The organism is Massilia aurea (assembly GCF_040790145.1).
GTDB lineage: Bacteria > Pseudomonadota > Gammaproteobacteria > Burkholderiales > Burkholderiaceae_D > Telluria > Telluria aurea_C.
Genome location: NZ_JBFMMP010000004.1, coordinates 230687 through 287237, shown reverse-complemented (window position 1 = coordinate 287237; position 56551 = coordinate 230687). Strand labels below are relative to the sequence as shown.

At 61.8% G+C, this 56551-nt stretch carries 51 protein-coding genes, 2 tRNA genes and 2 pseudogenes (2 of these 55 cut by a window edge); 29 read left to right on the top strand and 26 right to left on the bottom strand.

Annotated elements, in window-relative coordinates; genetic code table 11:
* From aceE to AB2N08_RS09445, 4 genes are all read left to right on the top strand, one after another.
* Positions 1-2612, top strand: partial view of a pyruvate dehydrogenase (acetyl-transferring), homodimeric type gene (gene aceE / locus AB2N08_RS09460; protein ID WP_367610381.1) — the 3' portion only. The gene continues 85 nt to the left of window position 1, outside the view; the window shows 2612 of its 2697 coding nt (coding positions 86-2697); the start codon falls outside the window, past its left edge; it ends in the stop codon at positions 2610-2612.
* Positions 2613-2765: 153 nt separating this feature from the next.
* Positions 2766-4418 carry a dihydrolipoyllysine-residue acetyltransferase gene (gene aceF / locus AB2N08_RS09455; protein WP_367610380.1) on the top strand — a complete coding sequence of 551 codons (1653 nt, stop codon included), beginning with the start codon at positions 2766-2768 and terminating at the stop codon, positions 4416-4418.
* A 13-nt stretch (positions 4419-4431) separates the two neighbouring features.
* Complete coding sequence (lpdA, locus tag AB2N08_RS09450; protein ID WP_367610379.1) at positions 4432-6270, top strand: dihydrolipoyl dehydrogenase; 1839 nt, start codon at positions 4432-4434, stop codon at positions 6268-6270.
* Between the two features lie 156 nt (positions 6271-6426).
* Positions 6427-6750, top strand: coding sequence for a hypothetical protein (locus tag AB2N08_RS09445; RefSeq protein ID WP_367610378.1), 324 nt, complete (start codon positions 6427-6429; stop codon positions 6748-6750).
* 67 nt (positions 6751-6817) lie between these two features.
* Here the strand turns inward: AB2N08_RS09445 and AB2N08_RS09440 are convergent, their stop codons facing one another.
* Together AB2N08_RS09440 and AB2N08_RS09435 are read right to left on the bottom strand one after the other, a co-directional pair.
* Positions 6818-7003 (bottom strand): hypothetical protein, encoded by a 186-nt coding sequence (locus AB2N08_RS09440; RefSeq protein WP_367610377.1) that lies wholly within the window; start codon positions 7001-7003, stop codon positions 6818-6820.
* 129 nt (positions 7004-7132) lie between these two features.
* The gene (locus tag AB2N08_RS09435) at positions 7133-7789 is read right to left on the bottom strand and encodes a TetR/AcrR family transcriptional regulator (RefSeq protein WP_367610376.1); all 657 of its coding nucleotides are present in this window, start codon (positions 7787-7789) and stop codon (positions 7133-7135) included.
* Positions 7790-7899: 110 nt separating this feature from the next.
* On the opposite strand from AB2N08_RS09435, the gene AB2N08_RS09430 reads away from it, so the two are divergent.
* The 5 genes from AB2N08_RS09430 (at position 7900) to AB2N08_RS09410 (ending at position 13740) form a co-directional block, all read left to right on the top strand.
* The gene (locus AB2N08_RS09430) at positions 7900-9039 is read left to right on the top strand and encodes an efflux RND transporter periplasmic adaptor subunit (protein WP_367610375.1); all 1140 of its coding nucleotides are present in this window, start codon (positions 7900-7902) and stop codon (positions 9037-9039) included.
* A gap of 7 nt (positions 9040-9046) precedes the next feature.
* Positions 9047-10651, top strand: coding sequence for a DHA2 family efflux MFS transporter permease subunit (locus AB2N08_RS09425; RefSeq protein ID WP_367610374.1), 1605 nt, complete (start codon positions 9047-9049; stop codon positions 10649-10651).
* 22 nt (positions 10652-10673) lie between these two features.
* Complete coding sequence (locus AB2N08_RS09420) at positions 10674-12128, top strand: efflux transporter outer membrane subunit (RefSeq protein ID WP_367610373.1); 1455 nt, start codon at positions 10674-10676, stop codon at positions 12126-12128.
* A gap of 168 nt (positions 12129-12296) precedes the next feature.
* The gene (locus tag AB2N08_RS09415; protein ID WP_367610372.1) at positions 12297-12704 is read left to right on the top strand and encodes a cell envelope biogenesis protein TolA; all 408 of its coding nucleotides are present in this window, start codon (positions 12297-12299) and stop codon (positions 12702-12704) included.
* Positions 12705-12900: 196 nt separating this feature from the next.
* Complete coding sequence (locus AB2N08_RS09410) at positions 12901-13740, top strand: HDOD domain-containing protein (protein ID WP_367610371.1); 840 nt, start codon at positions 12901-12903, stop codon at positions 13738-13740.
* Between the two features lie 32 nt (positions 13741-13772).
* Here the strand turns inward: AB2N08_RS09410 and AB2N08_RS09405 are convergent, their stop codons facing one another.
* The 17 genes and pseudogenes from AB2N08_RS09405 to AB2N08_RS09325 form a co-directional block, all read right to left on the bottom strand.
* Positions 13773-14993, bottom strand: coding sequence for an MFS transporter (locus AB2N08_RS09405; RefSeq protein WP_367610370.1), 1221 nt, complete (start codon positions 14991-14993; stop codon positions 13773-13775).
* A gap of 144 nt (positions 14994-15137) precedes the next feature.
* Entirely contained in the window at positions 15138-15746 is a 609-nt protein-coding gene (locus AB2N08_RS09400; RefSeq protein WP_367610369.1) for an IMPACT family protein, read from the bottom strand.
* 73 nt (positions 15747-15819) lie between these two features.
* Positions 15820-15895, bottom strand: a tRNA-Lys gene (locus AB2N08_RS09395).
* A 51-nt stretch (positions 15896-15946) separates the two neighbouring features.
* Complete coding sequence (locus AB2N08_RS09390) at positions 15947-16543, bottom strand: hypothetical protein (RefSeq protein ID WP_367610419.1); 597 nt, start codon at positions 16541-16543, stop codon at positions 15947-15949.
* A 511-nt stretch (positions 16544-17054) separates the two neighbouring features.
* Positions 17055-17330, bottom strand: a complete 276-nt coding sequence (locus AB2N08_RS09385; RefSeq protein ID WP_367610368.1) for a hypothetical protein — start codon at positions 17328-17330, stop codon at positions 17055-17057.
* A gap of 743 nt (positions 17331-18073) precedes the next feature.
* The gene (locus tag AB2N08_RS09380) at positions 18074-18508 is read right to left on the bottom strand and encodes a hypothetical protein (RefSeq protein ID WP_367610367.1); all 435 of its coding nucleotides are present in this window, start codon (positions 18506-18508) and stop codon (positions 18074-18076) included.
* A 35-nt stretch (positions 18509-18543) separates the two neighbouring features.
* Positions 18544-18720 (bottom strand): annotated as a pseudogene (locus AB2N08_RS09375) (transposase); the annotation flags it as partial.
* Between the two features lie 86 nt (positions 18721-18806).
* On the bottom strand, positions 18807-19058 hold the full coding sequence (locus AB2N08_RS09370) for an Imm74 family immunity protein (RefSeq protein ID WP_367610366.1): 252 nt from the start codon (positions 19056-19058) through the stop codon (positions 18807-18809).
* Between the two features lie 3 nt (positions 19059-19061).
* On the bottom strand, positions 19062-19433 hold the full coding sequence (locus AB2N08_RS09365; protein WP_367610365.1) for a hypothetical protein: 372 nt from the start codon (positions 19431-19433) through the stop codon (positions 19062-19064).
* A 90-nt stretch (positions 19434-19523) separates the two neighbouring features.
* Positions 19524-19664, bottom strand: a pseudogene (locus AB2N08_RS09360) (RHS repeat-associated core domain-containing protein); the annotation flags it as partial.
* 348 nt (positions 19665-20012) lie between these two features.
* Positions 20013-20330, bottom strand: coding sequence for a hypothetical protein (locus AB2N08_RS09355; protein WP_367610364.1), 318 nt, complete (start codon positions 20328-20330; stop codon positions 20013-20015).
* Positions 20330-25258: an RHS repeat-associated core domain-containing protein gene (locus AB2N08_RS09350; RefSeq protein WP_367610363.1), complete on the bottom strand. Its 4929-nt coding sequence runs from the start codon at positions 25256-25258 to the stop codon at positions 20330-20332. The genes AB2N08_RS09355 and AB2N08_RS09350 overlap by 1 nt, the downstream gene beginning before the upstream one ends.
* A gap of 9 nt (positions 25259-25267) precedes the next feature.
* A complete protein-coding gene (locus AB2N08_RS09345) occupies positions 25268-28114 on the bottom strand; it encodes a type VI secretion system Vgr family protein (RefSeq protein ID WP_367610362.1) in 2847 nt (948 codons plus the stop codon).
* Positions 28115-28294: 180 nt separating this feature from the next.
* Positions 28295-28370, bottom strand: a tRNA-Lys gene (locus AB2N08_RS09340).
* Between the two features lie 74 nt (positions 28371-28444).
* Positions 28445-30241 carry a GspE/PulE family protein gene (locus AB2N08_RS09335; RefSeq protein WP_367610361.1) on the bottom strand — a complete coding sequence of 599 codons (1797 nt, stop codon included), beginning with the start codon at positions 30239-30241 and terminating at the stop codon, positions 28445-28447.
* Positions 30242-30257: 16 nt separating this feature from the next.
* A complete protein-coding gene (locus AB2N08_RS09330) occupies positions 30258-31040 on the bottom strand; it encodes a spermidine synthase (RefSeq protein WP_367610360.1) in 783 nt (260 codons plus the stop codon).
* A 148-nt stretch (positions 31041-31188) separates the two neighbouring features.
* Positions 31189-31734 carry a glycine zipper 2TM domain-containing protein gene (locus AB2N08_RS09325; protein WP_367610359.1) on the bottom strand — a complete coding sequence of 182 codons (546 nt, stop codon included), beginning with the start codon at positions 31732-31734 and terminating at the stop codon, positions 31189-31191.
* Positions 31735-32009: 275 nt separating this feature from the next.
* On the opposite strand from AB2N08_RS09325, the gene AB2N08_RS09320 reads away from it, so the two are divergent.
* From AB2N08_RS09320 to AB2N08_RS09300, 5 genes are all read left to right on the top strand, one after another.
* Positions 32010-32537, top strand: coding sequence for a barstar family protein (locus tag AB2N08_RS09320; RefSeq protein WP_367610358.1), 528 nt, complete (start codon positions 32010-32012; stop codon positions 32535-32537).
* Between the two features lie 63 nt (positions 32538-32600).
* Positions 32601-33230: a phosphoribosylglycinamide formyltransferase gene (purN, locus tag AB2N08_RS09315; RefSeq protein WP_367610357.1), complete on the top strand. Its 630-nt coding sequence runs from the start codon at positions 32601-32603 to the stop codon at positions 33228-33230.
* 43 nt (positions 33231-33273) lie between these two features.
* Positions 33274-34593 carry an RsmB/NOP family class I SAM-dependent RNA methyltransferase gene (locus tag AB2N08_RS09310; protein WP_367610356.1) on the top strand — a complete coding sequence of 440 codons (1320 nt, stop codon included), beginning with the start codon at positions 33274-33276 and terminating at the stop codon, positions 34591-34593.
* 11 nt (positions 34594-34604) lie between these two features.
* A complete protein-coding gene (locus AB2N08_RS09305; protein ID WP_367610355.1) occupies positions 34605-35975 on the top strand; it encodes a mechanosensitive ion channel family protein in 1371 nt (456 codons plus the stop codon).
* Positions 35976-36077: 102 nt separating this feature from the next.
* Positions 36078-37289, top strand: coding sequence for a DesA family fatty acid desaturase (locus AB2N08_RS09300; protein ID WP_367610354.1), 1212 nt, complete (start codon positions 36078-36080; stop codon positions 37287-37289).
* 153 nt (positions 37290-37442) lie between these two features.
* Here the strand turns inward: AB2N08_RS09300 and AB2N08_RS09295 are convergent, their stop codons facing one another.
* The 4 genes from AB2N08_RS09295 to radC all read right to left on the bottom strand — a co-directional run bounded on the left by AB2N08_RS09295 (position 37443) and on the right by radC (position 40397).
* Complete coding sequence (locus AB2N08_RS09295; protein WP_367610353.1) at positions 37443-39011, bottom strand: DUF418 domain-containing protein; 1569 nt, start codon at positions 39009-39011, stop codon at positions 37443-37445.
* A gap of 86 nt (positions 39012-39097) precedes the next feature.
* Positions 39098-39265 (bottom strand): 50S ribosomal protein L33, encoded by a 168-nt coding sequence (gene rpmG, locus AB2N08_RS09290; RefSeq protein WP_005665735.1) that lies wholly within the window; start codon positions 39263-39265, stop codon positions 39098-39100.
* Positions 39266-39278: 13 nt separating this feature from the next.
* Positions 39279-39515, bottom strand: a complete 237-nt coding sequence (rpmB, locus tag AB2N08_RS09285) for a 50S ribosomal protein L28 (protein ID WP_183555830.1) — start codon at positions 39513-39515, stop codon at positions 39279-39281.
* A 210-nt stretch (positions 39516-39725) separates the two neighbouring features.
* Positions 39726-40397 carry a RadC family protein gene (gene radC / locus AB2N08_RS09280; protein WP_367610418.1) on the bottom strand — a complete coding sequence of 224 codons (672 nt, stop codon included), beginning with the start codon at positions 40395-40397 and terminating at the stop codon, positions 39726-39728.
* Between the two features lie 113 nt (positions 40398-40510).
* Here radC and AB2N08_RS09275 point away from each other — a divergent pair, with 113 nt between their 5' ends.
* The 6 genes from AB2N08_RS09275 (at position 40511) to AB2N08_RS09250 (ending at position 45840) form a co-directional block, all read left to right on the top strand.
* Positions 40511-40963, top strand: a complete 453-nt coding sequence (locus AB2N08_RS09275) for an FKBP-type peptidyl-prolyl cis-trans isomerase (protein ID WP_367610352.1) — start codon at positions 40511-40513, stop codon at positions 40961-40963.
* 9 nt (positions 40964-40972) lie between these two features.
* Positions 40973-41932: a 4-hydroxy-3-methylbut-2-enyl diphosphate reductase gene (gene ispH, locus AB2N08_RS09270; protein WP_367610351.1), complete on the top strand. Its 960-nt coding sequence runs from the start codon at positions 40973-40975 to the stop codon at positions 41930-41932.
* Between the two features lie 231 nt (positions 41933-42163).
* Positions 42164-43093, top strand: coding sequence for a branched-chain amino acid ABC transporter permease (locus tag AB2N08_RS09265; protein WP_367610350.1), 930 nt, complete (start codon positions 42164-42166; stop codon positions 43091-43093).
* Positions 43094-43109: 16 nt separating this feature from the next.
* Positions 43110-44318: an ABC transporter permease subunit gene (locus AB2N08_RS09260; RefSeq protein ID WP_367610349.1), complete on the top strand. Its 1209-nt coding sequence runs from the start codon at positions 43110-43112 to the stop codon at positions 44316-44318.
* A 17-nt stretch (positions 44319-44335) separates the two neighbouring features.
* Positions 44336-45106: an ABC transporter ATP-binding protein gene (locus AB2N08_RS09255; RefSeq protein ID WP_367610348.1), complete on the top strand. Its 771-nt coding sequence runs from the start codon at positions 44336-44338 to the stop codon at positions 45104-45106.
* 11 nt (positions 45107-45117) lie between these two features.
* Positions 45118-45840, top strand: coding sequence for an ABC transporter ATP-binding protein (locus AB2N08_RS09250; RefSeq protein WP_367610347.1), 723 nt, complete (start codon positions 45118-45120; stop codon positions 45838-45840).
* A 65-nt stretch (positions 45841-45905) separates the two neighbouring features.
* On the opposite strand, the gene phaP is transcribed toward AB2N08_RS09250, so the two are convergent.
* On the bottom strand, positions 45906-46490 hold the full coding sequence (phaP, locus tag AB2N08_RS09245; RefSeq protein WP_367610346.1) for a TIGR01841 family phasin: 585 nt from the start codon (positions 46488-46490) through the stop codon (positions 45906-45908).
* A 329-nt stretch (positions 46491-46819) separates the two neighbouring features.
* On the opposite strand from phaP, the gene AB2N08_RS09240 reads away from it, so the two are divergent.
* The 3 genes from AB2N08_RS09240 to pbpG all read left to right on the top strand — a co-directional run bounded on the left by AB2N08_RS09240 (position 46820) and on the right by pbpG (position 49768).
* Positions 46820-47746 (top strand): DMT family transporter, encoded by a 927-nt coding sequence (locus tag AB2N08_RS09240; protein WP_367610345.1) that lies wholly within the window; start codon positions 46820-46822, stop codon positions 47744-47746.
* Entirely contained in the window at positions 47743-48438 is a 696-nt protein-coding gene (locus AB2N08_RS09235) for a nitroreductase (RefSeq protein ID WP_367610344.1), read from the top strand. Before AB2N08_RS09240 ends, AB2N08_RS09235 begins: the two co-directional genes overlap by 4 nt.
* A 166-nt stretch (positions 48439-48604) precedes the next feature.
* Positions 48605-49768, top strand: coding sequence for a D-alanyl-D-alanine endopeptidase (pbpG, locus tag AB2N08_RS09230; protein ID WP_367610343.1), 1164 nt, complete (start codon positions 48605-48607; stop codon positions 49766-49768).
* A gap of 21 nt (positions 49769-49789) precedes the next feature.
* Here the strand turns inward: pbpG and AB2N08_RS09225 are convergent, their stop codons facing one another.
* On the bottom strand, positions 49790-50575 hold the full coding sequence (locus AB2N08_RS09225) for an IclR family transcriptional regulator (protein WP_367610417.1): 786 nt from the start codon (positions 50573-50575) through the stop codon (positions 49790-49792).
* 146 nt (positions 50576-50721) lie between these two features.
* On the opposite strand from AB2N08_RS09225, the gene AB2N08_RS09220 reads away from it, so the two are divergent.
* From AB2N08_RS09220 to AB2N08_RS09195, 6 genes are all read left to right on the top strand, one after another.
* Entirely contained in the window at positions 50722-51108 is a 387-nt protein-coding gene (locus AB2N08_RS09220; protein WP_367610342.1) for a diacylglycerol kinase, read from the top strand.
* A 68-nt stretch (positions 51109-51176) separates the two neighbouring features.
* Positions 51177-51815 carry a peroxiredoxin gene (locus AB2N08_RS09215; RefSeq protein ID WP_367610341.1) on the top strand — a complete coding sequence of 213 codons (639 nt, stop codon included), beginning with the start codon at positions 51177-51179 and terminating at the stop codon, positions 51813-51815.
* A 225-nt stretch (positions 51816-52040) separates the two neighbouring features.
* Positions 52041-52913 (top strand): sulfate ABC transporter permease subunit CysT, encoded by an 873-nt coding sequence (gene cysT / locus AB2N08_RS09210; protein WP_367610340.1) that lies wholly within the window; start codon positions 52041-52043, stop codon positions 52911-52913.
* Positions 52910-53818: a sulfate ABC transporter permease subunit CysW gene (cysW, locus tag AB2N08_RS09205; protein WP_367610339.1), complete on the top strand. Its 909-nt coding sequence runs from the start codon at positions 52910-52912 to the stop codon at positions 53816-53818. The genes cysT and cysW overlap by 4 nt, the downstream gene beginning before the upstream one ends.
* A 19-nt stretch (positions 53819-53837) precedes the next feature.
* Positions 53838-54911: a sulfate/molybdate ABC transporter ATP-binding protein gene (locus AB2N08_RS09200; protein ID WP_367610338.1), complete on the top strand. Its 1074-nt coding sequence runs from the start codon at positions 53838-53840 to the stop codon at positions 54909-54911.
* A complete protein-coding gene (locus tag AB2N08_RS09195; protein ID WP_367610337.1) occupies positions 54908-55837 on the top strand; it encodes a CysB family HTH-type transcriptional regulator in 930 nt (309 codons plus the stop codon). The genes AB2N08_RS09200 and AB2N08_RS09195 overlap by 4 nt, the downstream gene beginning before the upstream one ends.
* Before the next feature lie 201 nt (positions 55838-56038).
* Here the strand turns inward: AB2N08_RS09195 and AB2N08_RS09190 are convergent, their stop codons facing one another.
* Positions 56039-56551 carry the 3' portion of a quinone-dependent dihydroorotate dehydrogenase gene (locus AB2N08_RS09190; protein WP_367610336.1) on the bottom strand. 537 nt of this gene lie beyond the right edge of the window, so 513 of the gene's 1050 nt are visible here — the last part of the coding sequence; its start codon lies beyond the right edge, outside the window — the gene reads right to left on this strand; the stop codon is at positions 56039-56041.

The window sequence follows — 56551 nt, the reverse complement described above, 5'->3', positions numbered from 1 at the left end:
AGGCGGTGATCGAACATGAAGGAACGGAACGCGCCCATTACCTGATGGAGCGCCTCGTCGACCTGGCGCGCCGTCGCGGCGCGCACGTTCCGTTCTCGAGCAACACCGCGTACGTCAACACGATTCCCGCGCACCTGAACCAGAACTCGCCCGGCAACCTCGAATACGAAGAGCGCCTGCGCTCGTGGATGCGCTGGAACGCGATGGCGATGGTGGTCAAGGCCAACCGCGCCGACGGCGACCTCGGTGGCCACATCTCGTCGTTCGCCTCGCTGGCCAATATGCTCGGCACCGGCTTCAACCACTTCTGGCACGCCCCGACCGAAGACCACGGCGGCGACCTGCTGTACATCCAGGGCCACTCGTCGCCCGGCATCTACGCACGCGCCTTCCTCGAAGGCCGCCTGACCGAAGAGCAGCTGCTGAACTTCCGCCGCGAAGTCGACGGCAAGGGCCTGTCGTCGTACCCGCACCCGAAACTGATGCCCGACTTCTGGCAGTTCCCGACCGTGTCGATGGGCCTGGGCCCGCTGATGGCGATCTACCAGGCGCGCTTCCTGAAATACCTCCACGCACGCGGCATCGCCAAGACCGACAACCGCAAGGTCTGGGTCTTCTGCGGCGACGGCGAGATGGACGAGCCGGAATCGATGGGCGCGATCGGCATGGCCGCGCGCGAGCAGCTCGACAACCTGGTCATGGTCGTCAACTGCAACCTGCAGCGCCTGGACGGTCCGGTGCGCGGCAACGGCAAGATCATCCAGGAACTCGAAGCCGATTTCCGTGGCGCCGGCTGGAACGTCGTCAAGGTCATCTGGGGTTCGCAGTGGGATCCGCTGCTGGCCCAGGACAAGGACGGCATCCTGCAGCGCGTGATGATGGAATCGGTCGACGGCGAATACCAGAACTACAAGGCCAAGGACGGCGCCTACGTGCGCAAGCACTTCTTCGGCAAGGATCCGGCGCTGCTCGAGATGGTCTCGAAGATGAGCGACGACGATATCTGGCGCCTGACCCGCGGCGGCCACGATCCGCACAAGATCTACGCCGCGTTCAAGAACGCGCAAGAGAACAAGGGTTCGCCGACCGTCCTGCTGGTGAAAACCGTCAAGGGCTTCGGCATGGGCAAGTCGGGCGAGGCGCGCAACACCGCCCACCAGACCAAGAAGCTCGACGACCAGGCGATCCGCGACATGCGCGACCGCTTCAATATCGCGATCCCCGACGACCAGCTGGCCGACATCCCGTTCTTCAAGCCGGCCGACGACGCACCCGAAATGGTGTACCTGCACGAGCGCCGCAAGGCACTGGGCGGCTACCTGCCACAGCGCCGCGAGAAAGCCGACGAGAAGCTGACCGTGCCGGCGCTGTCGTCGTTCAAGGGCGTGCTCGAGCCAACGCCTGAGGGCCGCGAAATCTCGTCGACCCAGGCCTATGTGCGCGTGATCACGAGCCTGCTGAAGGACGAAAGCATCGGCCAGCGCATCGTGCCGATCCTGGTCGACGAATCGCGTACCTTCGGCATGGAAGGCCTGTTCCGCCAGATCGGCATCTTCAACCAGCAGGGCCAGTTGTACGAGCCGGTCGACCGCGACCAGGTGATGTACTACCGCGAAGACAAGGCAGGCCAGATCCTGCAAGAGGGTATCAACGAAGCGGGCGGCATGAGCTCGTGGATCGCCGCGGCGACGTCGTACTCGTCGAACAACCGCACGATGATCCCGTTCTACACGTTCTACTCGATGTTCGGCATGCAGCGCGTGGGCGACCTGGTCTGGCTGGCGGGCGACATCCGCGCGCGCGGCTTCCTGATGGGCGGCACCGCGGGTCGTACGACCCTGAACGGCGAAGGCCTGCAGCACGAAGATGGCCACAGCCACATCATCGCTGCGACCGTGCCGAACTGCCTGCCGTACGATCCGACCTTCGGTCACGAAGTGGCGGTCATCATCCAGGACGGCCTGCGCCGCATGGTGGAAGAACAGGAAGACGTGTTCTACTACATCACCATCATGAACGAGAACTACCCGCAGCCGGGCCTGAAACCTGGCCAGGAAGAGGGCATACTCAAGGGCCTGTACCTGCTGCAAGAGGGCGGCAAGGACAATGCACAGCGCGTGCAGCTGGTCGGTTGCGGCACCATCCTGCGCGAGTCGATCTTCGCCGCCGAACTGCTCAAGAACGACTGGAACGTCGACGCGGACGTGTGGTCGGCGCCATCGCTCACGCTGCTGGCGCGTGACGGCAACGACTGCGAGCGCTGGAACATGGTCAATCCCGAATTGCCGCAGCGCGTGCCGTACGTGACCGAAATGCTCGGCGCCACCAGCGGCCCGATCGTCGCGACGACCGACTACATGCGCATGTTCGCCGAGCAGATCCGCGGCTTCATGCCAAAGGACCGCACCTATAAAGTGCTGGGCACCGACGGCTTCGGCCGCTCGGATTCGCGCGTCAAGCTGCGCGAGTTCTTCGAGGTGAACCGCTACTACATCACGGTGGCATCGCTGCGCGCGCTGGCCGACGAAGGCAAGATCGACCGCGCCATCGTGTCGCAGGCGATCGCCAAGTACGGCATCGATCAGAACAAGCCGAATCCGGTGACCCAGTAATGCTCACGTACCGTCGTCCCCGCGAAGGCGGGGACCCAAGTCCCTCGCGCAGCAGATAGTAATGTTTCTATCGATACGCAAGCAAACTTGGGTTCCAGCCTTCGCTGGAACGACGGCTCGGACGCTAACTCAAAAAATAACGGAGCTAACACTATGAGCATTGTGGAAGTCAAAGTCCCGGATATCGGCGACTTCAAGGAAGTGGAAGTGATCGAGCTGATGGTCAAGCCGGGCGACACCATCAAGGTGGACCAGTCGCTGGTGACCGTCGAGTCGGACAAGGCCAGCATGGAAATCCCGTCGAGCCACGCAGGCGTCGTCAAGGAAATCAAGATCAACGTCGGCGACAAGGTGGCCGAAGGTTCGCTCGTGCTGCTGCTGGAAGAAGCGGGCGGCGCGGCTGAAGCGCCTGCCGCCGCTCCTGCTGCTGCGCCAGCCGCCGCACCGGCTGCACCAGCACCTGCTGCTGAAGCACCAGCCGCCGCACCGGCAGCCTCGGGTGGCCTGGTCGACGTGACCGTGCCGGACATCGGCGACTTCAAAGAAGTCGAAGTCATCGAACTGATGGTCAAGGTGGGCGACACGATCAAGGTCGATCAATCGCTCTTGACCGTCGAATCGGACAAGGCCAGCATGGAGATCCCGTCGAGCCATGCCGGCGTGGTCAAGGAAATCAAGGTCAAGGTTGGCGACAAGGTGGCCAAGGATTCGCTCGTGCTGGTCGTGGAAGCGTCTGGCGCTGCGCCGGCTGCCGCCCCTGCACCGGCCGCCGCTGCACCGGCACCGGCTGCCGCATCCGCAGCAGCACCGGCCGCAGCACCAGCACCGGCCGCCGCGCCAGCACCGGCGGCACCAGCCGCACCAGGCGTGACCGGCTCGAAAGCCCACGCCTCGCCATCGATCCGCAAGTTCGCGCGCGAACTGGGCGTGGACCTGGGCCGTGTGCCGGGCAGCGGTCCGAAAGGCCGCATTACCCAGCAGGACGTGCAGAACTTCGTGAAGGGCGTGATGGCGGCGCCGCCTGCAGCTGCTGCAGCCAAAGCCGGCGGCAGCGGTGTCGGCCTGGACCTGCTGGCCTGGCCTTCGCTCGACTTCTCCAAATTCGGTCCGACCGAAACGGTGCCGCTGTCGCGCATCAAGAAGATCTCGGGTCCGAACCTGCATCGCAACTGGGTCATGATCCCGCACGTGACGCACTTCGACGAAGCCGACGTGACCGACCTGGAGCAGTTCCGCGTCGATACCAACGCGTCGCTGGCCAAGCAGAAGTCCGCCGTCAAGCTGACCATGCTCGCCTTTGTCATCAAGGCCAGCGTCGCCGCGCTGAAGAAATTCCCGCAATTTAATGCGTCGCTCTCTAGCGACGGCGCGGCCCTGATCACCAAGCAGTACTACAACATCGGTTTCGCGGCCGATACGCCGAACGGCCTGGTGGTCCCGGTCGTGAAAGATGCGGACAAGAAGACCATCTCGCAGATCGCCACCGAAATGGGCGAACTGTCGGCGCAGGCGCGCGACGGCAAGCTGCCGCCGACCGCGATGCAGGGCGCGACGTTCACCATCTCGTCGCTGGGCGGCATCGGCGGCACCGCATTCACGCCGATTATCAATGCACCTGAGCTGGCGATCCTGGGCCTGTCCAAGTCGGCGATGAAGCCGGTCTGGGATGGCGCAGCCTTCCAGCCGCGCCTGATGCTGCCGATGTCGCTGTCGTACGATCACCGCGTGATCGACGGCGCCGGCGCCGCCCGCTTCTCCGCCTATTTGGGCGAAGTGCTGGCGGATCTGCGCAAGACCCTTCTGTGATTGGAGCGCACTGATGAGCACTGTTGAAGTGAAAGTCCCGAATATCGGTGACTTCAAGGACGTCGAAGTGATCGAGTTGATGGTGAAAGCCGGCGACACGATCAAGGTCGACCAGTCCCTGGTCACCGTCGAATCGGACAAGGCCAGCATGGAAATCCCGTCGACCCACGCGGGCGTGGTGCAGTCGATCACGGTCAAGGTCGGCGACAAGATCAACGAAGGCACGCTGTTGCTGACGGTCGAAGAGGGCGCAGCCGCCCCGGCCGCCGATAAGCCGGCTGAAAAGCCGGCCGACAAGCCGGCCGCCGCTGCCGCCCCGGCCCAGGCCGCGCCAGCCGCGCCGACCGAATCGCAGGCGCCAGCCAAGCCGGCCCCTGCGCCGGCGCCGGCCGGTCCTGCGCCGACCCCGTCGAGCTACAGCGGCCAGGTCGACATCGAATGCGATATGATGGTGCTGGGCGCCGGGCCCGGCGGCTATTCCGCGGCGTTCCGCGCGGCCGACCTGGGCATGAACACCGTGCTGGTCGAGAAGTACGCGACGCTTGGCGGCGTGTGCCTGAACGTCGGTTGCATCCCGTCGAAGGCGCTGCTGCACGTGGCGTCCGTGATGGATGAAACGGCGCACATGGCCGACCTGGGCGTGGCGTTCGCCAAGCCGGCCGTCGACATCGACAAGCTGCGCGGCTACAAGGATGGCGTGATCAAGAAGATGACCGGCGGCCTGGCCTTCATGGCCAAGGCGCGCAAGGTCACCACGGTGCAGGGCGTCGGCGCGTTCGTCAGCCCGAACCACATCGAAGTCACGGCAGCCGATGGCGGCAAAAAAGTCATCGCCTTCAAGAAGGCCGTGATTGCCGCCGGTTCGTCGGTGGTCAAGCTGCCGTTTGTGCCGGAAGATCCGCGCATTGTCGATTCGACCGGCGCGCTCGAACTGCGCCAGGTGCCGAAGAAGATGCTGGTCATCGGCGGCGGCATCATCGGCCTGGAAATGGCGACGGTGTACTCGACGCTCGGTGCGCGCATCGACGTGGTCGAGATGATGGATGGCCTGATGCAGGGCGCCGACCGCGAGGCCGTCAAGGTCTGGCAGAAGTACAACGCGCACCGCTTCGACAACATCATGCTGAAGACGAAAACCGTCGGCGTGGAAGCGCTGCCGGAAGGGATCAAGGTCACGTTCGAAGCCGCTGAAGCGGGTGCTGCAGCACCAGAACCGCAGCTGTACGACCTGGTGCTGGTGGCCGTGGGCCGCAGCCCGAACGGCAAGAAGGTCGCCGCCGACAAGGCCGGCGTGACCGTGAGCGACCGTGGCTTCATCGCCGTGGACAGCCAGATGCGCACCAACGTGCCGCACATCTTCGCCATCGGCGACCTGGTGGGCCAGCCGATGCTGGCGCACAAGGCGGTGCACGAGGCGCACGTGGCGGCCGAAGCGGCGCTCGACAAGAAGACGCATTTCGACGCCAAGGTCATTCCATCGGTGGCCTACACCGATCCGGAAGTGGCATGGGTGGGCCTGACCGAAGACGAAGCCAAGCAAAAAGGCATCAAGGTCGAGAAGGGTCACTTCCCGTGGAACGCGAGCGGGCGCGCCGTGGCCAATGGCCGCGACGAAGGCTTCACCAAGCTGCTGTTCGACGCTGAAACGCACCGCATCATCGGCGGCACCATCGTCGGCACGCATGCCGGCGACATGATCGGCGAGATCGCGCTGGCGATCGAGATGGGCGCGGATGGTGTGGACATCGGCAAGACGATCCACCCGCACCCGACCCTGGGTGAGTCGATCGGCATGGCTGCCGAAGCATATGAAGGTGTGTGCACCGACCTGCCGCCACCGAAGAAGCGCTGATCGGCATCGATTCCGAGCGAAACCGGGACCATCATGGTCCCGGTTTTTTTTCGTCGGTCGATGCGCGTGTGCGCCGCTTGCAGCCGGCAACCAAAGGTCTAAGATGAACGCACGCTGCGGCAGCGGATGTGCCGCGTCTGGGCGCCGGAGGTCTATATGGACGAGCACAGCAACGAATATATCGGGATCCTCTACGTGCTGCCGCAATCGCACGTGTTTGAACTCCACACTTCGGTCCACGGCGAAGCCACCACGATCACCGGCAGCTTGTCACAGCAGTTGGCACAACAATTTGCCACTGCCGTCCCGGGCGGCGGGGGCATGATCGATCCGTGCCAGATCGCCTTGCGGCCGCGCCGCGTCGAAGTGGTCACGCGTGAACTCCACGAACGGCACCGGGCGCCGCGCAAGATGCATTTTTTGACCCGCGTCTTCGACGTCGAAGAGCAGGGCAGGCCGGTACCGATGTCGACGGTATAAATTCACCGAAAAAAAGAAATGCCGCCCGGCTTGCACCACGCGGCATTTGAATTGAAACGTGTCTGCTTCAGGCGAAGCTGACGTAGCGCTGCGGAATATCGATATTGCCAGCCTTGGCGGCTGCGGCATAGGTACGCATATCGGCGATGACCGCTTCCAGCTGGTCATCGCCCGGGTTTTCAATAAAGCTCTTCATGCGCTCTTGCAGGGCTGCTGCCTGATCACGCCATTCATATCTGGACGACTTGCTCATACTTCCTCCTCGCGGTCACACCGCTCTTATTTGAATTCACGACAACCACTGTGAACATTTCAATAATGACACACTTTAGCGGTCTCTGTCGGTACGATGGCACACCGACTTTTTTCCTTCCAGCTACGTTCACGAGACATAGTCAGGTTTGAGGACGCTGCTGTAAAACAGTTCCATCCGCGCGGCCAATTGTTGTCGTGCTTCCTCGCCCGCCGGCTCGGCATCCGGGAACAAAAAGCGCCCGATCGGGTCGCCGTTGATGCAGCCGATCAGGTGCGTCAGGATCAGCGCCGGCGGCACGTCGGGGCGGAGTTGTGCCGCGATATCCGGGCGCGAAAAAAAGCGCAGTAGCATCTCGCGCGTCATGCGCGGCCCGCCTTCATAAAACGCTTCTGCCAGTTCCGGATTGCTGCCGGACTCGGCAATGACAACCCGCTGCAGCGCGATCGCGTCAGGCTCGACCAGCAGCGCATAAAAATCGCGCGCGAACTCGTCGAGGATGGCGCGCAGCGGGCGGGCGTCGGTGTCCATATTGCGCTCGGCGAACAGCCGCTCGCGCCGCGAGGCCAGCACGGCCTTGAGCAGCCCGGCCTTGCCGCCAAACTTCACATAAATGGTGCGCACGGCCACCCGCGCTTCGCGTGCGATCGATTCGAGGCTGGTGCGGGTATAGCCATTCTTCAGGAACAGCCGGCCGGCGGCCTCGATCAGTTCCTGGTTGCGCGTTTCGATGTCGGCTGCCTTCGGGCGGCCGGCGGATTTGGTGCAGGCTGATGCTGTAGTCATAGTCGGGACTCTAGAGCAAAATAAAATGAAACGCAACCGTTTCATTTCTTGACTTCACTGTATTGATGGCGAATAATGCGATGAGTTCATTTCATTTTCGGAGCAGCACCATGGCAGAGCACGACAACACGGCAGGGCAGGCGAGCGCAGCACAACCTCGGGCGGACGCTCCCGCCGGCAAGAAGCCGCCCAACAAGCGCGTGCTGGTCGTGGTCGGCCTGATCGCACTGCTGGCGATCGGCGCCGGTGGCCGCATGTGGTATCGCAGCCACCATTTCGTGGAAACTGAAAACGCCTACGTCACCGGCCGCATGCACCAGGTGTCGTCGCGCGTGGCCGGCGTGGTCACCAAAGTGCTGGTGGAAGACAACCAGATGGTCAAGGCCGGCGACGTGCTGGCGCTGCTCGACCCGGCCGACCAGGCCGTGCGCGTCGAGCAGATCGAGGCGCAGATCGCCAGCGTCGAGCAGCAGGTCAAGCAATCCGACGCCCAGTTGCTGCAGGTGCGCGCCCAGGCTGGCGCCGCCGGCGCCCAGGTCCGCCAGGCCGAGGCCCAGCTGCTGCGCGCGCGCCAGGACGCCGAGCGTTTCGGCCAGCTGTACAACGACACCATGAAGGCCGTGTCGAAATCCGAAGTCGATGCATCGAGCGCGGCGCGCGCCGGCGCCGTGGCCGATGTGGCCGCGCGCCGCGACAATGCCGCTGCCGCGCAAGCGCAGATCGGCGCGGCCGAAGCGGGCCGCGACGTGCTGAAAGCAGAAATCAAGGTGCTGCAAGCGCAGTTGAAGGACGCGCGCCAGCAGCTGGCCTACAACAGTATCGTGGCGCCGGTGGCGGGCCGCATCGGCCGGCGCAGCGTCGAAGTCGGCGCGCGCGTGCAGCCGGGCCAGGCAATGCTGGCGGTGGTCGAAGACAACGTCTGGGTCGTCGCCAACTTCAAGGAAACGCAGCTCGGTGGCCTCGCGCCAGGCCAGGCCGTGAGCCTGGAAGTCGATGCGCTGCCCGAGCACCATCTGGTCGGCCGCGTGGACAGCTTCTCGCCGGCGTCGGGCAACCAGTTCGCGCTGCTGCCGGCCGATAACGCGACCGGCAACTTCACCAAGATCGTCCAGCGTGTGCCGGTCAAGATCACGCTCGACCCGCAAGACGTCAAGAAGTACGCGGGCCGCCTGGTGCCGGGCATGTCGGTGGTGGCCGAAGTGGCGCTGGGCCAGGAAGTAAAGCCGACCCAGACCGCAGCGGCGCGCTGAGCACACCATGACCAGCTTGAGCAAATCAGCACCGTCGGGCGCGATGCCGGGCGCGCCGGCCAATGGCGCGATGGTGGACGCGCGCACCTGGGTTGCCATTGCCGCCGGCATGCTGGGCGCCTTCATGGCGGTGCTCGACATCCAGATCACCAACTCGTCGCTGCGCGACATCCTCGGCACATTGTCGGCCACGCAGGAAGAAGGCTCGTGGATCTCGACCGCCTACCTGTGCGCCGAGATCGTCGTGATCCCGATGACGGCGCTGTTTACGCGCGCCTTCGGCATGCGCAACTACATGATGGGCACGACTGCACTGTTCCTCGTGTTCTCGACGCTGTGCGGCGCCGCCTGGAGCCTGGAGAGCATGATCGTGTTTCGCATGCTGCAGGGTTTTACCGGCGGCGCCCTGATCCCGATGGCGATGATGCTCGTGATGACGCGCCTGCCGCCGTCGAAGCGCGCCACCGGCATGGCGATCTTCGGCCTGACCGCGACGCTCGCGCCGGCAATGGGCCCGACGCTGGGCGGCTACCTCACCGAGCTGTATGGCTGGCCCTCGGTGTTCTACATCAACTGGGTGCCGGGCGTGCTGCTCATCGCCGGCATGATGTGGGGGATGGATGCCGAGAAGGCCAATGTTCGCACGCTGATCAAGGCCGACTGGCTGGGCATCGCGCTGATGGCGATGGGCCTGGCGTGCCTGACGATCTTCCTCGAAGAAGGCAACTCGAAGGACTGGTTCGACTCAAGCTTCATCGTGACCTTCGCCGCGCTGTCGCTCACCGGCATCCTGGGCTGGATCGCGCTGAGTTTTTCGCGGCCCGACCCGTTCGTGAACCTGGCGCTGTACGGCCAGCGTAATTTTCTGGTGGCGACCACGCTGTCGGCGGTGATCGGCATGGGCCTGTATGGCTCGGCCTACCTGCTGCCGCTGTACCTGGGCCAGATCGCCGGCTACACGCCGATGCAGATCGGCGAAGTCATCGCCTGGGTCGGCCTGCCGCAACTGCTGGTGATGCCATTCGCGGCCAAGCTGTCGTCGAAAGTGGACAACCGCATCCTGTGCAGCTTCGGCCTGTTCATGTTCGGCATCTCGTGCATCATGAATAGTTATATGGACGCGACCACCGGCTACGACCAGCTGATGTGGACGCAGGTCGTGCGCGCCATCGGCCAGCCGTTCGTGATGCTCACGCTGTCGAACTTCGCCATGTCCGGCCTGCCGCCGCGCGAAATGGGCTCGGCCTCGAGCCTGTTCAACATGACGCGCAATCTCGGTGGTTCGGTCGGCATCGCGCTGCTCGCCACCACGCTGACCAACCGCGAACACTTTCACTCGGCGCGCCTGGGCGAAGCCGTGTCGACCTATGCGCCGGCCACGCAGGAACGGCTCGACATGCTCACGCAAGGCTTCATCGCCAGGGGCATCGATCCGGCCGCCGCCGCCAACCAGGCGCTGGCTGTGATCGACCGCCTCGTGCGGCGCGAATCGTATGTGATGGCCTATAACGACGGCTTCTGGATCATCGGCATGATCCTGCTCGGCTGCATCGCGGCGATCTGGATGGCCGACAAGGTCAAGTCGCCCGGCGGCGGCGGCGGCGGTCACTGACACTTCATTGAAAAGACACACCATGTTCAAGTCTGCAATCAACGGCGTTCTCGCGATCGCCATCAGCACCCTGTTCGCCGGCTGCACCACGCTCGGCCCCGATTTCAAGGCTCCGCCCGCGCCGGCCGACGCGGCCTTCCGCCACGTCGATGCTGGCACCAATGCCGCGCACCTGCCCGCCACCTGGTGGCAGGTGTTTGGCGACGCCACGCTCGACGCGCTGGAAACCCGCGCACTGCGCGACAACCCCGGCGTCGAGGCGGCGGCCCAGCGCCTGCTGCAGGCGCAGGCGCAACTGGGCGTCGTGCGCGCCGGCCAGCTGCCGTCCGTGTCGGTGGGTGCGGGCGTGTCGAATGCACGCACGTCGAGCGAAACGTCGCAGGGCCTGGCCCTCGGTGGCCGCTCGATCGAGGGCAACAACTACAGCGTGGCCGCGTCGTTCTCGTATGAGCTCGACCTGTGGGGCCGCGTGCGCCGCATCGTCGAGGCGAGCGACGCACAGGCGCTGGCTGCGCAGATCGACCGCGACGGCGTGCTGCTGATGCTGTCCGGTCAGGTGGCGTCGAACTACTGGCAGCTGCGCGGGCTGGATGCCGAGCTGGCGATCTTGCGTGACGCGCTTGCCACGCGGCGCGAGTCGCAAGACTTGATCGAGGCGCGCTTCAACGCCGGGCTGTCGAACGAGCTCGATGTGTCGCGCACCCGCATCGAGCGCGCCAACGCCGAAGCCGACCTGCACGAGGTGCAGCGCCAGCGCAACCTGGTCGAGCACGCGCTGGCCACGCTGGTGGGCGCCTCGCCGACTGCACCGCTGCTGGCAGCGCAGTTGCCCGATTCACCTGCGGCCGCATTGCCGCAGCCACCCGCGATACCGGTTGGGCTGCCGGCCAGCCTGGTGGGCCAGCGCCCCGACCTGGCGGCCAGCGTGGCGCAGCTGAAAGCCGCCAATGCGCAGATCGGCGTGGCCGAAGGCGCGTTCTATCCGGCGCTGTCGCTGACCGGGAATTTTGGCTACGCCTCGCAAAGCCTGAACGACCTTGCCAGCGGCGGCGCGCGCCAATTCTCGGCCGGCCCACTGGCCTTGTCGCTGCCGATTTTTGACGGTGGCCGCAACCGCGCCAACCTGGCGCTGGCGCAGGCGCGCTACGACGAGGCGCGCGCCAATCACGACACGCGCCTGCTCACGGCGCTGCGCGAAGTGGAAGATGCGCTGTCGGATGTCGAGCAGCGTCACAAGCAGGGCGACGTGCAGGCCCAGTCGCAGCAGGCGGCGGCGCGTGCGCTGCTGGTGGCGCAGGCGCGCTACGAGCGCGGCGTGTCGACGTATCTGGACGTGACCGACGCCCAGCGCAGCACGTTGGCCGCCGACCGCGCGGCGGCGCAGATCCGTACGCAGCGCCTGCTGGCAACGGTGGCGGTGGCGCGCGCGCTGGGTGGCGGTTGGGAGCAGGGCGCGGCGCTGGCGACCGTGCGTTGACCGTGCGTTGATCGTGACGGCAGCCGGGCGAGCTGCCGTGGTCACGCACGACAGGCTATCAATCATATTTGCTTAATTGATTTTTTCATAAGTGTACGGTGTCGCACAGAGCGCGCTGCCGGGATAGCGTTTAATGGGTTCACCAATAACCTAATAAGGGACTTCACCATGAAATCGTTCATCGCTACCTTGATCACCGCCGCTGCATTCGCCGCTGTTGGTATCGCACCTGCTGCTGCCCAGACCGTCAACAAGGCCGCGCACAAAACGGCCATGGACAAAGCCAAGGCTGACTACAAAGTCTCGAAGGACAAATGCGACGCGATGAGCGGCCACGCCGAAGACATCTGCGAAGATGAAGCCAAACTGGTGCGCGCCAAGGCCGAGCACGACGCAGCAATGAAGTTCGACAACACCGGCAATAACGTGATGAAAGCCCGCGGCAATGTGATCGACGCCGAGTACGAACTGGCTGAAGAAAAATGCGACGCCATGAAAGGCGATGCAGAAGACAAGTGCGAAATGCAAGCCAAGTCGACCCGCGACGCAGCGCGCGACGCCAACAAGGCCAAGTAATTCCTGACCGGGTCGTGGGCGCACCTCACTGCGCTCAATGCCTGTCATGAAGACGTCGTCCCCGGACATGTTCTGCGGACGACGTTTTTGCGTCGGCGGCGCATGTGGAAGGGACGCCACAGTTCGCGTGCGGCGGGCGCGAGGGTGAGTACAAGCAACACCGGCCGCGCAGACCGTGGGCGCTATAATCGTCCGGGTGAATAAACTCGAAGCTTTCGGCTACATCGCCGCGCAAGCTGTGCGCGGCGAAATTACGTTCCCCACCAGCGTCAATGCCGTGTTGCGCCTGCAGCAGGCACTCGACAATCCCGATTGCCATATCGATGAGACAATCAGGCTGGTGCTGGCCGAACCACAATTGGCTGCACGCACCGTCGCCATGGCCAACACGGCGGCATTCGGCGGCAGTGCCTCGATGCCTGTGACCAATGTCCGCACTGCCGTGACGCGCATCGGCTACCGCCGTCTGCAGGCGCTGGTGGCCAGCCTGGTGGTGCGCCAGTTCGGCAACCGCATCAAGGATCCGCAACTGCGCGCCAAGGCCGAACAATTGTGGGAGCACACGACCCATATGGCCGCAATCGCCTACTCGCTGGCGCGGCGCGTAACAGGCGTCAATCCCGATACCGCCCTGTTCGCCGGTATCGTTCACGAAGTCGGCGCTTTCTACCTGCTGGCGCGCGCGGACGAATTTCCGGGCCTGCTCGACGACGATGCCGACAACTGGGGCGCGCTGTGCGAGGACGTGGTCAGCGCCGAGGTGATGAAGAGGTTGTCGATTCCGCAAGCGGTATCCGACGCCATCGCCGACATGCGCGGCGGCTGGCTCAATATGCCGCCAGGCACGCTGCTCGATACGCTCTTGATGGCCAATCAGTACGCTCCGGTGCCATCGCCGCTCGACAGCCGGCGCGCACCGTTGCCGCCGCACGACGAAAACGCGATCGACTTCGTGTTCGATGAGGTCACGCTGGCCGAGATTTTGAGCGAAGCGGCCGAGACCGCGCGTGCCATGGGCGGGGTTGCCCTCGTCTGATCTGTTTTCTGTGCAGTGGCACTTGGGCGTGGTTACGCCGACGGCGAGGCTGCCGGCTGTGACTCGCTGAGCATGCGCTCGACCGTCTTGGCCAACTCGCGCGCCTGCCAGCGGCGGCGTGCCAGCATCAATGCCGTCAGTGCCACACCGCACAGCGCCATCGTCGCCGCCACCCACTGCGGCGCGGTGTAGGCAAAGCCCAGCGTCAGCGGAATCCCGCCCAGCAACGCTCCCATCGCATTGCCGACATTAAAGCCTGCCTGGCCCAGCGACGAGCCCAGCATCTCGGCTTCACGCGAATGCTCGATCAAGAGCACCTGGATTGGCGGGCCGATCGCCAGCGCATTGGCGCCCGTCAGGAAGGCCAGCACGACCATCGCGATCTTCGACTCGGCCAGCAGGCCATTACACAAGAGCACCACGGTCATGGAGATCATCAGGATCAACAGGGCCGGCAGCGGATGGAACTTGTCGGCGAGATAGCCGCCAAACTGCACACCGACCGTCATGCCCACACCCACCGCCGTCATGATCAGCGGCAGTGCACTCGTACTGAAGCCCGTGACATCGGTGAGCAGCGGCGCGATATAGCTGAACCATGCGAAAAAGCCGCCGGTGCCGATCGACACGATGCCCAGGGCCAGCCACAGATCCAGATGCCTGAAAATGCGCAGGTCCTGCATCAGGCCCGTGCGCTTGGCCGGCTCGATCGGCGGCACCCATTGGTGCAGGCTCCACATGGTCAACAGGCCAATGATCGCCACGATCAAGAACACCATGCGCCAGTCGAAGGCGTGACCGATCCAGGTCCCGAGCGGCACGCCCAGCACATTGGCCAGCGTCAGGCCGGTAAACATCATGGCCATCGCTGCCGCCGCCTTGCCCGGTTCGGCCAGACGGCTGGCGACGACCGCACCCACGCCAAAGAACGCGCCATGCGGCAAGCCGGCGAGAAAGCGCGAGGCCATCATGGTCTCGAAGTTCGGCGCGAACGCCGACATCGCATTAAACACCGCAAACATCAGCATGAACCAGATCAGCACCGTGCGCGGCGGACGGCCGGCGACGATCGTCACGAGAGTCGGCGCGCCGACCACCACACCGAGCGCATAGGCCGTGATGAGGTAGCCGGCTTGCGGAATGGTGATCTGCAAACCGCGGGCGATATCGGGCAGGATGCCCATCATGACGAATTCGGTCATGCCAATGCCGAAGCCGCCAAGGGCGAGGGGGAGAAGGCTTTTCTTGATCACAGGGGAGGTCGTTGTACTGCGGTGGAAAATGATCCCTGGCCGAGTGGGGAAATTTGCGGCCGGGCCTGCCACTATACCGGGTGCATACGGAAACGTCCGCTCACTAGTTGTGATGACAGGTATAGGGCGCTGGAATGGCGCGGCTCAAGCGGGCGGCGGCTCGTCGTCGTCAGGCGGCCACACGATGCGGCCATGGCCCACATCGCCCAGCCGCACGCGCAATCCCGCAGCATCGCTCGCTGGCAGGCTGAACGTGAAGCGCACGTCGTCGCCATGGGCCACTTCGTCCAGCGTCGCGCCCGCTGCATCGAGCTCGCGCCGCAGCATGCCCTCCATCGCATACGGCGCGCTGCAGCGCAGCTGGCTTAGCTTGATAATCGGAATCTTCGGCGCCGTAAGCAGCGCCTGCGCCACGCTGTCGGTGTAAGCGCGCACCAGGCCGCCGGCGCCCAGCTTGACGCCGCCGAAGTAACGCACCACCGTGGCCAGCACGCCATCGAGATCCTGATGGCGCAGCACATCGAACATCGGCCGCCCGGCGGTGCCGCTCGGCTCGCCATCATCGACGGCCGCCGACTGGCCGCCGGCCAGTAGCGCCCAACACACATGCGCCGCCCCGGGATGCTGCGCGCGCAGTTCCGCCACGATCTTTTGCGCGCCGGCGCGGTCAGCCATCGGCTGCACGCACGCGATGAAGCGGCTTTTCTTGATGATCAGTTCGTGGTGGACGGCACTGGCGATTGTCTGGGGCATGGTGCGCGCGGGAACGAATTGGGCGACGGAAACGACAACGCCAACCCGAAGGTTGGCGTTGTCGATGAATCTTTGGTAGGCCGTGCGGGATTCGAACCTGCGACCAACGGATTAAAAGTCCGCTGCTCTACCAGCTGAGCTAACGACCCGAAGAAGACGAGATTATAGCGGCACTTGGCAGATTTACCAAGTGCTTCCGCTCATTCTTTCTTTTTGTCCACATCTGCGTGGTAGTCCTCGCCCTGTTCTTCAGCGTGTTGTTCGCCGTCTTCCGCGACGTCTTCGCCCTCGATGACCTTGTCCTCGGCCTGCACATCGTGCATGGCGTGCGGCTCGAGTTCTTCGGCACTGACGTTCAGGCGCACGAACAGGCCCCAGGTGGCGAGCAGGGCAGCGGCGGCGACACCGATCGATGCGGCGTGCGGCAAGTATTCCGGGCTGCCATGGACATATTGGAACACACCGATCAGGCATTCGACCGACAGGGACACGACGACCACGATCAGGAAGCGCGACAGGAACCGGCGCACGCGGGTCGGCGAGCTGATGTTGGCTTCGCGCTGGATTTCTTCTTCCAGGACGGTTTGGCCGAGGCCGAGCGCCGCGACGGAGATGGTAAGCATGCCGATGCATTCGAGAATGAGATCGAAGCGATCGCGGGCAGGGGTGTCGGCGGAGAGGCTGAGGGCGGTCCAGATTTCAACCCCAGCCAGCACGATCAGGCCGATGCCGCAGGCGAAGAAGAGGATGACGATGAAGACGTAACCGAGTTCGAAGAGTTTTGTTATGGCTTTCACGGGATGCAATGGTTGTAGAGATGCAAGAACTCTAGCACTAAATGCAAGGGGGGTTATGTTCGTGAGAACGGAGGCGTGTGAACATGTATTCACCACCGTATTTGTCGTTAGCTGTTGACAGAGACCTGGCAATTTGCCTGGAAGACTGGGTTTAGGTTCGATCCGGCGCTCTTGGACTGCCGCTGCTGATTCCGAAAGCGGGCTGGAAAGGCCATTCTCGGTGTCGATGTGGATGTCTTCAATGGTGGCGACGCGGATCTCGCCTTACTTGTTCTGATGACACTGGTCACTTCCTCGCTGTCGTGGGAGGCATCGGTAACGACGTGGTCATGGTGTAGGCCAATGTAGCGCCGTCGCTGAAGTGCTGCGCGATTAAACTGATTTGCTGCCCGCCCATCTCAGCTGCTTTAGCGCGAACGGTATTGATGAGCTGGCTAAATAAATTCTAGCCAAAAATTATTTTCGGTCGATTTCGTCCTCGCTAATAATTTTAACGCCGTCCTTGATTCTATCAAATAGATCGTGAATTCTTTTTTGCTGACCTGCCAAGCTTCTCAAGCCGTCCCCACCACGCTTTTTGCGACAAATGAGACAAGTAAAATTCCCCGAGCCACTTCACGTGACAGCGCATCGCTATCTGCTCAAAAGCATCTTTTCGATTTCCGGCCGACAAAGATTGGTCTAATGCGAAATCAGCAAGATGCTGTAATTCGTTAGCATCTTTAATAAATCCTCCATGACGTAAATCGGATACGGCACTAGTAATTAATTCGGAGAACATTGTCATCGCTCTATCGCTTACGTGTATCTGGCCTGGGAGATCACAACTTGCCAACCGACCCAATCATGTTAAATGCTGAAAGTTTATCTTCGTCATGTCAGCGGAGGATTGCAATCGGCATCAACCGTATTCAGATTTTTGAACGAAGAACGCTTAGAGCTGCTTGAGCCCCGCAAATTTCCTCCGGTCGCAATCCGCCCTGATTATTCCGATGCGCTGCCAGCAGTAAAGAAAGTACCGTAGTTCTACTGTAGTCCAAGTGTTAGATGGTGTTGCGTTTTCGGACACATGACGGAACTCGTCTTTAGACTCGGAAAGGATATCAAATGTTAGTGCAAACCTTGAAAACGTGGTCCAGTTGTAACTTGCTTCTGGGATATCATTCTTGCATAAACATTGGGTCGCAATCGTTGTCATAATAATTCCCGTTAGTTCACATTTTCGTTTGAACCGGGGAATTGAAGGTCCGGCTATTTTTAGATAAAGTTTGCATTTCAATTTTCAGGAGCAGATGGGTCAGGGAAATTTTTTCGTTGCTGCCCCGATTTCCCTTGAGCGTAAAGATTCACGCACGAATTGGCGACCACTACCATCGAAACATATCAGATGACACGCCTGAACTCACACGGTGGACGGGAAGTAGTGTTGGACAAAGTGTTCCATAATCGAATTCTAATCTGGAAGACGCGTCTCGTCTCCAAGTTGCTATGGCGGTTTCATAGCTCCGTGAGATTTCATCTAAGCCTATATCACCGTTTAATTGCAACATCTAAGCTGAGATCGCCTGGTTTCGCATCATAGAAAAAGGTGGCACTTCCCCATTCGCAGACATCCAAATAAGCGGTGCTTGGATGATCGCATAGGAATTTCAGACTCAAAGAATTTTCATACGCTTTTACTATAGCTGATTCGAGAATGCTGGATTCGAAAAACTCTATTAAATCAAACAAGAAGTTTATGCGGAGGATTCTTCCTTCTCCTACTTCAATCACACAGCTTGCCGATTGCCCAAAAACGCTGACTTTTCCTAATAAATGGTAGCGAGATCGCTCGTAATTTAAATTAGTTGGAGGCGAGCATTTTTTTGCGATGGAATCGATGAGAACGCCATTGTCGTCCAATTCGACAGATGTAGAATCGATGAAGGTCGAACCTCTTTTGAAATCTAACTTAGCGATATACATAAATCCGCATGTTTCTGTTAACTTGCAATTTACCAACAAATCTGGATCGCCGCCTCGCTGTACTTCGGGCGGCGGCCCCGCTTGCCGCTGGTACTACAGTGCCAACACATGGCCGTGTCCAACCAGATAAGCAGGGAGCCTCGCGCCTTCAACGCGGTGTTGTAGTCTTCCAAGTTGGTCGTTCGGTACTTCGGTCTAGCTAGGGCACTCATGCCGTCAGTTTATCCCCGCACCCACGCTCGACCGCTGCACCGGCCGGTTTGTGCAACAAAGCCATTTCTATGCGCGATCCGTATTCCTATTCGAACTCGACAACCGAGCCGCGATCCTGAAAATGTTTCCGGATTGCGCTAATGACCTCCTGCTTCTCAGTTTCAGTCAAGGCAACGTCCGACGCCAATTCCCAGTTATTCATTGAGTTCAAATAGATGACGTAGCTTGGTTCGGTTGGCGCCGAGGCAATGAGTGCCTCGCCTAGAACACGTACAAGCTTGTCTCCACTCTTCAACCGTATGTCTCCCCGTGAGACGTGAACGACTTCAAAGTTCATATGTTACCTCTTAAAAATGGTCTTCGAGTTCCCGTATTTTGGGTCAACGATATCGATTTGGCCAACTGCGGGATTTTTCATGAGCGTGCCTTTTTCGTAGCTTTCCCAGATGTTTCCCGGCCGCAAATCTTGTCCAACAACGCCTCGTACGAGTTCGCACGTGCCTTGGGCATAGGCACGAGACATTTCACCCCATTCTTTTACGACAACTGGATTCTTGTCGTCCCAAACTGGAATTTTGATCTTGTGTTTATCAATTAGCATTTCGAGCGTCGTTCCACCGTGAGTTTTAGCGATATTGGCAGCAGCATCCATTCCGCCGATACCTTCAGTTCTACCGGACCAGAAAAAAGCCGAGTTTGGCTCCGTCTTCATGAGATGAGTTGGTCGCTTAATAAAGCGTCCATTCTCACTTTCATTCCATCGGTTACTCTTGCAGTTCCATGTCGGCGACAACCCCAATGGATCGACCCACGTAGTTGGATTTGGCCCGTACTTATAGAAGTTGTGGCCGCCGAAGAACCGGATTGGATCCTGCGTCAAGTATTGTGCCGTATCGGGGCCATAGTAACGATGCCGGTTGTAACGCAGCTCGGTCTCATCATCAAAGTATTGCCCCTAGAACCGTATCGGATTGCGCACCCCAGCCTTGCGCGCCGCCTCGCTGATCGCTTCCTTCGCTCGCCCCCATGCCTTGTACTGTGCCGACCACGCTACCTTGTCGGAGAAGCTCTTTTGCATGATTGATGGCGGGCGAGGAACGTAGCGTCATTGTCTCAGGTTGCGGCACCGGTGGGAACCAGAGCGGCCGAATTAATCAGGGTCTCCCTAAATGGCGTTGTCCTCAATACTCATTTTCATTCACCGCCAAAACGTTGCCGAGAAGGAGTCTCTGCCATCCACAATTCAAACCACACAACATAAGAATTGACAGAAGTTAAAGGGGCGCCTTTTTCATATACTAGACCAATCGATTGTCTCTTTCTCACCTGTTAGTCGAAAGATGAAGTAGTTAACTGCATGAAAACTACTTGAAAATATCGCCGCATCAAAATTCGCTCCACGTTCGGTGGTGTACACCACGAAAAAATCGCTTTCTTCTTTCATAACTAGCTCCCCAAGGCCAGCTGCGATTTCTGCGCCGAGAGCGTATTCATTCCGGCTGATTCCCTTTGTATCAAGAAAATGCCGAATTATTTTAAATAATGTTTCAATCTTTGAAGTGTCTGTATGAGGTTTTTCAAAGTCGAATCCTGGTAAATCAATAATCATTAAATTCTCCTCAGACATCCTGATGCAATTAATTGCTCTACCGATTTTTCTGACTTATATTGAGTGTTCATCCCAACCTCATCAAACCATGGTGTCGCAGGGCCAGATTCTACAGAAATTGAGTTCATTACTTCATATTTATAATATGGAGCCAGTTTATCGGTTCCTGGTGGTAATGCGCGTCCTTCATACGAGGCGGCATCTGGCGAGAGAAAACGACCGCGTTCCCCGCCGAAACGATCAAGCTTAGTACCTGCTGCCAATGTTTCCTTCGTTCGTGCTCCATGAAATCCATCATTTGGCGGATACCACCAATCACCATTGGTTAGTTTCCAACCGGCTGCTTTCGCGTCGATCCGCTCTACTGCACATGGATCATTTTTTGGCGCAGAACGAGTAGATATTTTTCTCTGTGAAGACTTGGCGGAAAGCCCGATTGGATCTAGCCAGCCTATGGGGTTCGGAGTATATGCATAACTATTAAAGCCGCCAAGCAGACCAATCGGATCCTGCGTGAGGTAGCGTGCGAGATCGGGATCGTAGTAGCGATGCCGGTTATAGTGCAGCCCAGTTTCCGTATCTTCGTACTGCCCCTGAAACCGAATCGGATTGCGCACCCCAGCCCTGCGCGCCGCCTCACTGATCGCGTCCTTCGCTTCCCCCCACGCCTTGTACTGTGCCGACCACGCAACCTTGCCATCGCAATCAGTTAACTCCTGCGGCGTGCCCAGATGATCGCATTGATAGAAAGCGATCTCATCCTTAACGAAAGGCTCGGCTTCCTGCTCAAATTCCCCGTTCCATAACGGATCGAGTACGACATCATACTTGCCGTAACTTCCCGCCATCAGCGCTTTGACATCGGTCGTCGGCGCCAGCGATAGCGCCCGGCTCCGGGTCGCCTGCACAAGCGGCACGAAGCTGTCGCGCTCGTACACATAGTGCACCATCCGTTCCCCCCCAGGGCCCTGATGCACGCTACTTTCCAGCGCCAGCGTATCGCCATCCCAGCAGAACATAGTCCTGGCCGTCTCCCTGAGGGCAATGCCTTCCTGCGCCTGACTGTGCTTGGCAATACGCCGCCCCAACGGATCGTAGGCAAAGGTGGTCACCCCGTGCAAGTTCGTAGCGCGTGACATCCGATTGAACGCATCCCATGCATATTCGGCCCGCTTGCCGTTCTGTATTCGTTCCACAAGATTGCCGCGCTCGTCGTAGCGGTATTTAACACCCGCATATTCTCTGAGCAAGTTGTCCAGCAGCTTCGGCAGCGGAACGCGGCGGGAAATGGGGCCCTGCTGCGCGGTATCGGCGGCTTGGATGTTGCCCGCCGGGTCGAAAGCGAAAGTTTCATAGCCCATCACACTGTTCGCCGCCAGCAGTCGCCCGACCGGATCGTAGCGGTATGCGATGTGGCCGCGCCGGTTGTCTTCGACGCTGCTCAGTTGGCCGGATAAGTCGTAGCGATAGCGTCGCACGATCGCCGCTTGCATGCCGGCCTGGACGTCGGGGTTGTACGGATCAGGATAAAAATGCCAGTCCTTCCGGCTGACCTGCGCAATGGCGCCAAGCTGCTGTTCGATCAGGCGGCCCGCCGGGTCGTATTTCATCGTTTGCTGCAGGCCGTTGGACTGCGTGCGGCTTGTTTCCTGGTACAGCGCGTCGCGCTCAAAGGAGACCAGCTCTTGCCCGTCGAGCAGCAGGCCGTGCGTGTGGCCGGCGCCGTAGGTCAGCCAGTCGATGCGGTGGCCGTCGGGGCGGGTTGTGCCAATGCGCTGGTTGAGTGCGTCATGGTGGTGATGCCAGACCGCGGTGCGCTTGTCGGGATGGAACGGGCCCTGGTAGTGCTGGTGCTCGCGCACGAGGTTGCCAGCGAGATCGTAGAACCATTGCAGCCGGGCGTGTTCGTTCTGCGCTTCGGCCAGCTGGCCGTTGGCGTTGTAGGCGAAGGTTTCGGTTTGCTCAGGTTGGCCGGCAGCTGCGGCCCGGCGTTGCACGAGCCGGCCCATGGCGTCGAAATCGAGCGATGTCGTCACGCCGCCGTCGATGGTTTGCGCCAATACGCCGCTGGCGCCGTCGTAGCGGTAGTCGGTGGCTTTGCCGTCGAAACCCTGCTCATGCAACAGGCGGCCGACGGGGTCGTACCGGAAACGGTAGACGCTGCCGTTTTCGTTCTCCAGCGCGGTCAGGCGCCCGAGCTTATTCCATCCGTACTGCAGGCTATGTCCGAGGGCGTCGGTCCGCTTGGCGATCAGTCCGGCTTCGGTGTAGCGGTAGGCTGTGGTGCGCCCGAGCGGGTCGGTGTGCGCGAGCAGCCGGCCTTCGGCGTCGTGGCGCAGCTGCTCCTGGCTGCCGTCGGGATGGATGACAGCCTCGAGCTGCCCGGGATGGTTGCCACTCTCGCTGCCGTCGCTGTGCGCGTACGCGAGCGTGTCGGCATTTACTGGCGTGTAGCGGTAGCGGGTGACGTTGCCAGCGGCGTCGATGGAGCTGACCAAGCGCTTGCGCTCGTCGTATTCCCATCTGCTGCTGTGCCCGGAGCAATCAAGGTAGCCGGCGAGCTCGCCGTCCGGTGTGTAGGTGAGCTTCGAGACGCCACCCTTGGCATCAACGACTTCGACGGGCCGGCCGGTCTTGTCGTACGCATACTGGGTCTTGTTGCCGAGCGGGTCTGTCTCTTCAACCATGTGGCCCTGAACGTTGTAATCGCGCCGCCACGTGCCGCCTTCGCCGTCGCGGATGCCGGTAATGCGGTGCTGGCGGTCGTACTCGAAGTGGACCTGGCTGCCATCGGCGCGCGTGTGGGTGAGCAGGTTGCCGTGGTCGTCATATCGGTAATGCTCGCTGCTGCCGTCGGCGTCGATGTGGCGCACGACGTTCTTGGCATCGTCGCGGTAAAACCATTCCTCGAGCCCGTCCGGCTGCACGACGCGGTAGGTGTAGCCGGCAATGTCGTAGTAGTAGCGGGTCTCGTGGCCAAGTGCGTCAGTCACGTAGGTCAGGCGGATGTTCTTGTCCCACTCGAGCCTGGTGTCGAAGCTGCCATCGTCAGCCCACTCGCGGATCGCCCTGGCCTTGGCGCCGCTGTCGATGCTGGTGTCGTACGCGAGGTTCATACCGCGCCCGGTGCGATCGGTATAGCGGGTGACGAGATGGCGGTCGTACTGATAGCGCCAGACGGCGCCGTTTTCGTCCTGGGCACGGGTCAGGTCGCCGTGCTCGTCGATGTCGTAGGCAGCGAGCTGCCTCACCACCTTGCCGTTCCCGATTTCCCAGAGCGCGCGAATACAGCCGCTGTTGGCGTCGATCTGGGTGCCGGCATGGGCGACGATGTTTTCCCCCTGCTTGCTGATGATGTCACTGAGTACTTCTTCGCCAGCGTGCGGGCCAGTGGCAACGACGTGGTCGTAGCGCAGGCCGATGGCGGCGCCGTCGCTGGCATGCAGCGCGACCAGCCGGAAGTGCTCCTTGCCCATCTCGGCAGCCTTGGTGCGCGGCGTGTCGACCAGCTCATAGGTTTCGCGCCACGCACTGGCTTCGTACTCGGGCAGCGGCTTGCCGAAGTCGAGTGTCAGCAGGGTGGCGCTCATTCGGATCAGCGTGATTTGCTCAACCGGATCGTGGTGCCGCTGGCCAACGTTGAGGAACGGGTAGTGGTGGCTGCGGCCATCGGCGGCGTGATAGAGCAGGGCGGCTGGTTTGCCCTGCTTGATGACGTCGACGCGGATGCTGTACGGCGTGAGCCAGCGGGCGCCGAGATTGCCCCGGTCATAGGCATTGAGCTGGCTGCGGTACGTGCGGCTCCACGCGATCGGGAGCGGCGCTTCCAGTACGAAGTCGGTATGGGTGAAGGTCTCGGCGCCGGTGGCAAAGCTGATCGAGTGCGCGGTGCCGCCTTTTGCCGGGCACAGCTTGCAGGCATTGGCATCGCCTTTGGCCGGGCGCTGCCTGCCGGTGGCGCCCAGTTCGTGGCCGGGATTGTCCTTCTTGTGGCTCACGCCCTTGCTTGAAGGGACCAGCGCTGGATACCGCTTCTTGTGCTTTCTGACCGCGTCGCGCAGCCGCATCAGTATCCACCGTATGCTCATCGGCGCCTGTTCGTCGGCCAGGGCCGCGAGCTTGCCACGAAACGCCGGCTTGAAGTCGGTCAGGTGGGTGATGATGCCGGTCACGCTGTCTACCGCGCTGCGCGGCAGGTGGCTGGCCGCTGCGGCGGCAGCGTAGTTCGCGCCCGTCTTGTATTGCCGGGCGAGGGCGCCGAGCATGCGGCGCCATGTGCTTTTTACCTTGGGGTCGTGCAGCTTGTCCTCGACGTCGACCGTGGCGCCCACAGCGAACAGCGGTTCCGTGCCGATGCAGCGCTGAAGGACCTTGATCAGCTCGTCGGCAAACCCTTCTGCGACGTCGGCACCGTCATCCAGGATGCCGGCCAGCTTGCCCATCGCACCGTCGATAAACGTGTCGATCTCGCCGGCCAGCGTCGCGTTGAGGTGTACGACCAGCACCTCGATCAGCGCGCTGCCCACATCCTTGACGCCCGACGCCAGTTTTTGCCGGGTCAGGTGTAGCGCCGGCCGCAGGCTCATGCGCGCCGCGCTCATCGCCGGCGCCACGCCGATCAGGTTGATGCCCAGGCTCACCCATTGCAGGAAATCGGTTTCCTTCTTTTTGATGGTGTTCTGGACGATCCCGACGATGTCCATGACGGCATCGATCAGCGCCATGATGTTGCCGAGCACCGGCAGGCTGCCGGCCACGGTGGCCAGGCGTTCCAGCGTCACATAGCCGCCGCTGATCTCGCGCAGCCATTTGTCGAAGTCAGCAGCGGCGGCGCCGACGTCTTGCTGGTCGATGGTGTTGAGCGGCGCCACCGCGACTTCCGGCGCGCGTTCGATGGGCTTGGACGAGGCTTGCGCGGGTTCGGTCATGGTGGCTTTTCAAGGGATGGATGTTTGCCGGAGCTGGCCCGCAACATGGGCCATGGCTGCCTGGCCGAGCGGCGTCAGAAATCCTCGTGCACCGCCTTCCTTGAGTGACTGCGCCGCATTTGTCGCTTGTTCCGCCACTTGCGCAATCGCCGCCAGCTTGCCGGCCGCGCCGTCCGGACTGCCCGAGGCCGCGTCAAAGCCAGGCTCTGGCAGCGCCACGGTCGGCCACGCGGTTGCTTGCCCAAAGTAGCTGCCGTCGTCCCACGGATCGCGCGGGTCCTTGCCATAACTGACCGTGGCCATGCCCATTGGCAGGCCGGCCACGTTGGCAAAGCCGTCGCCATCGAGCGTGCCCTGGTGAATGCAACCGTCGGCATCGACGACGGTGTAGTCGCCTTGCCGTATACCTTGCTTCTTGCTGCCGGCTGAATTCACATACTGGTGAAACAGGTCGAGCTTCCCTGGTGCGAGCTGCACGGTCTGTGGCAATGCCGGTGTGCCTTCGCTCTTGCCGGGTTCAATGTTGTGCTTCGCTGCGTGCTGGCGCCAGGTGCCGGCCGTGCCATGGACGATCCCCGCTGCGTTCCAGCGGCTGAAGCTGGTACCGCCGTTGATCACCACTTCTTCCTTGGCCGTGATCGTGATCCGGTTGGCGGTGTGGGTGATGTTGAGCTTGGCCAGGATGTTGATGCTGTCCTTCAGCGCGGTGATATCGATGTCGGCGCCCGCCGCCACCAGCTTCATGCCGGCCTTGCAAGCAAACATGCGCACCGCGTCCCTGACGCTCACGAGAAAACTCTTGCCTGCGCTCAGGCTGGCATGGCCGCCACTGGTGAGGGCGGTGTGCTCCACGCTCATCACGTGGGTGGAACCCTGCGTGCTCGTTTCAATACCGGCGGGGCTTGCCAGGGTGAGGTGGGGCGCCTGGAATTCGGGGAATTCACCTTGCTCGGGCTGGCCGCCCTGGCCGCCTTGGCCGTTAATGGCATCGACCTGCGCCAGCAGTGCGGCGGCAACCTGATCCTGGTCGCCCGGCTGATGCGCCTGCGCCTGTTGCGCGGCCTGCGACAGGCTGTCGTGCAATTGCTGGCCCTGCGCCATGCGCGCCAGCGTCTCGGCCATGTCGGTGATATGGGCGCGGGCGTTCGGCCGTGCTTCGGTGCTGATCAACAGGCCCTGCTGTGCGCGCACCGCACCAATGCCGTCGGTGCGCAGCTCGAAGCCCTGGCCGCGCGCGTCCTTGCGGCCGGCGTTGTCGTCGATGCGTTTGATATGGCCCAGGCTGATCTGGCTGGCGAGGTGGTCGCTCTTGAGCTGGGCCTGGATCTGGCCCTGTGTGTCGTCCAGCACCAGATGGTTGCTGCGGCCGCCCGGCGTGTTGCCACCGTTGGCAGTCAACTCGCGGCTTCTGAGTCCCATCAGCGCCCGCTGTTCGGGCAGCTTCCACGGCGGCATATAGCTCTGGTTGTACACCGAGCCGGTCACGATCGGATGGTCGGGATTACCGTCGAGCCATTGCACGATCACTTCCGAGCCGACCCGCGGATGGCTGGCCAAGCCCTTCTCGCCACCGGCCCAGTTACTGCTGACGCGTACCCAGCAGCTACTGCTTTCGTCCCGGTCCCAGTGAAACCTGACCTGGATTCGGCCGTACTGGTCCACGTTCAGGCTGCTCTGGCCTTCCGGGCCGACCACGATGGCTGTCTGCAGGGCCAGCAGCCTGGTCGGCGTGCTGTTGAAGCCGCGCCCGGGCCGCCACGGCACGGCCTTGTTCTGGCAGAGCAGACGGTTCTTGTATTCGGCCAGCGCACCTTTACCTTGCAAGTAGTTGTTGCTCGCTTCGTGATACACTTCCAGGATCAGGAATTCGCTGTCTTCGCTTTCGCTGAAATGGCCGAGCAGCTTGAACCACCTGCCTGCGGCGACGTGCCGGTTGTTGCCTTGTGCCTCATACAGCTGGCCACGGGCTTCGATTTCCTCCATGCGCAAGCGCGACAGCCGGGAGGCGCCCGCCTGGTGCTGGAATCCGTAATGCCCCTCGTAGCTGTGCACGTCCAGCTTCGGGATATCGCCCTGCCCGTTGATGGTGACGGTATTGGCATGAACCGGGTGCGGATGCTTGAAGTCGAAGCCGCTCACTGTCGCTTGTCCGGATGCCCATTGGCGTCGTGCACTCCAGGCGCCGAAAGCGTCTTCTTCGACGGCGCCACCGGCGCCATGAAAGCGAATGCCGGGTGACGGTCCGTCGATCGGCTCTGCGGTGCACGTGTTGTCGCAGACCTGCAGCAGGTGACCTTCGGCGGTATGCTCGTACCAATAGCTGTAGCCAGCCGCTTCCCAGCGCCGGCACAGGTAGTTGTGATCGGTCTCGTCCCATTGCGTGGCCATTGTGAACTGCGGCTGTTCGCCGGCGATTTTCCACTCGTATTCGGGCAGGGCGCCGTAGCCGGCGAAGATCGTCTCAGCCTGCGCGCGCACGGTTTGCGCATGGAACAGCCGGTTGTTGCGGCGCAGGCGCGTGTACGCCAGCCATGGCATGAGTACGGCTTCGTAGAACGCCACGCCGCCATCCGTCCTGACCAGCTTGAACGAAGTCACATAACCGGTGAACGGTCGCAGGCTGCCGTCAGCCTGCACGAGCGATATGCACAGCAACTTGCCGTGCATTGCCTCGAGTTCGATCCTGGCATCGTCGCTCAGCAGCTCCGCTGTGTACGCGAAGTCGCGCGACAGGTATTCCGTGCCGACGAAGTGATTCACCATCAGCGTGGCTGGCGGGCCGTCGTTTCCAGGAAACGCCATGCGCAGCAGACGGGTGTGTTGGTGGGCTTCCAGCAGTGCTTGCAGGTCAGTCATCGTTTGCTCGTCTGTTGAGCTGAAAACTTCTTGACTGTAGATAGTGGCCTGCAGTGAGCTACTGACGAAACGCAAGCCCATGCCGAACCCTGGCGGCCGCGTTGTAAAGATGCGTGCGCAAACCAACAACAAAAAAGGCGTCACGATTTCTCGTAACGCCTTCATTGCGACAACAAATTTTGGTAGGCCGTGCGGGATTCGAACCTGCGACCAACGGATTAAAAGTCCGCTGCTCTACCAGCTGAGCTAACGACCCAAAGAGGCAGCATTATAGCGGGCGATCCGGCATCGCGCTAGGTCTCACGCATAAAATTTCTGCGCAGAACCGCTTCACGACAACGCCGACGTCACCTTCAGCACCTCATCCGCCGTCGTGACGCCTTCCACCACCTTCATCGCGCCGGCAATCCGCAACGGCTTCATGCCATCGAGCACACTCTGCTTGCGCAGCGCCACCATGTCGCCCGATTCCCGCATCAGTTTGCCAAACCCTTCGCTCACGGTCAGCAGCTCATAAATGCCGGTGCGTCCCCGGTACCCGGTCTGCCGGCATTCCGGACACCCGATTGGCCGATACACCACAGAAGGCTTGGGAATCTTCCACGCGCCGCCGACGCTCTCCCACACCTCGTCACTCAATTCGCCGCCCGGCGCCTTGCAGGCAGGGCAGAGCGTGCGCACCAGGCGCTGTGCCATCACGCCGATCAAGGTGGCTTCCAACAGATAATCGGGCACGCCCAGTTCGATCAGGCGCATCACTGCCGATGGCGCATCGTTCGTGTGCAGCGTCGAAAACACCAGGTGACCCGTCAGCGCCGCCTGGATCGCCATCTCGGCTGTTGGCAGATCGCGAATCTCGCCAACCATGATGATGTCCGGATCCTGACGCATCAGCGAGCGCACGCCATCGGCAAAGGATAAATCGATTCCCGGCTGCACCTGCATCTGATTGAATGCCGGTTCGACCATCTCGATCGGGTCTTCCACCGTGCAGACATTGACTTCGCTCGTCGCCAGCGCCTTGAGTGTTGTATACAGCGTGGTCGTCTTGCCCGAGCCGGTCGGCCCGGTCACGAGAATGATTCCGTGTGGGCGCTTGGTCAAATGATCCCAGCGCTGCGCATCGTCATCGGGAAAGCCCAGTTCAGGCAGCGTCTTGACCACCACTTCGGGATCGAAAATACGCATCACGAGCTTTTCGCCGAATGCAGTCGGCATCGTCGACAGACGCAATTCGACTTCCTGGCCGCCGGCGGTACGGGTCTTGATGCGGCCATCTTGCGGGCGGCGTTTTTCAATCACGTCCATCCGCCCCAGCAATTTGATCCGCGCAGTCATCGCGATCATCACCACCGCCGGCACCTGATACACCTGGTGCAGCACGCCGTCGATGCGGAACCGGACGACGGCGAATTCACGCTTGGGCTCCAGGTGAATATCCGAGGCGCGTTGCTCGAACGCGTAACCCCACAGCCAGTCGACGATATTGACGATGTGCTGGTCGTTGGCGTCGAACTGTTTGTTCGCCTTGCCCATTTCGACCAGTTGCTCGAAGTTGTTACGCATCGCGACGTCTTGCCCGCTGCTGCGGTTGGCGTCGCGGATCGACTTGGCCAGCGCGAAGAATTGCGAGATGTACTGGGCGATATCGAGCGGATTGGCCAGCACCAGTTCAATGCGGCGCCGCGCCACTTTCGCGATCTCGGTTTCCCATTCGGTCAGGGCCGGATCGGCCGTGGCCACCACGAGCGTGGTCGCCGTCATTTCCACCGGCAGGATATTAAAGCGCGCCGCATAACCGGCCGACATCACGTCGGCCACTTTCGTGAAATCGATTTTCAGCGGGTCGATGCGGATGAACGGCAGGCCGACCTTGGCCGCGCACCATTCCGTCAGCACGTCGAGCGTGAGCAGGCGGTTTGGCGGCAGTTCGGAGATCAGCTTGCATTGCGCCACCGCGGTGAGCGGGTGCATCGAGCCGGGCGCATTCTTGAGGATGCCCTGGGCCTGGGCGAATTGGGCCTTGACGTTGTCTTTTGTGACGATCCCGTCGGCCAGCAGCCACGAGAAAATCGATTGCAGATCGAGCTTGCGCAGGCTGGCTGGTTTTTGCGGGATGGCGTTCACGGTGGCCCTTGGGTAATCAATCGGTGGCGAACAATCCCTTGACCCAGGAAGTGGCGGGCAGCTTGGTCTGTGCAACGATCTGCGCCGCGCGTTTCATCAACGCATCCTGGTCGAGTGTCGGCCGGGTCTTGAAGCACAGCGCGACCACATTACCATCGTGCACCTCGGGCAGGCACAGCACATGGCCGAAGGCGAACTTCATCGCCTTGATATTCTTGGCAAAACTCGGATGGTCGCCGAACAAGTTGACGGTCATGATGCCCTCGTCGGTGAGGCAATTGGCGCAGGCGACATAAAACTCGGGCGTGTCGAGCACGGGGCCGCGTGCGGTGGCGTCGTACAGGTCGCACTGCAGCACGTCGAACGCGCCGTGGTGGTCCGGGTCTTCGACGAAGTCCAGGGCGTCCATCTCGAGTACGGTCAAGCGCTCGTCGAGGCCTGGCAGCTTGAACATCGAATTGCAGATGGCGATCACCGACGGGTTCAGCTCGATGGCGGTAACAGTCGCCTCGGGAAATTGCCGATAGCAGAATTTGGTCAGTGTGGCCGTGCCCAGGCCCAGTTGGACGATGGCGCGCGGCGCCTCGATGAACAGCATCCAGGCCATCATCTGCTGCGCGTATTCGAGTTCTGGCCAGTCGGGCTTGCGGATGCGCATGGCGCCCTGGACCCATTCGGTGCCGAAGTGCAGGTAGCGCACGCCTTCCTGTTCAGACAGTGTGACAGGCGCGTACTTGGGCTTGCGGGAAGGGCGGCGCGACGATTCGGCCTGTTCGATGGATTTGCGTTTGATGAGCATAAGACTGCCTGATGGAATCGCCCTATTATCGGCGGTTGCGTTCCCGCAGCGCAAGCTCGGAGCTTTAACACGACCCCGCATACGACAACGCGGCCACCGGGGCCGCGTTGTCGTTGTCGTTCTCGTCGTCGTTCTTGAATGACGAACCTTAGCGCTGGTATTGGCTGTAGGCCTGGCCGTCGTCGTAGCTGTCCAGCGGCTGGACCGACACGCGCAGGCGCACGCGGTTGCCCGGGTCGTTGCGCATCAGCGACGTGTAATTCTGGCCGCGGTATTCGTACGTGACGTTGTAGCCGGCGGTGCGCGATTCGACCGCTTCCACGGTGCGGCATTGCTGCACAGCCTGTTCTTGCACGCTGCTGCCCTGGCGGCCATTGTTCTGGACCCGGTCGCCGACCATGGCGCCGGCGATGGCGCCGGCGGCCGAGGCAGCCACTTTACCGTTGCCGCTGCCGATCTGGCTGCCGAGCAGGGCGCCGGCGATACCGCCGACGATCGTGCCGCCGGCATTGCGTTCTTGCTGCACCGGCACTTGCACATACTCGGTGCGGCACTCCTGGCGCGGGGTGCGCACTTGCTCGACGCGCGGCTCGACGCGCACCACCCGGCCGAAATCTTCGAAGTCGGCAGCCTGTGCCAGCGGCAGGGTGGCCACACCCAGGGCTGCGATGATCAGTTTGGCTTGGAATGTCATGATGGTCCTCGTTCAGTGGTGCAACGTTAGTTAAGACAATAAATACGGAAATCGTTCAAGCCTTGATAGTACGCCGATCGCAAAAACGCATCGAATCCCCGTGGCAACAAAATGTAACAGCGGATTGCCGGGCCCGCGAGGCGCGCCAGAATGAGGCAGGCCCGATTCGTCCTGGTTTTGCGTTAGTCGTGCTCGTACCGATTCTTACAAATGACTATTCGCAATGCACATTTGGGTTGCTTCCAATACCACAAAACGTTACCCTTACACCAATCATGGACTTATTGGCGTATAGCAACGACAGCGAGGTAAGCGGCAGCAGCGCCCCGTGGCGCCGCGACGGGTTGCGCCATGGCGCGTTATTGACAGGTCAACTTGAGGAAAAAATGAGTTTGTTGATGAGAGTGGCGCCGAATATTGTGCAAGCGATCCGCGCGTTTAACGTTGGTGATCTGCAACAGGAGGCCGGACAACTCGGGCATCATTTTCTGTACGCACATTGCGCCAATACGCTCACCAAACAACAAGTCTGCGCCCGCATCGGCGAGCAATTTTATTTCCCAAAACCGTGCAGCAAGAACTTCGACGCGCTGCGCAAGTGTTTGACTGAAACCATCCACGAAGCTGGCCCGCAACCGGGCTTTATCGTGGTGCTGGAGCAGCTGCCAAGCGCCCAGAAATTCGACAAGGAAGCGCGCGAAAACCTGCTGGACGTGTTTCGCGATGCGGCCGAATTCTGGGCCGAAAAGAAGGTGCCGTTCCGCGTGTTCTACTCGTTCGCGACGGTGCCGCCGACCGCCTGAGCGGGTATCAAGCGCTGCCCGAAGGCTGCGGTTGGCAGCCGGCGTTACGGTACAATGCCGGCTATGAAAAATATCGTGATCCTGATTTCGGGCCGCGGAAGCAATATGGAAGCGATCGTACGAGCGCTTGACGCCGAAGCCTGGCCAGCCCGTATCGCCGCAGTCATCAGCAACAAACCGGACGCCGGCGGCCTGGCGTTTGCGCAGGCGCGTGGCATTCCCACTGCGGTGGTGCCAAGCAAGACGTTCGCCACCCGCGCCGAATTCGACGCCAAGCTGCAAGAAACCATCGACGTCTTCCAGCCCGACCTGGTCGTGCTGGCCGGTTTCATGCGCATCCTCACCGCGCCGTTCGTCGAGCATTACGCGGGCCGGATGCTCAATATTCACCCGTCGCTGCTGCCGCTGTTCCCGGGGCTGCACACGCACCAGCAGGCGCTCGATGCCGGTTGTACCGAGCATGGCGCCACGGTCCACTTCGTCACTGCCGAACTGGATCACGGCCCGGCCGTGGTGCAGGCATGCATCCCGGTGCTGCCCGGCGACACCGAAGCCACGCTCGCTACCCGCCTGCTGGTTGAAGAACACAAGATCTATCCGCGCGCGGTGCGCCTGTTCGTCGAAGACCGTCTGGTCGTCGAGGACGGCGCGGTGCGCATCGTCGAGCCCAGCTTCGACACCCTCAGTATTTAAAACGCATTGTTTTAAGCACGCAGTTTACAACCCAAGGATTTACATGAGATTGCCTCCAGCGATCGTCGCCAAGACCGAAGAAGTCTTGCGCGAGATTCTCCGTTTCAGTTCGCCAGCCGACGTCACCCTGTCGCGTTTCTTCAAAGACAACCCGCGTTTTGGCGGCCGTGAGCGTGGCGTGATTGCCGAAGCCGTGTATTCGGTGCTGCGCAATAAATCGTTCTTCACCGATTTCGCCGGTCATGGCAGCACGCCATCGATGCGTCGCCTGGCGCTGCTGGGTCTGGCCGAAACGGCTGGCATCGATGCGATCGGTGGCCTGACCGAAGATGAAACCCACTTCCTGACCCGTATCAAGGAAGTCGATCGCACGCTGCTGCCAGGGCCGGTGCAAGCCAATCTGCCGCAATGGCTGTACGACAAGCTGGTGGCCCAGTTCGGCGAAACCGAGGCACTTGAACTGGCAGCGGTACTGAATACCCCGGCGCCGCTGGACCTGCGCGTCAATTCGATCAAGGCCGAGCGCGACGCCGTGATCGCCACGCTGCTTGAAGCGCCGATCGTGGCCGAGCCGATGCCGTATGCGCCGCTGGGCCTGCGCGTCAAGCAAAAGCCTGCGCTGCAGAATCTGCCGCTGTTCAAGGAAGGCGCCATCGAGGTGCAGGACGAGGGCAGCCAGGTGCTGTCGCAGATCGTCGGCGCGCGCCGCGGCGAGATGGTGGTCGATTTTTGCGCCGGCGCCGGCGGCAAGACGCTGGCACTGGGCGCGCTGATGCGCAATACCGGTCGCCTGTACGCATTCGACGTGTCCGAAAAGCGCCTCGCCAAGCTGAAACCGCGCATGGCGCGCAGCGGCTTGTCGAACGTGCATCCGGTGCTGATCGCGCACGAGCGCGATGCCAAGGTCAAACGTCTGGCCGGCAAGATCGACCGCGTGCTGGTCGACGCGCCGTGCTCGGGCCTGGGCACCTTGCGCCGCAATCCGGACGTCAAGTGGCGCCAGCAACCGGGCGCCATCGCCGAGATGCAAGAGAAGCAAGCCGCGATCCTGGACGGCGCCGCGCGCCTGGTCAAGAACGGTGGCCGCCTCGTGTACGCCACCTGCAGCTTGCTGAATGAAGAGAACGACGTCATCGTCGAAGGCTTCCTGGCAACGCATGCGGACTTCGAGCTGGTGCCGATGAGCCAGGTGCTGGCCGAGCAAAAGATTCCGCTCGACATGGACAAGTACCTGAAGCTCTTGCCTCACAAGCACCAGACCGACGGCTTCTTCGCCGCCGTTCTGCAACGCAAGGCGCTGGTCAAGGCCGCGCCGGTGAAGGCAGAGGCTGACGCCGACGCGACTGCAACCGACGAAGAATAAGGAACGCCGCAATGCCGTTGTCCGACCTCTGGAATGTCCTGATTGTCGACGTGCGCAACCCCGCCCTGTTGTGGCAGGCGCTTGCCATCGTCCTCTGTGCAGCGGCGGGCTGGGGGCTGGCGCGGCTGATCGGGCGTTCACTGCTCAAGGATCGCGCCGAACAGGGACGCATCATGCGTGTCGGACTGGGCGGCGTCGCCCGAGTTCTCGGACCCCTCCTGACTGTCGCGCTGCTGTCCCTGAGCAAGGTCATCCTCGAGCATTTCCAGACCGTGAACCTGCTGCGCGTGGCGCTGCCGCTGTTCGTGTCGCTGGCCGTCATCCGCACCTTCTTTTACCTGCTGCGCCGCGCCTTTGCACGCCGCGGCCAGGTGGGCGAGGCGCTGCAGACGTTCGAGCGGGTATTTGCCTTCACTGCGTGGATCATCGTCGCGCTGCACCTGACCGGCATCCTGCCGGACGTACTGCGCGCGCTCGAGACCACCATGCTGCCGGTCGGCGCCAAGAAGACCTCGCTGCTCGACTTGCTGCAGGGCGTGGTGTCGATCGTCGTGTTGATGATCCTGGCGCTGTGGGCCGGCGCCGCGCTCGAAGAGCGGCTGATGCATGTCGAGCGCATGCACACGTCGCTGCGGGTGGCGATGGCGCGCGTCGGTCGTGCTGCGTTGATCCTGGTCGCGGTGCTGTTCAGCCTATCGCTGGCGGGGCTTGACCTGACGGTATTGTCGGTGTTCGGCGGCGCGCTCGGTGTCGGCCTTGGCCTGGGCATGCAGCGCATTGCCAGTAACTACGTGTCCGGTTTCATCATCCTGTTCGAGCGCAGCCTGGCGATCGGCGACCCGATCACGCTGGATAAATACTCGGGCAAGGTCGCGCGCATCAACACGCGCTATACGGTGTTGCGTAGCGCCGACGGTACCCAGACGCTGCTGCCGAACGAAATGCTGATCACCGGCGTGGTGCTGAACCAGTCGGTGACCAACAAGAATGTGCGCGCCGTCACCAAGCTGGTCGTGTCGTACGACAGCGATCTGGCGGTCGTCATGCCGTTGCTTGAAGCGCAACCGAAAGGCGTTGCCCGCGTGCTGGAAACGCCGGCGCCGAACGTGCTGCTGACGGCCTTTGTCGCCGATGGCTACGAGCTGGAAGTCGGCTTCTTCCTGGGTGACCCGGAGAACGGGCAGGGCGGGCCGATCTCGGAAGTCAATCGCAAGATTTACGCGCTCGTGCATTCTGGCGCGATCAAGCTTGGCCATCCAGCGATGGACACGCGTTTGCTCGACGCGCACATCACGTCGATGATGGCGCGTACCCCGCAAGGTGCGCCAGACGCTACCGAAGGTGGCGTTAAACAGACTGGCGTGGATTTAGGCAAAATTTGAACACGTGTGCTGCCGTGCGGCAGTAGAACCACGTAAAATGCAAGGGTTATGCGTGCGTGGTCTTCCTGATCGCCATCATACGAGCCCTGCATTGGAGACTGAATGAATTTCTTTAACGACACTTTGCACGCTGTGCTGTCGTTCTTGTCGACCGGCCTGCTGGATTTTTCGGCATGGGAAGTCGTTCTGTACACGCTGGTGGTCACGCACATTACGATCATCAGCGTCACCGTGTACCTGCACCGCCATCAGGCGCACCGCGCGCTTGATCTGCACCCGATTCCAAGTCACTTCTTCCGCTTCTGGCTGTGGCTGACCACCGGTCAGGTCACCAAAGAATGGGCGTCGATTCACCGCAAGCACCACGCCAAGTGCGATACCGAAGAAGATCCGCACAGCCCGCAAACGCGCGGCATCCGCAAGGTGCTGTTCGAAGGCGCCGAGCTGTACCGCGCCGAGAGCAAGGTTCAGGAAACCATGGACAAGTATGGCCATGGCACCCCGGACGACTGGATCGAACGTCACGTGTACACCGGCCGCAGCATGATGGGTGTTGCGTCGCTTCTTGTGATCAATGTCGCGCTGTTCGGCGTGATCGGCTTGTCGGTGTGGGCGGTCCAGATGATGTGGATCCCGATCACCGCTGCCGGCATCATCAATGGCCTCGGCCACTGGTGGGGCTACCGCAATTTCGATTGCAGCGATGCCGCGACCAATATTTTCCCTTGGGGCATCCTGATCGGCGGCGAAGAGCTGCACAACAACCACCACACCTATGCCACGTCGGCCAAGCTGTCGAGCAAGTGGTATGAGTTCGACCTGGGCTGGATGTATATCCGCATGCTCGAGATGGTGGGTCTGGCCAAGGTCAAGAAGGTGGCGCCAAAGCCGAAGCTGGCCAAGGACAAGGCGCAGGCCGACTTCGATACGCTGCAATCGGTCATCGCCAATCGCTACGACGTGATGGCCAAGTATGCCAAGTCGGTGCGCCACGCGTTCCATGAAGAGTTCGAGCAGCGCAAGCACGCCAGCGGCCTGGAATCGCGCTTCCTGAAAAGCTCGCGCAAGCTGATGCAGCGCGAACCGGCCAAGCTCGAGCTGTCGCAAAAGCAGCAACTGGTCGAGCTGTTCCAGCACAGCAAGGCGCTCGAGACCATGCACAATATGCGCGTGGAACTGGGCGCGATCTGGGAACGTTCGCACCACACACGCGATCAGTTGCTGCATCAGTTGCAGGACTGGTGCAACCGCGCCGAGGCGTCGGGCATCAAGGCGCTGCAAGACTTCTCGCTGCGCCTGCGGACGTATGCCTGATCCGCACTAGCGGATTGAACAAGAACGGCTCCTTCGGGAGCCGTTTTGCATGGGGCATCCTCGCAAAGTCGTAGGGTCGGCGGGTCCAACCAGAGCCTGCATGACCAGAGGCCGCATCGAACCGAACGTTGGACGGCGTCGCCGAGGCCCACCCTACCTGCGCATTGTCGGCCAGGTCAAATACGTCAACGCCCGCCAGACCCACTCGACCGGCCCGTACCAAAATCGCGCCATCCACCAGTGGCTCAGCCCGATCTGCAACCCACACAAGCCTAGCGCAATACCCACCTGCGCCGTCCGTCCAATCCCCCACAACCCCATCCCGTGGGCATAAAACAACAGCGCAAACACGAGCGACTGCATCAGGTAATTGCTTAGGGCCATGCGCCCGAACGGCGCCAGCAGCCGGATCCGCGCCAGCGCGCCACGGCTGTGCAGCATCAGCATGACCGTGCCAACGTAGCCGAGCGCGGCCGGTAAACTGCCCAGCGACAGCAGGGCGTAGGCGAAATCGTAACCCTGGTCGTCAACGCCACTCGGACGCCCCGTCGCGATCAGGCTGCCAAGCAGGCCCAGCCCGACGCCCAGTGGAATGCCGACAACGGCCAGGCACCGGAACAATCTTTTATGCTCGGCCGCCCGTGCAATCACGCCCGCGCGCACGAACCAGACGCCGATCAGGAACACGCCCACCAGCAAGATCGCGAACCCGACCTCGTCGCGCAGGCGTTCATCCAGGTGAGAAAAGCGCATCGTCACGGCATCGACATAGCTGCCGTCCGTGAGCACGGCCCGTTCTTCTGCGCTGCGCGCAACCTGTTCGCGATAACGCAGCAGGCGGCCGGCGTCGGCATCCACTTGCTCACCATGTGCGCTGGTGCTGCTGGCGCTCGTCAACTGGCCGACATCGGTCGCGAAGTAGCGCACGCCGCTCTCCATCGCGATCAGGCAATAGGTGAGCAGCACGATCTGGGCGCCGATGCGCAGCGGCTTGCGCTCATCCGGCCCGCGCCAGCAGGCGAGCAAGCCCAGGCCGGTGAGGGTGGCGCCCACCGTGGCCAGCGTCAACGTGTCGTCGCTGTTGCCGCCCCATGCTGCGATCAGCGCCGCCAGCAGGATCGGTACGCCGACACCGATCATCACCAGCGAAAACAGCCATGCTTGCCGCGCGCGCAGATACAGTGCCACCAGCGACGCAAGAATGACTGGCGCGAGCGGCCAGCCCAGGAAGTCCAGGCCTGGGATCTGCGACAACACTGCGCAGGCAATGAAGGCGGTCACGAGCACACGTACCGGCGCCAGCAGGGCCAGCATCAGCGCGAGCGCGCCAACCGCGTAGCTGATCAGGATATCGCCGCTCCATAGCAGCGTGTGGTGCAGCAATCCGATCAACAGCAAGACGCCGACGCGGCGGCCATAGGTCGGCACGAACGGCCGCCCGGCCACCCGGGCGCGTTCGAGCATCAGCGCAAAGCCCATGCCGAACAGCAGCGAAAAGATCGTCCAGAACTTGCCGCTCACCAGGTACGCGACCAGGGCCGCCACGAGCCAGTCCAGGCCGTACAGGCCGGCCGGGATGCCTTGTCCGGATTCGACCACGGGGCGGTTGAAAAATTCGACGTTGGCGACGCAAATGCCGATCAGCGCAAAGCCGCGCAGGACATCGAGGGCGTCGAGTCGATCGCTGGTGGGAGAAAACGCGGGTAGGGACGGGCTTGTCATTGCGTCATGGTAACGCTTCACGGAGCCCGACCATAAAAAAGCCGCCTGGCTTGCGCCGGCGGCTTTTCGAAAGACAACAGGATCGATTACTTGATCTTGGTTTCTTTGTAGATCACGTGCTTACGTGCCTTAGGGTCGAATTTGGTGATTTCCATTTTCGCCGGCATCGTGCGCTTGTTCTTGGTGGTGGTGTAGAAGTGACCCGTGCCTGCAGTCGATTCCAGCTTGATTTTGTCGCGGCCAGTTTTTGCCATGATAGCTCCCTAATTAAACTTTTTCGCCACGAGCACGCATGTCGACCAGCACGGCATCGATGCCGAGCTTGTCAATCAGGCGCAGGCCGGCGTTCGACAAACGCAGCGAAACCCAGCGGTTTTCCGATTCGACGTAGATACGACGATTCTGCAGGTTAGGCAGGAAACGACGCTTCGTTTTGTTGTTAGCGTGGGAGACGTTGTTACCAACCATCACACCCTTGCCGGTTACTTGGCAAACACGTGCCATAGTGCACTCCTTAAATATGTTCCAGAACTGGAAAAACGAAAGTATAGCGCGAAAAACGACGCGGAATCAATCACTTGCGAAAAACAATAGTTACATATTCTGATAAGAATATTTAACAATTGTAGATGAGTGTGCTTCTGGACGGGTAAGCCCCTGTTTACGCGACGTAATTTCTGTCAATAATGGAACCGGCCGCTGGTGGCAAAATCGTCACAACTGCCCATTCTCGGCAAAAGAATGGACGTGTGAACCGGCCACCACGAAGTGATCGAGCACCCGGATATCCACGAGCGACAGCGCCTGCGTAAGCGTGCTTGTGAGCCGCAGATCGGCGTCGCTCGGCTCGGCCACGCCCGAAGGGTGGTTGTGCGCCAGGATCACGGCCGCCGCATTGCGCCGCAGCGCCGCCTTGACTACTTCGCGCGGATACACACTCGTGTGCGTGAGCGTGCCCCGAAACATCTCATCGCAATTGATCAGGCGATTCTTCACATCCAGAAACAGCACGATGAACGACTCATAGGTGCGCAGCGCGAACTGGCTGCGCAGATAGTGCCGCACCGCTTCAGGCGAGCACAATGCTTCCCTGCAAAACTGTTCGGCCACCGCGCGCCGCGCCAGTTCGAGCGCCGCCTGCAGTTGCGCGTACTTTGCCGGCCCCAGCCCGTGCAGGCGCCCGAACTCGCCGGCATCGGCATGCAGCAGCCGCTGGAGCGAACCGAAGTGGGCGAGAGTGTCGCTCGCCAGTGTCACGGCGCTTTTGCCGGCCACGCCAACGCGCAGGAAGATCGCCAGCAATTCGGTGTCCGACAACGCCGCCGGGCCGTCGCGCAGCAAGCGCTCGCGGGGGCGGTCCTGCTCAGGCCAGTCGCAAATTCCCATCATGATTCCTCGCCAAAAAAAGAGGCAGCCCGGGCGCAAGCTGCGCGCGTGGCTTACAATAGCGCTTTGCCCTACCGGGGCTGCCTGCACTAACAAGGAACGTCGCAAAGAACATGTCCAACGCTGCTCCTGTCGTCAATGAATCTTCGTATCTCACACTGCATTACCGCCTGGCTGTTGCCGGTGGTTCTGATGTGATCACCACCTTCAATGGCACCCCGGCGACTTTGCTGCTGGGCCAGGGCCAGCTGGCGCCGTTCCTTGAAGCACGCCTGCTCGGCCTGCCCGAAGGCACGCACCAGACCTTCGAGCTCAGCGCGCAAGAAGCGTTCGGTGAACGTAACCCCGAACTGATCCAGTCGGTGTCGAAGGCGACACTGGAAGAAAATTCGGTGCCGGGCGCCGACTACCATGTCGGCGAAGTGGTCGAGTTCAACGCGCCGAAGGGTGGCCGATTTGCCGGCGTGCTGCTGGAAATGCGCGACGATTCAGCCGTGTTCGACTTCAACCATCCGATGGCTGGCCGGGCCCTGCAGTTCGAAGTGAAACTGATCTCGGTGCTGTAAAGGAAGACTATGGAAAATGAGATTCTGCTTGCCCAGCCGCGCGGCTTTTGCGCCGGCGTGGACCGCGCCATCGAAATCGTCGAGCGCGCCCTGACCCAGTTCGGCGCGCCGATCTATGTGCGCCACGAAATCGTGCACAACGCCTATGTCGTGGCCGACCTGCGCACCAAGGGCGCGATTTTTATTGAAGCGCTCGAAGACGTCCCGCCCGGCAACACGCTGGTGTTCTCGGCCCACGGCGTATCCAAAGCCGTGCGTGCCGACGCCGAAGCGCGCGGCCTGACCATCTTCGACGCTACGTGCCCGTTGGTGACCAAGGTGCACGTCGAAGTGGCGAAGATGCGCAAACTCGGCGCCGAGATCATCATGATCGGCCACGATGGCCACCCGGAAGTCGAAGGCACGATGGGCCAGGCCGAAGAAGGCATGCACCTGGTCGAGACGGTTGCCGATGTCGAGAACCTGCAAGTGCGCAATCCCGACCTGCTGGCGTATGTCTCGCAAACCACGCTGTCAGTCGACGACACGGCCGACATCATCGCCGCGCTCAAGGTGCGTTTCCCGAACATCATCGAGCCCAAGAAGGGCGACATCTGCTACGCCACCACCAACCGCCAGGAAGCCGTCAAGTTCCTTGCGCCGCAGGTCGAAGTGGTCATCGTCGTCGGCAGCCCGAACAGCTCGAACTCGAACCGCCTGCGCGAAGTGGCCGACAAGATGGGCACGCCTGCCTATATGGTCGACAACGCGGCCGCCATCGATCCTGCCTGGATCGTGGGCAAGAAGCGCATCGGCGTCACCGCCGGCGCATCGGCGCCGGAAGTGCTGGTCCAAGCCGTCATCGACCGCCTGAAGGAATTGGGCGCAGCGAGCGTGCGCGCCCTTGAAGGCGTGGAAGAACATGTGACCTTCCCGCTGCCCAAGGGCCTGGACGGCGTGCGCCAGGTTGCCTTCAAGGTCGAAGGCTGAACATTATTTTTAGTTCGGTCAGAAAACAAAATTTGCTACTGCCCTGATTAACCGTTGTTAGTTTTCCGGGAGCCAAGCTATGATGGCGGCGCTCAAAAATATCGGAGCGGTGCGCTGACAGGCGCGTTGCGCGGCCGCAGATCATAGTAAAAAGCAGCGGCCTCAGACCATGAGCGGCACGTCGGGATACCCCGGCGTGCCGTTTTTTGTTATTGCACAACAGGCGAAACGATGGAAACTTTTATCCAACAATTACTGAACGGCCTCGTGCTCGGCAGTATGTATGCGCTGGTCGCCCTCGGTTACACGATGGTGTATGGCGTCCTTAACCTGATCAATTTCGCCCACGGCGACGTGCTGATGATCGGCGCCATGATCGGCCTGACGATCCTGCAAATGCTTGAAGCCTATGTGCCCGGCCTGCCTGGGTACGTGCAACTGGCAGTGGCGATCCTCGGCGCGATTCCCGTTACCATGCTGGTCAATATCCTGATCGAACGGGTGGCGTATCGCCGCCTGCGCAATGCGCCGCGCCTGGCGCCATTGATCACGGCCATCGGCGTGTCGATCCTGCTGCAAACGTTCGCGATGATGATCTGGGGCCGCAGCCCGATTCCGTTCCCGCAACTGCTGTCGTCCGAACCGATCATGATTGGCGGCGCGATGATTTCGCAAACCCAGGTGTTGCTGCTGGTGCTGGCTGCGCTGGCGATGGGTGCCCTGGTGCTGCTGGTCGAGCGCACCAGGATGGGCCGCGCGATGCGCGCCGTCGCCGAGAACCCGCGCGTGGCCGGCCTGATGGGCGTCGACGCGAACCGCGTGATTGTCGCCACCTTCGCCATCGGCGCGGCGCTGGCCGCCGTGGCCGGTGTGATGTGGGGCGCCAATTACGCGTCGATCACGTTCACGATGGGCGTGCTGCCGGGCCTGAAGGCGTTCTGCGCCGCGGTGCTGGGCGGCATCGGCAATATTTATGGCGCCATGATCGGTGGGCTGCTGCTTGGAATCATCGAAGCGTTGGGCGCCGGTTATATCGGCGACCTGACCGGCGGCTTCCTTGGCAGCCACTACCAGGACATCTTCGCCTTCGTGGTGCTGATCCTCGTGTTGACCCTGCGTCCGTCCGGCATCATGGGCGAACGCGTGGCCGACCGCGCTTGATTTCAAGGAGCAGACCATGGCACTCCTGACTTTCGACACCCAGCACAAGCCGCGCCAGGCCTACACCAGCATGGCGATCGTGCTGGTGCTGCTGCTCTTCCCGTTCTTTGCCGCCCAGTTCGGCAACTCGTGGGTGCGCATCATCGACATTGCGCTGCTGTACATCATGCTCGCGCTCGGCCTGAACATCGTGGTGGGCTTTGCCGGCCTGCTCGACCTGGGCTATATCGCCTTCTTCGCCGTTGGCGCCTATCTGGTCGGCCTGTTTTCTTCGCCGCAGTTCGCCGCGCTGCTCGAGTCGGTGATCTATTACTCGCCGGTCATCGGCGAGGCACTGGTCGCATTCTTCGGGCCCGAGATCCAGCAAAACGGCATCCACCTGTCGCTGTGGGCGATCGTGCCGCTGGCGGCCCTGTTCGCCGCGCTGTGCGGCGCGCTGCTGGGCGCCCCGACCCTGAAGCTGCGCGGCGACTACCTCGCCATCGTGACGCTTGGCTTCGGCGAGATCATCCGCATCTTCATGAACAACCTGAACGACCCGATCAACTTCACCAACGGGCCGCAGGGGATCAATATGATCGACCCGATTCGCATCTTCGGGGTGTCGCTGGCCGGTGAGACCGGTTCCAACGCCACCGTCCACATCGGCAGCTACGCGATGCCTTCGGTGAACGCGTATTACTTCCTGTTCCTGGCGCTGGTGATCCTGTCGATCTTTGTCACCAGCCGCCTGCAGCATTCGCGCCTGGGCCGCGCCTGGGTGGCAATTCGTGAAGACGAGATCGCGGCCAAGGCGATGGGCATCAATACCCGCAACGTCAAGCTGCTCGCCTTCGCGATGGGCGCGTCGTTCGGCGGCGTGGCCGGCGCGATGTTCGGCGCGTTCCAGGGCTTTGTCTCGCCGGAATCGTTCTCGCTGACCGAGTCGATTGCCGTGCTGGCGATGGTGGTGCTCGGCGGTATCGGCCACATCCCGGGCGTGGTGCTGGGTGGCGTGCTGCTCGCGGCCCTGCCGGAAGTGCTGCGCCACGTGGTCGATCCGCTGCAAACGGCGCTGTTCGGCAAGGTGATCATCGAAGCCGAAGTGCTGCGCCAGTTGCTGTATGGCCTGGCGCTGGTGCTGATCATGCTGATCCGCCCGGCCGGCCTGTGGCCGTCGCCCAACAAGGAAGAGCGTCCGAACGCCGCGCTGGCGCGTGAAGACGAAGAAGCTTCGACCGCATGAACGCGCAGGGAACCGAGATGAGCGAACAAGTCATTCTGAATATTGCCGGCGTCAACAAGCGTTTCGGCGGCCTGCAGGCGCTGACCGACGTCGGCATCCAGATCAGGCAGGGCCAGATCTATGGCCTGATCGGCCCGAACGGCGCCGGCAAGACCACGTTTTTCAATGTGATCACGGGTCTCTACCAGCCCGACAGCGGCACGTTCGAGCTGGCCGGCAAGGCCTATTCGCCGTCGGCCCCGCATGCCGTGGCCAAGGCCGGCATCGCGCGCACGTTCCAGAACATTCGCCTGTTCGGCGAGATGAGCGCGCTGGAAAACGTGATGGTCGGGCGCCATGTGCGCACCAGACAGGGCGTGCTCGGCGCGATCCTGCGCCACAAGGCCGCGCGCGAAGAAGAAGCCGCGATCCGCATCCGCGCCCAGGAATTGCTCGACTTCGTGGGCATCGGCCAGTTTGCCAACCGCACGGCGAAGTTCTTGTCGTACGGCGACCAGCGCCGCCTGGAAATCGCGCGCGCGCTGGCCACCGATCCGCAATTGCTGGCGCTGGACGAACCGGCGGCCGGTATGAACGCCACCGAAAAACTGGGTCTGCGCGAACTGCTTGTCAAGATCAAGGCGCAGGGCAAGACCGTGCTGCTGATCGAACACGACGTGAAACTGATGATGGGCCTGTGCGACCGCATCACGGTGCTCGAATACGGCAAACAGATCGCCGAAGGTCTGCCGGCTGACATCCAGAAGAACCGGGCCGTGATCGACGCTTATCTGGGAGGTGCCCACTGATGGAAGCAATGATGGGTGAAACGATTCTGCAAATCTCGGGCCTGAAAGTCGCGTACGGCGGCATCAAGGCGGTCAAGGGTGTCGACCTGCAAGTGGCCAGGGGCGAACTGGTCACGCTGATCGGCGCCAATGGCGCCGGCAAGACGACGACCCTGAAAGCCATCACCGGCACACTGCCACCGTGCAAGGTTGAAGGCGACATCAGTTATCTGGGCAAACCCTTGCGCGGCACCCAGTCGTTCCGCATGGTCCAGCAAAAGCTGGCGATGGTGCCGGAAGGGCGGGGGGTGTTCACCCGCATGTCGATTCACGAAAACCTGTTGATGGGCGCTTACACGCGCAATGACCAGGCCGGGATCGATGCCGATATCGAAAAATGGTACACGGTGTTCCCCCGCCTGAAAGAGCGTGCGGGTCAATTGGCCGGCACGCTCTCGGGCGGCGAGCAGCAGATGCTGGCGATGGCGCGCGCCCTGATGTGCCATCCGACGCTGCTGCTGCTGGACGAACCGTCGATGGGCCTGTCGCCGATCATGGTCGAAAAGATTTTCGAGGTGATCCGCGATGTGTCGCAGCAGGGCATCACGATCTTGCTGGTGGAGCAGAACGCCAAGCTGGCGCTGCAGGCCGCCCACCGTGGTTACGTGATGGAGTCGGGCGAGATCATCATGACCGGCAATGCGCGCGATATGCTGACCGATCCCCGCGTGCAGGCGGCGTACCTGGGCGAATAAGTGATGCAGACGTAAAAATGGCCGGGACGCGCAAGCGACCCGGCCATTTTTTTGCTTATCGACGATTAAGCAGCGGCAGCAGCCGTCGCCGAGGTAGCGGCGTTGGTAGCTTTGGCAGCGCTGGCCGAGAATTGCGACACGGCGGCGTTCATATTGGTTTCGATGGTTTCGACAGCCTGCTTCGAGGTCTTGCTGAACTGCTCGTAGCCCGCGTTGGCGTTGCTGATCGCGGTCTTGACGGCGGCGACGAAGTTTTCCGAACCGGCTGGCGCGTTCTTGCTCACTTCATCGACCAGCGAAATCACCTTGCGATTGGCTTCGACGATCTGGCTTTCGGCCGCCTTCGAGAATTCGGCGCCGGTGCCGCTGGCGATCGAGGCCAGTTGACGGCTGTAGGCCATGGCCTTTTCGGCGCTCGGCTGGGCCTGGGTAGAGGCCAGCGAGAAAAATTCTTGTGGGTCTTTGGCGCTCAGCAGCTTGGTCGTGAGCGCCGACGATTCTTCGAGGCTGGCGCGTGCGGTGCTGATGTTCAGGGCGACCAGTTTCTCGACGCTCTCGAACGTCTTGGACGTCAGCGACGAAAACAGGGCGAATTGCGATTCCAGGCTGGTCTTGGTGGCGGTCGAAAACTGTTCAGGGATTGCAAACATGAGGCTCTCCAAAATGTTACGTTTCGTGAATGGATTATTGCTCGGACAGGGGCAGGTTCTTCGGACAACACGACGAGACTCTTATTTTGTGCACCGCAACAGGGCAGATTTTGTGCCACTTCGTTTGAAGCGTCAAGCGATTTTGATGCATTGCACCATCCGGGCCACATAATGTCTAAGAATGCATTTGGTTTAAGAAAAGTCAATTGATCTAGCGCAAACTCGATGCTCGACAACGTGGCCTGAACAGCAACGAAAACCCCGTGATAGACTCCAATCTTGTGTTTACTTCAAAAGTCGGTGTTATTGTCGGCACCATGCCTCGACCCATGTCAAACCGCGCAACATTGCCGCTCGCTTCCACGACTACCCCGGCGACCCCATGGCTGTCGCCAGTGCCGCTGTTCTTTGTGCTGTTATGGAGTTCCGGGTTCATCGTCGCCAAGTTCGGCCTGCCGTATGCGCCGCCGCTGACCTTCCTGATCGTGCGCTGCCTGGGCGTGCTGGCCGTATTGCTGCCAATCGTGCTGATCTGGCGTGCACCATGGCCGCGCGGCCAGATCCTGCACGTGGCGCTGGCCGGTTTGCTGCTCCAGGCCGGGTATCTGGGCGGCGTCTGGGCTGCCATCAACCTGGGCATGCCCGCCGGGCTGACGGCCCTGATCGTCGGCATGCAGCCGATTCTCACGGCCGCGGCCGCGCCACTGATCGGCGAGCGCGTACGCCGTCTGCAGTGGGTCGGTTTGTGCCTGGGCTTGTCGGGCGTGGGCCTCGTCGTGTATGCCAAACTCGGCCTGGCCGGCGTGTCGCCCGCCGCGCTGGCCCTGTGCCTGTTCGCGCTGCTGAGCATTACGACCGGCACGATGTACCAGCGGCGCTTTTGTCCGCAATTCGATTTGCGCACTGGCACAACGATCCAGTTTGGCGCCACGGTGCTGGCTTTGACGCCGCTGGCCATCTGGCTGGAAGACCTGGATCCGGCGTTCACCCGCATCACCTGGAGCGGCGAGTTCGTACTCGCCTGGGTGTGGTCGGTGTTCGCGCTGTCGATCGGCGCCATCTTCTTGTTGTTTACGTTGATCCGGCGCAGCCAGGCCACCGAAGTGACGAGCCTGATGTACCTGACCCCGCCCACGACCGCCATCATGGCCTGGCTATTGTTTGGCGAATCGTTCAGCCTGCTCGGCCTGGTCGGAATGATCGTCGCCGTCACCGGCGTCGCCTTTGTTGTCAGGAAACCAGGGAGTTCCCCATGATCAGCAGTCCCAGCCAGGAAGCGGTGGATGCCGCCATCACGTCGCGCCGCTCGATCCGCGCCTTTCTCGACAAGCCGGTGGAACGCGACGAGATCGCCCGTATCCTCGATGTCGCTGCGCGCGCGCCGTCCGGCACGAACACGCAGCCGTGGAAGGTGTATGTGCTCACTGGCGCGGCGCGCGAGCGGCTGTCGAACGCGATCCTGGCCGTCAATGCCGACCCCGAGCAGGCGCGCGGGCATACCGAGGAATACGCCTACTATCCGCGCGAGTGGACGGCGCCCTACATCGACCGGCGCCGCAAGGTGGGCTGGGATCTGTACAGCCTGCTTGGCTTGAAACGCGACAACAAGACCGGCATGGCGGCCCAGCACGCCCGCAACTACGCCTTCTTCGACGCGCCAGTGGGCCTGATCTTCACGATCGACCGCATCATGGCGCAGGGTTCGTGGCTCGACTACGGCATGTTCTTGCAAAGCATCATGGTGGCAGCGCGTGCGCGGGGCCTGGATACCTGTCCGCAAGCGGCGTTCACGCAGTATCATCGGATCATTGCGGGCGAACTCGGGCTGCCGGCCAACGAGATGGTGGTGTGCGGCATGGCGCTCGGCTGGGCCGATTCCGGGCGGATCGAAAACACCCTGGTGACCGAGCGCGAACCGAGCCACAGTTTCGCCCGTTTCATGGATTAGTGTAAAGACCGTCAATATCCTGTTGATATCAATAGGAAAATTGTTTTCGGCATCCTGTTGTTTTAAGTTGGATATTGCCGCACAGAACGTACAATCTGCTTGCGGTTGAACGACGATCCGCTACACTTCACTACGTATCTCATCTGTTCGGGTCAGGGGCTTCATCATGTTCAAACTTGCTGTGGCTGCCGTTGTTGCTGCCTTATTTACGTTTTCACCGGTGCAAGCCGCCGGCGCTGGCGCCGGTGCCGGCGCGGGTGCGACCGAGCAGGCCAAGAAATCCTCCGTCGCCAAGAAGAAAGTCAAACGCAAGGTCGTGCGCAAGGCCGCGGCCAAAACCAAGCGCGCCAAGCGCCAGGAAGTGGCCGCCGTGAGCGAGCGCCCACGCATGGTGCGCCGGGTCAAGATGGTGCGTGGCAAGCGCGTCGTCACCTATCAGCCGGTGCGCGTTGCCGCTGCTGCCGTGGCGACCGGCGTCGCGGCCAAGACTGTCGGCGATATGGCAGGTCTGGACAACACGGCCGATCCGTTGGCGCTGCGCTCGAACGTGGCCTATGTGATCGACCAGAACAGCGCCGAAGTGCTGTTCGAGAAAAACGCCAATGTCGCGCTCCCGATCGCATCGCTGACCAAGCTGATGACCGGCATGGTCGTGATGGACGCCAAACAGGACCTGGACGAAGTCTTGCGCGTGACCGACGCCGACGTCGACCGCCACAAGTTCAGCAGCTCGCGCCTGCCGGTTGGCGCCAATATGACGCGCCGCGAACTGCTCCACATCGCCCTGATGAGTTCGGAGAACCGCGCCGCCTCGGCGCTGGGCCGTAATTATCCGGGCGGTATCAATGCCTTTGTCGCCGCGATGAACGCCAAGGCGCGCGAGCTTGGCATGCGCGACACCCATTACGTCGATTCGAGCGGCCTGTCGAGCCGCAACGTCTCAAGCGGTCGCGACCTGGCCAAGCTGGTCATGGCGGCGCACGGCGATCCGGTGCTGCGCGAATTCTCGACCACGCCGAACTCCACCGTGCAAGCCAGCGGCCGCACCATGCACTACCGGAATACCAATTATCTGGTGTCGCTGCCTGACTGGAATATCGGCCTGCAAAAGACCGGCTTCATCAACGAAGCAGGGCGCTGCCTGGTGATGCAGGCCATGATCCATGGCCGCAATGTCGTGATGGTATTCCTCGATTCGAAGGGCAAGATGTCGCGCACCGCTGACGCCGGCCGCATTCGCCGCCTGATCGAGTCGCTACCCGACCGGATGGATGTCGATGCCATTCGGCCATCGACCATTACCGCCAGCGCGCCGGGGTTGACGCGCTAGCTTACGGCTGTCACACCGCTGTCACACCGTCGGCATCGGCCGATACCCCAGCGTCGACGAAATCCGCGCCGCCGTCTGTACCAGGTCATCGAGCCAGTCTTCTTGCAGGCGATCGGCCGGCGCCGAAATCGACAATCCCGCCACCAGCTTGCCGCTGTCATCGTGGATGCCTGCCGCCATGCAGCGCACGCCCAGTTCCAGCTCTTCATTGTCGCGCGCATAGCCGCGCGAGCGCACCAGGCTCAGTTCACGTTCCAGCCGCGCCAGCTCGGTGATCGAGTTGCGCGTGTGGCCCGCCAGACCCGTGCGGGTGGCGTAGGCGCGCGTGGCTTTGATGTCGTCCACCGATAGAAACAGCTTGCCGGTCGAGGTCAGGTGCAGCGGACCGCGCCCGCCAATGGCGCGCACGACCTGCATGCCGGAGCGCTCCGAGAAGGCGCGGTCGATGTACACGATTTCGTCGCCCTGGCGCACCGACAGATTGACGGTCTGCTGCGTCTTGCGGTGCAGGGCGCGCATGGCGTCAAGCGCCGCTTCGCGCACCGACAGCCGGCTCTTGACCACGTTGCCGAGTTCCAGCAAGCGCATGCCCAGGCGATACGTGCCCGGCTCGACCCGGTCGACGAAGCGCGTGACGACCATGTCGTTGAGAATACGGTGCGCGGTGGACGGGTGCAGGCCCGACACGCGCGCCAGCTCCTTGAGGCTGACCGGATCGGAAAAGCTGGCCAGGGCATCCAGCAGTGACGTCATGCGTTCAATCACCTGGATGGAGGTCTTGGCGGGTTGAGGCGTTTCCATTTTCATATTGTGGTTGGTGCGGTGCGGTAGGCCCATTCTTTATACCATGATGTGAAACGCTGGCGCAAACCTGCTCTTGCATTGTTGGCTCGATTGCCACATGCTCACTTCGAGGATGCATAATGCTGTTCCCGCATCCTCATTGGACAACAATGGAAAACCCGATCAGCGAATTCAAGACCTTGCGTGGCCTGGAGCGCATCGGCGCCGCCTGCCGCAATACGTGGGATGGCCTGCGCTGGGCCTGGCGCAGCGAAGCGGCGTTCCGGCAAGAGGTGGTGCTGATCGCGGTGGCCAGCGTGATTGCGCTGCTGTTGCCAGTGTCGGGCTTCCAGCGCCTGGCCATGATCGGCGTGCTGGTCGTGCTGCTGATCGTCGAGCTGATCAATTCGGCGATCGAGGCGATCGTCGACCGCATTTCGCTCGAGCGCCATCCATTGTCGAAAGCGGCCAAGGATCTCGGCAGTGCCGCGGTCGCCCTGACGCTGCTGCTGGCGTTCGCCGTCTGGGCCGTCGTCCTCTACAACCGCTTCATGTAAGCAATGCAACGCGCGCTGTCCGTACCGGACGGCGACCCGAACAAGTTTCATTAATCCAGGAGATGACCATGACGTTACGGCTCGGCGATACCGCCCCCGATTTTGAACAAGAATCCAGCATCGGCACTATCCGCTTCCACGAATGGGCAGGCGACTCGTGGGTCGTGCTGTTTTCGCACCCGGCCGACTTCACGCCGGTCTGCACCACCGAACTGGGCCTGACCGCCAAGCTCAAGCCTGAATTCGACAAGCGCAATGTGAAAGCGATCGCGCTGTCGGTCGATGCCGCCGAAAAGCACCGCGACTGGATCCGCGACATCGAAGAAACCCAGCAGACCGTGGTGGGCTTCCCGATCATCGCCGATGCCAACCGTTCGGTGTCTACGCTGTACGACATGATCCACCCGGAACAGTCGGCCACCGCCACCGTCCGCTCGCTGTTCATCATCGACCCGAACAAGAAAGTGCGCCTGACCATCACCTACCCGATGAGCACCGGCCGCAACTTCGACGAAGTGCTGCGTGTGATCGACGCCCTGCAACTGACCGACGGCTACACGGTTGCCACGCCGGGCAACTGGAAAGATGGCGACGACGTCATCATCCCCTTGACCGTCACCGATCCTGACGTGATCAAGCAGAAGTATCCAAAGGGCTTTGAGGCGCCACGCCCGTACCTGCGCCTGACGCCGCAGCCGAACAAGTAAGCAGCGTCGCGCGTCATCCAAACGGTGGACTGGGCAGTGCCCGGTCCACCGTTTTTTTATGCGCTTTTTTATCCAGGCTTACGAAGATTTCCGCATAAGGACATGCAAGTTCCATGCGTCTACATAGCGTTTCGTGTCTATACAAATAAGGATTCTTTCGTTTGCTTTATGAACATCACGTGCGAATATGCGATCCCGATAGAAGAATTTGTAATAAGGACTCGCATGACATCGCTTGCATTGCCAGGCAGCACGGCAGCGCCCAAGTCGTCGAAAGCGCCGGGCCGGGTCATCCCCGGCTTCGGCCTGTCGCTCGGCTTCACGCTGTTTTACCTGGCGCTGATCGTTCTCATCCCGCTGTCGGCGGTGTTCCTCAATACCTTCAGCATGACCTGGGCCGAGTTCTGGGCCACCGTTACGTCCGAGCGCGTCATGGCGTCGTATCGCCTGAGCTTTGGCGCGTCGCTGATCGCCGCCAGCCTGAACGTGGTGTTCGGCGGCATCGTCGCCTGGGTACTGGTGCGCTATAAATTCCCCGGCAAGCGCTTCATCGATGCGCTGGTCGATCTGCCGTTCGCGCTGCCGACCGCCGTGGCCGGCATCACGCTGACCGCCCTGTACGCGCAGAATGGCTGGATCGGCCAATACCTGGCCGAGTGGGGCATCAAGGTCGCGTTCACGCCGCTGGGCGTGGTTGTGGCGCTGACCTTCATCGGCCTGCCGTTCGTCGTGCGCACGGTGCAGCCGGTGTTGGAGGAAGCTGAACGCGAACTCGAAGAAGCCGCCGCCAGCCTGGGCGCGCCGCCGCTGCAAACCTTTACCCGCGTGGTGCTGCCAACGATCGTGCCGGCGCTGCTCACGGGCTTTGCGCTGGCCTTTGCGCGCGCCACCGGCGAATACGGCTCCGTCATCTTCATCGCCGGCAACCTGCCGATGGTGTCCGAAATCACGCCACTGCTCATCATCTCCAAACTCGAACAATACGACTACGCCGGCGCCACCGCGATTGCCGTCGTGATGCTGGTGTTCTCGTTCGTCCTGCTCCTGACGATCAATCTGCTGCAGGCCTGGACCCGCAAACGGGCGGGCAAATCATGAGCGCCGTCCTCGATAAAGTGACACCGCCACCGCGTCCGCAGGCCGCCAAGGGCAAGCGCCTCGACACCAGCGTGCTCGAGCCGCGCTGGGTCAGCTACCTGTTGATTGCCATCGCGCTGATTTTCCTGACGCTGTTCCTGTTCATTCCACTGGCGGCGGTATTCACCGAAGCGCTCAAGAAGGGCTGGGAAGTGTATGTCGAATCGGTCATCGATCCGGATGCGATATCGGCCATCAAGCTGACCTTGATTGCCGCCGTGATTTCGGTGCCGCTGAATCTCGTGTTCGGGGTATCGGCCGCGTGGGCGATCACCAAGTTCGAATTCCGTGGCAAGAGCATCCTGCTCACGCTGATCGACCTGCCGTTCTCGATCTCGCCCGTCATCGCGGGCCTGATGTATGTGCTGCTGTTCGGCGCCTCGGGCTGGTTCGGCCCGTGGCTGGCCGAGCACGACATCAAGATCCTGTTCGCCGTGCCGGGCATCGTGCTGGCCACCGTGTTCATCACGTTCCCGTTCGTGGCGCGCGAACTGATTCCGCTGATGCAGCAGCAGGGCACCGAAGAAGAAGAAGCGGCGCTGGTGCTGGGCGCGTCGGGCTGGTCGACCTTCTGGCGCGTGACGATGCCGAACATCAAATGGGGCCTGCTGTATGGCGTGATCCTGTGTAACGCCCGCGCGATGGGCGAGTTCGGCGCCGTGTCGGTGGTCTCGGGCCACATCCGCGGTGAGACCAACACCATGCCGCTGCACGTCGAGATCCTCTACAACGAATACAACTTCACGGCCGCATTCGCTGTGGCATCGCTCCTGGCGCTGCTCGCGCTGGTGACGCTGGCCATCAAGTCCTTTATCGAATGGCGTCTGCACCAGGCCAAGTCGGCCTCGCTGGATGCCCCTCACTGAATTTTCGCCGGAGCCACGCATGACGATTGAAGTCCAACACATCCGTAAAAATTTCGGCCAGTTCAAGGCGCTCGACGACGTCTCGCTGCAGTTCCCGGACGGCGAGCTGACTGCCTTGCTCGGCCCGTCGGGCTGCGGCAAGACCACGCTGCTGCGCATCATCGCCGGCCTGGAATACCCGGATTCGGGCACCGTGCTGCTCGATGGCCAGGATTCCTCACACCGCCATGTGCGCGAGCGCCAGGTCGGCTTCGTGTTCCAGCACTACGCGCTGTTCAAGCACATGACCGTATTCGAGAACGTGGCGTTCGGCCTGCGCGTGAAGCCGCGCAGCGAGCGCCCGAGCGAAGACCAGATCCGCGACAAGGTGAAAAAGCTGCTCGAGCTGGTGCAGCTCGACTGGATCGCCGACCGCTATCCGCCGCAGCTGTCGGGCGGCCAGCGCCAGCGGATCGCCCTGGCGCGCGCGCTGGCGGTCGAACCGCGCGTGCTGCTGCTCGACGAGCCGTTCGGCGCGCTCGACGCCAAGGTGCGCAAGGAACTGCGCCGCTGGCTGCGCCGCCTGCACGACGACCTGCACGTGACGTCGATTTTTGTGACCCACGATCAGGAAGAAGCGCTCGAAGTGGCCGACCAGGTGGTCTTGATGAACAAGGGCCGCGTCGAACAACTGGGCAGCCCCGACCAGGTGTATAACCACCCGGCTTCGCCGTTCGTGTACGGCTTCCTGGGCAACGTCAACCTGTTCCATGGCCGCATCCACGAAGGCGTGCTGGCCAGCGGCGACGTGAACTTCCAGGCGCCGCAGCACATCGACGTGCGCGACGGCGCCGGCATCGGCTACGTGCGGCCGCACGATCTCGACGTCGAGCGCTATACCGCCGGCGCGCCGGGCGTGGTGGCCAAGCTGCGTCGCGCGCACGCCATCGGGCCGTTGGCCCAGCTCGATCTCGAGCGCGCCGACAATGGCCAGATGATCGAAGCGGTGCTGCCGAACGAACGCTTCGCCAGCCTGGGCCTGAAAGAAGGCGACACGCTGGTGGTGCGCCCACGCCGCATCGAGGTCTTCGTCGACGAAGGAAGCGCCGTATGAATTTCCAGCAGCTGCGATCGGTGCGCGAAGCGGCCCGCCGCGATTTCAACCTGACCGAAGTCGCCAACGCCCTGTTTACGTCGCAGCCCGGAGTGTCGCGCCAGATCCGCGAACTCGAAGATGAACTGGGGGTGGTGATTTTCGAGCGCAACGGCAAGCGCCTCACGGGCCTGACGCCCCCGGGCAAAGGCATCTTGCGCATCGTCGAAAAGCTGCTGGTCGAAGCCGAGAACCTGCAGCAGGCCAGCCGCGAATTCGCTGGCCAGGACAGCGGCACGCTCACGGTCGCCGTGACCCACACGCAGGCGCGCTACGCGCTGCCGCAAGTGGTGCAATCGTTCCGCGAAGCGTTCCCGAACGTGCGCATCGCCCTGCAGCAAAGCTCGCCGGAACATATCGCCGAGTGGGTCATGTCGGGCAAGGCCGATATCGGCATCGCCACCGAGGGCATTGCCGCGTTTCCCGAGCTGGTGTCGTTTCCGTGCTACCGCTGGAGCCACTTGATCGTGGCGCCTGAAGGGCATCCGATCTTCGCCAGCGGCTCACCGCTGCGCCTCGAAGACCTGGCCGAGCATCCCCTCATCACGTACGACCAGGGTTTTACTGGCCGCGGGCACATCGATGCGGCGTTCGTCGAAGCCGGGCTGGCGCCGGACATCGTGCTCACGGCGATGGATTCGGACGTGATCAAGCAGTATGTGTCGCTGGGGATGGGCGTGGGGATCGTGGCGTCGATGGCATTCGACCATGGCCGCGACAAGGGACTGCGCGCGATCGAGGCGTCGCACCTGTTCGCGCAGAACGTCACGCGCCTGGCGGTGCGGCGCGGGTCGTATCTGCGCGCGTATGCGTTTCATTTCATCGAGCGCTTCGCGCAGGGGTATACGCGGGCGGATATCGAGAAGGCGATTGCGACGACGGAGTGAATTATTGCTGTGGGCTGCGCTGAGGACCTGGATTCCCGCCTGCGCGGGAAGTCATAGCCGCCAGTGGCGGGAATGACGGTTTCAAAGCTGGCGGCTCACGATCATTTCAGGGACCACGTAAAATTGCACGTCGTTCCCGCCCTCGCCGGGCGCCTTGGCGGGAACCCAAGTCAGCCAGCACACCGCCAGCACAAACGAACATCACTTCTTCGTCTTATCGCGCAGTGCATCCGCGCATTCACGCACCAGGCCCGGCCCGGCGTAAATCAACCCACTGTACAACTGCACCAGCTTGGCGCCGGCCGCGAACTTCGCGCGGGCGTCGGGGCCGCGCATGATGCCGCCCACGCCGATGATCGGGATGTCGTCGCGCAGCTCGGTCTTGAGCGCGCGGATCACGATATTCGATTGCTCGAACACGGGCGCGCCCGACAGGCCGCCCGCTTGCTGCGCATGTTTCATGCCTTCGACATCGCGCCGGTTGAGCGTGGTGTTGGTGGCGATGACGCCGTCGATCTTGTGGCGCAGCAGGGCGCCGGCGATATCGCGGATCTGGTCGCCGTCGACGTCCGGCGCGATCTTGAGCGTGAGCGGCACGTAATGGCCGTGCTGGTCGGCCAGGCGCATCTGCTCTTGCTTGAGCTGCGAGAGCAGGCTGTCGAGTTCCGACGCGCCCTGCAGCTGACGCAGGTTCTGCGTGTTCGGCGACGAGAT

What these genes read in the sequence shown, in the direction of transcription:
- AB2N08_RS09255 (WP_367610348.1), top strand. Translation starts at nt 44,336, where the DNA reads ATGAGCGAACAAGTCATTCTGAATATTGCCGGCGTCAACAAGCGTTTC.
- AB2N08_RS09240 (WP_367610345.1), top strand. Translation starts at nt 46,820, where the DNA reads ATGTCAAACCGCGCAACATTGCCGCTCGCTTCCACGACTACCCCGGCG.
- AB2N08_RS09445 (WP_367610378.1), top strand. Translation starts at nt 6,427, where the DNA reads ATGGACGAGCACAGCAACGAATATATCGGGATCCTCTACGTGCTGCCG.
- AB2N08_RS09325 (WP_367610359.1), bottom strand. Translation starts at nt 31,734, where the DNA reads ATGACATTCCAAGCCAAACTGATCATCGCAGCCCTGGGTGTGGCCACC.
- AB2N08_RS09225 (WP_367610417.1), bottom strand. Translation starts at nt 50,575, where the DNA reads ATGAAAATGGAAACGCCTCAACCCGCCAAGACCTCCATCCAGGTGATT.
- AB2N08_RS09385 (WP_367610368.1), bottom strand. Translation starts at nt 17,330, where the DNA reads ATGACAATGTTCTCCGAATTAATTACTAGTGCCGTATCCGATTTACGT.
- lpdA (WP_367610379.1), top strand. Translation starts at nt 4,432, where the DNA reads ATGAGCACTGTTGAAGTGAAAGTCCCGAATATCGGTGACTTCAAGGAC.
- AB2N08_RS09320 (WP_367610358.1), top strand. Translation starts at nt 32,010, where the DNA reads ATGGACTTATTGGCGTATAGCAACGACAGCGAGGTAAGCGGCAGCAGC.
- AB2N08_RS09380 (WP_367610367.1), bottom strand. Translation starts at nt 18,508, where the DNA reads ATGTATATCGCTAAGTTAGATTTCAAAAGAGGTTCGACCTTCATCGAT.
- AB2N08_RS09260 (WP_367610349.1), top strand. Translation starts at nt 43,110, where the DNA reads ATGGCACTCCTGACTTTCGACACCCAGCACAAGCCGCGCCAGGCCTAC.
- purN (WP_367610357.1), top strand. Translation starts at nt 32,601, where the DNA reads ATGAAAAATATCGTGATCCTGATTTCGGGCCGCGGAAGCAATATGGAA.
- AB2N08_RS09415 (WP_367610372.1), top strand. Translation starts at nt 12,297, where the DNA reads ATGAAATCGTTCATCGCTACCTTGATCACCGCCGCTGCATTCGCCGCT.
- rpmG (WP_005665735.1), bottom strand. Translation starts at nt 39,265, where the DNA reads ATGGCAAAAACTGGCCGCGACAAAATCAAGCTGGAATCGACTGCAGGC.
- cysT (WP_367610340.1), top strand. Translation starts at nt 52,041, where the DNA reads ATGACATCGCTTGCATTGCCAGGCAGCACGGCAGCGCCCAAGTCGTCG.
- rpmB (WP_183555830.1), bottom strand. Translation starts at nt 39,515, where the DNA reads ATGGCACGTGTTTGCCAAGTAACCGGCAAGGGTGTGATGGTTGGTAAC.
- AB2N08_RS09295 (WP_367610353.1), bottom strand. Translation starts at nt 39,011, where the DNA reads ATGACAAGCCCGTCCCTACCCGCGTTTTCTCCCACCAGCGATCGACTC.
- AB2N08_RS09215 (WP_367610341.1), top strand. Translation starts at nt 51,177, where the DNA reads ATGACGTTACGGCTCGGCGATACCGCCCCCGATTTTGAACAAGAATCC.
- radC (WP_367610418.1), bottom strand. Translation starts at nt 40,397, where the DNA reads ATGGGAATTTGCGACTGGCCTGAGCAGGACCGCCCCCGCGAGCGCTTG.
- AB2N08_RS09300 (WP_367610354.1), top strand. Translation starts at nt 36,078, where the DNA reads ATGAATTTCTTTAACGACACTTTGCACGCTGTGCTGTCGTTCTTGTCG.
- cysW (WP_367610339.1), top strand. Translation starts at nt 52,910, where the DNA reads ATGAGCGCCGTCCTCGATAAAGTGACACCGCCACCGCGTCCGCAGGCC.
- AB2N08_RS09235 (WP_367610344.1), top strand. Translation starts at nt 47,743, where the DNA reads ATGATCAGCAGTCCCAGCCAGGAAGCGGTGGATGCCGCCATCACGTCG.
- AB2N08_RS09250 (WP_367610347.1), top strand. Translation starts at nt 45,118, where the DNA reads ATGGGTGAAACGATTCTGCAAATCTCGGGCCTGAAAGTCGCGTACGGC.
- AB2N08_RS09355 (WP_367610364.1), bottom strand. Translation starts at nt 20,330, where the DNA reads ATGATTATTGATTTACCAGGATTCGACTTTGAAAAACCTCATACAGAC.
- AB2N08_RS09420 (WP_367610373.1), top strand. Translation starts at nt 10,674, where the DNA reads ATGTTCAAGTCTGCAATCAACGGCGTTCTCGCGATCGCCATCAGCACC.
- AB2N08_RS09365 (WP_367610365.1), bottom strand. Translation starts at nt 19,433, where the DNA reads ATGAAGACGGAGCCAAACTCGGCTTTTTTCTGGTCCGGTAGAACTGAA.
- pbpG (WP_367610343.1), top strand. Translation starts at nt 48,605, where the DNA reads ATGTTCAAACTTGCTGTGGCTGCCGTTGTTGCTGCCTTATTTACGTTT.
- AB2N08_RS09345 (WP_367610362.1), bottom strand. Translation starts at nt 28,114, where the DNA reads ATGACTGACCTGCAAGCACTGCTGGAAGCCCACCAACACACCCGTCTG.
- AB2N08_RS09440 (WP_367610377.1), bottom strand. Translation starts at nt 7,003, where the DNA reads ATGAGCAAGTCGTCCAGATATGAATGGCGTGATCAGGCAGCAGCCCTG.
- phaP (WP_367610346.1), bottom strand. Translation starts at nt 46,490, where the DNA reads ATGTTTGCAATCCCTGAACAGTTTTCGACCGCCACCAAGACCAGCCTG.
- AB2N08_RS09310 (WP_367610356.1), top strand. Translation starts at nt 33,274, where the DNA reads ATGAGATTGCCTCCAGCGATCGTCGCCAAGACCGAAGAAGTCTTGCGC.
- AB2N08_RS09200 (WP_367610338.1), top strand. Translation starts at nt 53,838, where the DNA reads ATGACGATTGAAGTCCAACACATCCGTAAAAATTTCGGCCAGTTCAAG.
- AB2N08_RS09265 (WP_367610350.1), top strand. Translation starts at nt 42,164, where the DNA reads ATGGAAACTTTTATCCAACAATTACTGAACGGCCTCGTGCTCGGCAGT.
- AB2N08_RS09430 (WP_367610375.1), top strand. Translation starts at nt 7,900, where the DNA reads ATGGCAGAGCACGACAACACGGCAGGGCAGGCGAGCGCAGCACAACCT.
- AB2N08_RS09220 (WP_367610342.1), top strand. Translation starts at nt 50,722, where the DNA reads ATGGAAAACCCGATCAGCGAATTCAAGACCTTGCGTGGCCTGGAGCGC.
- AB2N08_RS09350 (WP_367610363.1), bottom strand. Translation starts at nt 25,258, where the DNA reads ATGACCGAACCCGCGCAAGCCTCGTCCAAGCCCATCGAACGCGCGCCG.
- AB2N08_RS09305 (WP_367610355.1), top strand. Translation starts at nt 34,605, where the DNA reads ATGCCGTTGTCCGACCTCTGGAATGTCCTGATTGTCGACGTGCGCAAC.
- AB2N08_RS09330 (WP_367610360.1), bottom strand. Translation starts at nt 31,040, where the DNA reads ATGCTCATCAAACGCAAATCCATCGAACAGGCCGAATCGTCGCGCCGC.
- AB2N08_RS09275 (WP_367610352.1), top strand. Translation starts at nt 40,511, where the DNA reads ATGTCCAACGCTGCTCCTGTCGTCAATGAATCTTCGTATCTCACACTG.
- AB2N08_RS09435 (WP_367610376.1), bottom strand. Translation starts at nt 7,789, where the DNA reads ATGACTACAGCATCAGCCTGCACCAAATCCGCCGGCCGCCCGAAGGCA.
- aceF (WP_367610380.1), top strand. Translation starts at nt 2,766, where the DNA reads ATGAGCATTGTGGAAGTCAAAGTCCCGGATATCGGCGACTTCAAGGAA.
- AB2N08_RS09195 (WP_367610337.1), top strand. Translation starts at nt 54,908, where the DNA reads ATGAATTTCCAGCAGCTGCGATCGGTGCGCGAAGCGGCCCGCCGCGAT.
- ispH (WP_367610351.1), top strand. Translation starts at nt 40,973, where the DNA reads ATGGAAAATGAGATTCTGCTTGCCCAGCCGCGCGGCTTTTGCGCCGGC.
- AB2N08_RS09425 (WP_367610374.1), top strand. Translation starts at nt 9,047, where the DNA reads ATGACCAGCTTGAGCAAATCAGCACCGTCGGGCGCGATGCCGGGCGCG.
- AB2N08_RS09400 (WP_367610369.1), bottom strand. Translation starts at nt 15,746, where the DNA reads ATGCCCCAGACAATCGCCAGTGCCGTCCACCACGAACTGATCATCAAG.
- AB2N08_RS09370 (WP_367610366.1), bottom strand. Translation starts at nt 19,058, where the DNA reads ATGAACTTTGAAGTCGTTCACGTCTCACGGGGAGACATACGGTTGAAG.